We start from the raw sequence: 43,471 nt of genomic DNA on the forward strand, positions 1-43,471 counted from the left end.
GCTTCCAAAGCCCAAAACGTCTCAAATCATTCGACGACGGACATTGTCCCTCGTGGTGCTTTCACCATTTCCTTTGCTGGTATTTTTCAACGTAAAGAGAGCGGTGTCGGGTCACGGGTTTGAGCCGTTCGCTGACAACGTAGTGTCCTATCTTCTTCTGATTATCGTATTCGCGGCGAGCGCCATTTCAACAGCGATATACCATACTTGGGGACCCCATCATCGCAACGTCGTCACGTATGCACTCGCTGGGGCTGCTGGCTCAACAGCCCTCTTGACCGCAGCCGACCTGATCGACAGCTATTTTAGCGGGCCGGGGGTTGGTTGGGCTTGGCCGCTCATCGGCTTTATCCTCGGCTTTGCGTTTGGAGGAGTTTTCCGGGCAGCTCATACCGGCTTCGTACGTCGATAGAGCAGAATAGCCAGAGCGGTGATTCAGAGTAAATGGCAGCAAGGCACACGTGACTTGTTAGACCGTTCGTCCCGAGTGGTTCCAAGGCAGCAGCTCATCGATGCGATACTGCTTATGGCCGCTGACGATGGCAGTGAGCGTGGCGGTCAAGTAGGCTAGCGGATCGACGGCGTTGAGCTTACACGTCTCGATCAGCGAGGCGATGATCGCCCAGTTCTCTGCCCCAGCGTCGTGCCCTGCGAACAGTGCGTTCTTACGATTGAGCGCTATCGGTCGGATGGTCCGCTCGATACTGTTGTTGTCGATCTCGATGCGTCCATCGGTCAAGAAGAGCTTCAGACCATCCCAGTATTTGGCGATGTAGGCCAATGCCTCGCCGAGCGGCGACTTCGTTGCGACGCGGGCGCGGTGGTGGATAAGCCAGGTCTGCAGTTCTGCCACACGCGGCGCTGACCGCTCTTGCCGTCCAGCGAGACGAGCTTCAGGATCAAGACCGCGCAGTTCTGCTTCGATACGATACAGCTCGCCGATCCGCTTGACGCCGTCCTCGGCAATGGGTGCTGTGCCATTGCGGGTAATCTCCACCAGCTTTCGCCGGGCATGTGCCCAACAATACGCAAGCCGAATGTCCGGGCCAATCCGGTCTGGCCCGATCAGCCTGTTGTATCCGGCATATCCATCCACCTGCAGGATGCCGGAGAAGCCCTGCAATATCCGTTCGGCATGAATGCCTCCCCGGCCGGGAGCGTAGGTGAAGGCCACGCCCGGCGGAGCACCGCCATTCCAAGAACGATCATCCCGCGCCAGTGCCCAGAAGTATCCGGTCTTGGTTTTGCGGGAGCCGGGATCGAGAACCGGAGCGCGGGTCTCGTCCATGAACAGCTTGGTCGAGCGCTTCAGGTCGGCGATCAACGCATCGAAGACGGGCCGCAGTTCATAGGCTGCCCGACCGACCCAATCGGCCAGCGTTGATCGGTCGAGATCGATCCCTTGGCGGCTCATGATCTGCGCCTGCCGATAGAGCGGAAGGTGATCGGCATACTTGGAGACCAGAACATGCGCGACGGTCGCTTCCGTCGGCAGCCCTGCCGGGATCAACCGTGCTGGAGCTGCGGCCTGGACGATACCGTCTGTACAGGCGCGGCAAGCATATTTGGGGCGACGAGTGACGATCACGCGGAACTGTGCCGGGATCACGTCCCGCCGCTCGGAGACATCCTCGCCAATGCAATGGAGGCAACCGCCACAGCCGCAGATCAGGCTTTCTGGCTCAATCACCTCTTCGATACGCGGAAGATGCTTTGGAAGGGAGCCGCGATTGATCGCGCGTGGCTTGGCAATCCTGTTTCCTGCAGGAATGTCCGCCTCATCCTCGGCATGGATCACGGCCATGGCCGTCTCCAGGTCTTCGAGCGCCAGGTCGAATTGGTCAGGATCGGTCTTCTCGGATTTGCGTCCGAAGGCTGCCTGCTTGAATGCTGCGACCAGCTTCTCAAGCCGCTCGATCCGCTCATCTTTGCGGGCGATATGCTCGTCCTTGCTCGCTATCGCGACGTCCTTGGCTGCCTCGCTTAGCCGCGCCGCGATCAGCATCGCCTTCAGGGCGGCAACATCATCGGGAAGGTCGGCGGCATCAAGCATGACCGGAAGCTACCAAATCCCGAGCCGATTTGCCCTCGGAATCTGCGGAGCTGAGTCATCGTGCCGCAGCTATTCGATGGCCTCCGGGGTTCTTGTCTGGACGGCATGAACCCGCCGCCAGTCAAGGCCTGCGAACAGGGCTTCGAACTGGGCGTGGGTGAGCGTCATCAGACCATCCTTGATGCCTGGCCAAATGAACATCTGCTCTTCCAACCGTTTGTAGGCCAAGACGATCCCGGAGCCGTCCCAGTAGATCAGCTTCAATCGGTCGGCCTTGCGCGACCGGAACACGAAGACCGTTCCAGTGAACGGGTCCTTGTGAAGCTCGTTCTTCACCAGCGACGCCAGGCCGTCATGACCCTTGCGGAAGTCGACAGGTTTTGTCGCCACCATGATCCGCACGCGGTTCGACGGAAGGATCATGTCGTCGCCGCCAGGGCGCGAGCGATAGCCGCAATCCGGGACGCTGACGCACCTTCCTCCAGGCGGATCGTGACGGAACCGACGACAATCTCGGGGCGCGTGGCAGCCTTGACCATCGGCAGCTCAGGCGACGGCGGCTCGACAACCATTGCCGCGAACTCGACCGCGTCTTCGGGCTCAGGCAACACAAGTTTACCTTGCCGCGCCAGCGTCCGCCAGGAAGACAGATGGTTGGCCTTCAGCCCGTGGCGCTCGGCCACTTCATTCACCTTCGCGCCTGGTCGCAAGCTCTCTGAAACGATCCGTGCCTTGACCTCGTCAGGCCATTGGCGATGCGCCTCGCGCCTGCTCCGTCGCGTTGTGAAAACCTCCAACGTAGACTCCATGGAGAAACTCCTTGTCGCTCATCCATGGAATGTCGATCACAGATCAGGCAGCGGCTGCCAATGTGGGGACAGAACACCGGTTACACTGCAAGTATTACAGGATTACAATTAAGATTGACCTTGCCCCGTTAAGCTAATCCATTTTGAAGTAAGCTCTGGCCGATCGAGAGTACCAGAGAATGAAGCGCAACCGTTTCACGGACGAGCGACTAGCGGGCACTCGTTGGAAACGTCGGTGATCCCTTATCGGTGAACGACGTGGGCAACCCCGAGATCATTATAGCGTTACTACGGCGCAGCGAGCTTGGATGTCGCCAGGGACTTTGGTCGGCTCTGCTCACTACCCAACACGCAGATCAGGATTTCCACTCTTTGCTGTATCGTCAACTCCGCCCGGTAGGCGGCGTAATGACGCCGCGCATGACAGCAAATACGGCTCCGACCAGGCCTCCCGTGACCATGCCGGCAGACCCACCCGCAAAGGCCGCCACGAGACAATAGCCAACGAGCGCCAGACTGAAGCTGGGCGTTAGGTAGACGGCTGCGGCAATACCAACGAGTGCACCGACAACGCCGAACACGAACCCCATTCCGGTTACCGCATCGGACGGATCGATGACGATAACACGCTGATCGGGTGCGCCAGGCGTCATGGCAAGCCCATCTCCATTTGTCGTCTTCTCACTTTGCATGCTCGTCTCCCGCGGCCCCCGGCCGTCCAATCAGCCGCTCACCCGATTTCATCATTGTCATCAAGCAAAACGCGAACAGCTGCACCGTCCAGATCATCGTACTGCTTCGCGCTGACCGACCACAGAAAGGCGAGCAACCCCACAGTACCCATGGCGACGGAGACGATAACAAGCATCATCATTGCCATGATGGATCTCCGTGAACTGCGTTGGCAGCAGATATTCTTCTCAGACCGTACAAAACCATCAACGCATCTCCCGATAGGCGTGCCAGGTCGCATGGCCGAGCCAGGGGAAGATGACGATCAGCCCGAGAAGCCCGGTGGCGAGGCAGGCCAAGAACAGGGCAAGGACGATGGCGCCCCATGTTATAGTCACGCGAAGGTTGTTCCACACCATCGTCGTGCTGATGCCCATGGCGGTGAAGGCATCGATCTGACGATCCAGCAACATAGGGATCGAAAAGACGCTGATGGCAAAGGCGAAGCCGGCAAAGAGCGAGCCTACAAAACCGCCGACGAAAAGCATCGCCCATCCTGTGGGCGTGGTGAAAAGCATGGTGGCAATCTGGTCAAGGCCTGGAAATGGCTGAAGGCCAAAGAACAAAGCGTAGACCAGTACCGCGGCCCGCATCCAAAGCAGGATAAGCATGACAAGCAGCATTCCGGTAAAGAACACCTGGGCGCCAGCCTTTGGCCGAACCGACACCATCGTGCTAAACGAGAAAGGCTCGCCCAATTCGAGGTTGCGGCTCTTCAGATACAGACCGGATGCGATAATCGGTCCGACGATCAAGAAGCCCGATAGCGCCGGAAACAGGAAATAGTCGCGGCCGGTGCTGAACATGTAACCGATGAAAGCGATGGACGCGACGCAGACGAGCAGACCATAGAGAAGACTGGGGATGGGTTTGATCCACAAATCCTTCCAGCCGAGCGATAGCCATCGCAAAGGAGCACCGGCGGCCAGGTTGCGCTTCCATTGGATGTTGCGGGTTTCCTCGATATCCGAAACCTCGGAAATCAGGACGGACGCCTGGTCTTTGCCGCTCATCATTCTATCCTTTTCAACATGCCGGTTTGGCCGCACGAAACTGGCCCGGCTGTCCGCCCTTATCCTTCAGATGCGCAACGCAGTCCGGCTGGCTCGAAATGGCGACGTAAGCCAGATGGGCATTGGCTGCGATCAGCACCACGGCGATCACCGTGGCCAGAAGCCATTTCGTTGGAAACCGTGTCACCGCTTTGGTCGCCCGATTTTTTCACTCATGGCTCCCTCTGTCCGAGCGCATGCACGTAAAGCGCCAGAACCTTGATCTCGATTGGCGACAACCGTTCGTCCCAGTTCGGCATATGGCCCTGTCGACCACCGTGAATGGTGTCGATAAGCGTCTGCAGGGTGCCGCCATAGATCCACGTCTGATCCGTGAGGTTCGGCGCCCCGAGTTCCATATTGCCCTTGCCATCGTCTCCATGGCAGGCAGCACAATTCGTCTGAAACACCTCAAGCCCTGCATCCACCCGCTCTACGTTCTCGGGCATTGAGGCATCAGGCTCACTGAGCGTCCTGACATAAAGCGAGACATCCCTGATTTGCTGACGATCAAGGATCTCGTCGCGGCCAAAAGCCGGCATCTGCCCGACACGCGTATCGGGATGCCGCGAATTGACCCCGACAATCAAGGTCTGGGCTATCTGCTCGGCACTCCCGCCCCATATCCAGTCGCCATCGGTCAGATTGGGATAATTTGCGCCGCCTTTGCCGTCTCGGCCGTGACAGGCGGCACAATTGTCTCCAAACAACTGGTGACCATTGGAGCGTACCTTCGCCATCAGCGCTTCGTCTGCCCGAATTTCGTCAAAGGACATGGTCTCGATCCTGCTGACCCATGGAACTTTGGCGGCTTCGCCCTCCAGCAGACTTTTCTCGACCGTCGTTCTCTGATCCTTACCCAAAATGCCCTTGGTGTATGTCGCGCCCAACGGCCATGACGGCATGAGAAACCACCAGAGCACCGCGAACAAATGAGTAGCGATCAGGAACAGCAACACCCCTTTGGGGATTGGCGTGTCCAACTCGCGGATGCCGTTCCACACATGCCCGGTTGTCTTCCGACCGGTGACTGGATCAACGTCTTTCAACTCCACGGCCGATCCTCCTTGTCAAAGACTTGCTGCTCGGCATTCCTGAAGCGCTGCTTATTCGACGGCAGAAACGTGTAGATCATCACGCAGATCGAAAACCCGATCAGATAGAACAGGCCCCACGTTTTGGCGGTTGCGACCAGAGTATCGTGATTGATGTCCATTGCGTCCTCAATTCGTCGGTTCGGGCATCTGTTCGGAGGCGGCGGTGTTTTCGTAGGCTACCCTTGTCAGTTGGCCGAGGACCTGCAGGTAGGCGACCAAGGCGTCCATCTCGGTAAGGTTGGTCGCCACACCATCGAAGGCAGAGATCTGGGTGGCCTCGCCATAGCGCTCAGCAACGCCAGTGGCCTGATCCGTGTCTGGCATCGCCTGGCCATAGGCATCGGCTGTGGCGTTGATGATCATCTCATCCGTATAGGGAACGCCGACGGCTTGCTGGGCTCGAAGCTTGAGCGACAACTCATCGACCCTGAGCGGTGTCGTGCCAAGCCACCGATAGGAGGGCATGTTGGATTCCGGCACGACGTCGCGCGGATTGTTTAGATGCGTGACATGCCAGAGATCGGAATACTTGCCGCCGATCCGAGCAAGATCGGGTCCTGTCCGCTTTGACCCCCACAACATGGGATGGTCATATTGCGACTCCACCGCAAGTGAATAGGGACCATAGCGCTCCACTTCGTCACGGAGGGTACGGATCATCTGACTATGACACGCATAACAACCCTCGCGGACATAGATATCGCGACCTGAGAGTTCCAAGGGTGTGTAGAGGCGCATGTCAGCTACATCTTCGACTGTTTCGTCGATGGTAAACAGCGGGGCTATCTCAACGATGCCCCCCACACTGGCGGCCGCAATGATGGCCAGCATGAAACCGATTGCCGATCGTTCGAGCTTTCCGTGCATGTCTGACATGGTTTACTCCGCAGCCGATGGGGCGGTATGGTCGGACTGATCCGCCCCGAGCGGCAGGTCTTCACGGGACTCATCCAACATCACCCGAGGCATCCTCACCGTCATCCAGACATTGTAGGACGCAATAATGGCGCCGAGCAGGAAGAGCAGGCCACCGAAGGCGCGGGCGATATAATAGGGATACATTTCGACCAGACTGTCGACGAACGAGTAGACCAGCGTGTTGTCCGGGGAATAGGTCCGCCACATCAGGCCCTGGATAATTCCGGAATTCCACATGGCAAAGACGTAGATCAGCGTGCCGATCAGCGCGAGCCAGAAATGGACCTCGACAAGGGTGTCCGAATACATCCGCTCCCGCTTCCAGATGGCTGGAACCAGCGTGTAGAGCGAACCGAAGGTGATCATCGCCACCCAACCCAAAGCGCCCGAATGCACATGGCCGACAGTCCAGTCGGTGTAGTGGGACAGCGAGTTGACCGGGCGGATCGCGAGAAACGAGCCTTCAAAAGTTGATAGCCCATAGAAGAACGCCGCCATCATGATGAAACGCAGCGTCGCGTCATCGCGCACCTTGTGCCAGGCGCCGTTGAGCGTCAGCAGCGCATTGCCGGCCGAGGCCCAGGATGGCACCAGCAGCATGACCGAAAAGGTCATGCCAAGATTCTGTACCCAATGTGGCAGGGCCGTATAATGGAGGTGGTGGGATCCGGCCCACATGTAGAAGAAGGTGATACCCCAGAAACTCAGGATCGACAGGCGATAGGAGAAAATCGGCCGATCCGCACGCTTTGGCAGGTAGTAGTAGAGCATGCCTAGGAAGCCGGCCGTGAGAAAGAAGGCAACGGCATTGTGCCCGTACCACCATTGAACCATGGAATCCTGGACACCCGCCCAGATCGTATAGCTCTTGGAATGAGCAAGGGAGATCGGCACCGCGAGATTGTTCACGATGTGCAGGATGGCAACCACGAGGATGAAGGCCAGATAATACCAGTTGGCCACGTAGATATGCGGCTCTTTGCGTTGCGCCAGCGTGCGGACATAGAGGACAAGGTAGGTCACCCAGACGATCACGAGCCAGATGTCGGCATACCACTCTGCCTCAGCATACTCCTTAGATTGCGTCACCCCTAGAAAATAGCCAGACACGGCAATCAAACAGAAGAGGTTGAAACCGAACAGCACAAACCAGGGCGAGAGCTGCCCTGCAAGACGGGCGCGCGAGGTTCGCTGAACCACATGGTAGGACGTCGTGATCAGTGCATTGCCGCCGAACCCAAATATGACACCGGTAGTATGAGCGGGGCGGATTCGTCCAAAGCTTGCCCAGGATGTATCAAAATTCAAGCCTGGCCAGGCAAGCTGGGAGGCGGCCCAAACGCCGATGAACATTCCGAAGATCGCCCAGGCGAGAGTTAGGCCGACCCCGACCTTGATGGGATCATCGTAGTAGCGCTTAAATCTGGCCGGGTCAGGCTCTGGAGCAAAGCTTCCAGACATCAGCAGGACCAGAAGTCCCAAGCTGTAGAAAAGGACCATTGCTCCGTGCACACCGAGCGTATCAGCCCGACCGGCTGCGGCCATGGCAATGCCTACGATGGCCATGATGATAAGAATGGCCGCGCCCAAACTGCGTTCACTCGACGTCAACTGGCCCATTGATCTGCCTTCTTTAAGTTTAGGCGGACTGGAGTGCTGACCTGCGCCTGCCTAGAAAAAAGTCAGGTTGCCTATCAGTTAAGCGGCACCCTATGGGATGATAGGTCTTATACAACTTCTCGTGAAGCCCTTAAATGCTGAAAGCCAAGGAGTTTGCCAGGAATCTCCGGGGTGGAGTAGGAGACCAACGCATCCAAGCTCTTGAAAGGACTCGAACCGCCGACCCGTTATTTGGCCGATAAGTTCGCGCTGCATTTCCCTACGGGGCAACTACTTGCGCTCGGGAATGGCTGATACGGGGCCGGAAGCCGACTGTCCGTTCCTGTCCGATCTATGTTGGAAACTGACATACGATTTTGAACATCAACGGACGGCAGGAATTCCGGTATAAATGTGACGGGTCGGATGCCGGCGACTTTTTACCGGCTCCCTAACTGAACGGTGTTGTGGTGCAGTTTACATCTGATGACCGAGCATCAATCCTGATGATGCCAGGGCCATCCAGACAGCCATCGCGATCATCATCAAGTTCTCGGTGAGTGAGATGAACCCGAGCGGTACGTTGCTCGATCCACCGACACAGGCGCATTTCAGCTCACGCTTGTCAATATAAACGGCCTTGAAGACCGAAACTGCGCCAATGCCACCAATGAACAGAGCCACGGGAACGGACAGCCAGTTCGCAACGCCTGCCACCATCAGAACGCCTGCAAGTCCTTCGGCGTAGGGGTAGATGTAGCTGTATGGCACCCACCGCTTCGCGAGCAGATCATAATTCAGGAACATCGTCGCGAAGGTTTCGACATTTTGAAGCTTGAGCATGGCCAGGACCACCATCGAGAAAGCGATGAACCACTCCAAGGCCCGGACGGTGAAGGGCGTGCCGAAGACAGCGTAGCTGACACCCATTGCCATCAGTGCAGTCATCGCAAACAGCACGATAACGGGGCGATAGGTGGTTGCCTTCGGATCGGCCACAGGCTTTCCAAAGTAGCGCCGCAGATCGTCATAGCCGCCGACACGGGCACCGTCGATGAACACCTGCGGTGTCGTCTTCACACCGTGCTCTACCTTGAACGCATCCGTTTGCGCGCGGGTTGTCAGGTGGCGGTCATCCACCTCATATCCCGACCGCCTCAGCAGATCCTTGGCTTTGAGGCCATAAGGGCAGGTATGCTCTGCAGTGACCATCCGGTAGAGGACGGCTTTTTTCACTGCAGTCGAGGGGTTCACTCTATCCAACATTTCACGTCTCCTTTGCCTTGTGAAACAGTTGGCAAGACCATACGTTCCGTACCGTGGTACGGAGTCAAGCCCCATGGATATGACAATCGGAAAATTTGCGGCGTCTGGCGGAGTAGGTGTCGAAACAATCAGGTTCTACCAACGCAAGGGTCTGTTGAAGACCCCTAAGCGCCTTGAGGGTGGCAGGCGCTATGGAACTGAGGATCAGAGGCGGCTGAAGTTTATCCGCCAGGCTCAGACGGCTGGATTTACGCTGGAGGAGATACGGGAGCTGCTCGAACTCGATGCGGGAGACGACAGGGAGCGGGCACGCGAGGCCGCAAAGGCGCGACTGATCGCGCTGGAGACGCGGATCGCCGAACTCAATCGGACCCGCGATGCGCTAAAACGCCTGGTTTCGGAATGCTCTTCAGGCAAACGCGGCCCCTGCCCTATCCTCCATTCGTTTGGACTGTAGCCTGCAAAAGCAGCAGTTCCGGTCAGTCCGGCTTGAATGACTGATAGACATACATCTCACCGCCATCGCGCGGAATTGCGATGACGTCGTATGGTTCCGGCGAACCACCCATGCCGAGCGAACCCATAGGCATTCCTGCGACTGCGAGCCCTGCCAGTGGCGGCCGTTCATCGAGCAGCCTTCTCACGGCATCGATCGGCACGTGGCCCTCAAGGAAGTAACCTTCTACTTCCGCTGTGTGGCAGGCCCGAACGGACGGCGGCACATTGAGGCGTCGCTTGACCTGATCCATGTCCGGTTCCTCGACGGTGCGAACCGAGAAGCCCACCGTGCTGAAAGCATCGCCCCATGACGAGCAACAGCTACAAGTGGGATCCTTGTGCAGGATGACCGATGGCACTGCGGCAAAGCCCGTGGCGGGTGTCAGAGCCATCGTGGCGGCCACAGCCAGAAATTCTCTGCGTCTCATACTCTCTCCTGCGAACTTCGGTAAGCCACTCAAAACTGGAAGGAGATGCCCGGCATGGCTCCCGACAGTTGATGACCTGATCTTGGCACGGCGATGGCGTGACATCTTTGCCGCAAGTCAACGATCCTGCCACTCGCCTTTCGCGCTTCCAAGATTAGAACTTCCCCTGCGCGGTGGTCCCGTCCGGGGTGATCACCTGGATCGCACCCTTAACACCCGGATTGACCGGAACGGGCGAAGTTCCCGTGAGGCGATTGCCATCAGCAGCAGACAGCGCAAACCGACGAACAGCGCCGTCGATCAAAAGGATGGCATTGCCTGTGTGTCCGGCCGCAGAGACGGGCTGGTCGGCTGCGTCAAACAAATAGATCGTCACTTCAGTCGTTCCTGTCGTCACGAGTTCGACATGGTGGTTTGCGCCTGCGTCAACCTTCAGCCCGCCGTTCGGTCCAGGACGGGGCGCGTGTGCATAAGCGGGCAAAGCTGTCATGGCGAAGACGAGGGAAAGGGTGAGCAGACTGCGGCGCATGGAGTTCTCCTGGTAGGACTTAAAAGGCTTCGATGGTTTGATTGGGCGTTCCGGCTGACTGCTTCGTACCACTCACCTGAGTACGAGCCTGCTCCACGAGACGCTCCAGAGGCTTCCGACCGTAGCGCAGAAACAGGGTAGGAGTGAGAAGCGTATCGAGTACGGTCGACGTCACGAGACCACCGAAGATCGTGATCGCGACCGGGTGGAGGATTTCCTTGCCCGGTGCGGTCGCATCGATCATCAGCGGAACAAGCGCAACACCAGCCGACAGAGCCGTCATCAGGACTGGGGTCAGACGTTCCAGTGAGCCCCGCACGACAAGTTCCTTGCCGAACGGCAGATCTTCCTGGATCGCCAGGTTAATGTAATGGCTGATCTTCAGAATGCCGTTGCGCGTCGAAATGCCCGTCAGCGTGATAAAGCCGATCATCGAGGCGACGGAGAGCGGCTGGCCGGCAATCCAGAGCGCAGTCACCGAGCCGATCAGTGCGAGCGGCACGCTCGCCATGATGATCGAGACGAAGAGCACCGAGCGATAGCGGGAATAAAGGATCGCAAACACCATCGCCAGCGAGATGATGGAGAGAAGACCGATAGTCCTCATCGATTCTTCCTGCGCCTGAAAGGTGCCTTCCAGGCTGACGAAGAAGCCGGGCGGAAGAGAAGAGCTCGCGATCACTTCGCGGATCTGGGCAATGACCGTTGTCATGTCGGCTTCGCCATCCGTATTGGCGAGAACGACCACACGACGCTTGCCGTTTTCACGAAGGATCTGGTTTGGACCATCCGTCTCGCGGACTTCTGCTATCTGGCTGACCGGGATCCAGCCCGCAGGCGTTTCAATGAGGAGATCCGATAGCCCCTTGGTGCTGCGGGTCTCGTCCTCGAGACGCAGCACGACGTCGAACCGCTTGTTGCCGTCGACGATGCGGGACACGATCGTCCCGTTCGACAGTCGTTCGAGCTGTTCGGTGACGGCCGCCGGCTGGATGCCGTAAAGGGCCGCCCGGCGGTAATCGACGATGACCTCGAGATGCGGGATGCGCACCTGCTTTTCCACCTGAAGGTCAACGATCCCCGGGATCTCAGCCAACTTGCCGCGAAACTCCTCGGCGAAGCCGCGGATGCTGTCGAGATCCTCGCCGAAGATCTTCAGCGCGATCTGGGCGCGCACACCTGAGAGCATGTGGTCAAGACGGTGCGAGATCGGCTGGCCGACATTGGTGGCGACAGGCAGAACCGACAGTCGTGAACGAATATCCGCGATAATGTCGTCCTTGGACCGACCTTCAGCGGCAAGCGCCACTTCTATTTCTGAAGAGTGGACACCCTCTGCATGTTCGTCGAGCTCGGCGCGTCCGGTGCGGCGACCGATCTGCTCCACCTCGGGTACCTCCATAATCAACCGCTCAGCAATCAGTCCGACACGATGGCTCTCAGCAAGCGAGATGCCCGGGTTGAACAACATGTTGATCGTCAGTGTCCCTTCATTAAAGGGCGGCAGAAACGATCGCGGCAATTGGGTAGCAAACAAAACTGCTGCCACGACACCGGCGAGCACGGTGGTCATCAGGATCTTCGGATGGCCAAAGGACCAGTCGAGCAGCCGACGATTGGCGCGTTTAAGAACCCGCACGACCACGCCCTCATGCTCGTCGAGGCGTTTCAGGCCCGGCAGCATGTAATAGGCCATGACGGGCGTCAGCGTGATCGAGACCACAAGCGAAGCGAGGATTGAGATGATGTAGGCTTGGCCGAGCGGCGCGAAGAGCCGTCCCTCAATACCTGAGAGGGCAAACAGCGGCACGAAGACCAGAACAATGATCATCGTTGCGTAAACGATGCCGGAGCGAACTTCCTGACTGGCCGATACGACGACATCGAAGACCGAGCGCGGATTGCCCTTTTCCCGGTTTTCCCGCAGCCGCCGGAAAATATTCTCGACGTCAACGACGGCATCATCGACCAATTCGCCGATGGCGATCGCCAACCCGCCAAGCGTCATCGTATTGATCGACAACCCGAGCAGATGAAAGACGATAGCGGTCACCAGAATGGAGACAGGAATAGCCGTCAGCGAGATCGCCGTCGTTCGGGTATTCAGGAGGAAGACGAACAGGATGATCGCAACGACGACAATTGCCTCGGCTAACACCTTCTGCACGTTGCCGATCGAGGTTTCGATGAAATTGGCCTGCCGGAACAGGACCTGATCGGCTTTCACGCCCGCGGGCAATGTGGCGCTGATTTCGCCAAGGGCTGCCTCGACTTCGCGGGTCAATTTGACAGTGTCGATATCAGGTTGCTTTTCTACCGAGACGATGACGGCAGACTGACCCTGGTAACCGGCATCCCCGCGCTTCAGGCGTGGTGCAAATCCGACTTCCGCGACCTGCCGCAGGAGAACCGGTTGCCCATCGACACTGGCAACCACTACGCGCGCCAGATCCTCGATATTTTGAGTGCGGCCGACATTGCGGATCAGGAACTCGCGGCTGTATTGGTCGGTGAAGCCGCCACCGGTGTTCGAGCCGAACTGCGCGAGAGCCTGTTCAATCTGTTCGAAGGACACGCCGAGTGCCCGCATGGCGGCGGAGTTCGGAGATACGCGATACTGGCGCACCTCGCCCCCGATCGGAATGACCTGGGCGACACCGGGGATGCTCAGAATTCGCGGTCGGACGGTGAAGTCAGCGAGCTCGCGCAACTCCATGGCCGAGACATTGTCCGGTCCGGTCACGGCAATGAGCATGACCTGACCCATGATCGAGTTGATCGGGCCCATCTGCGGCACGACATTCGCCGGCAGTTGCGGCTGTACAAGCGACAGCCTCTCGGCGATCTGCTGGCGGTTGCGATAGATGTCCGTGTCCCAGTCGAACTCGACATAGATGATCGAAAGTCCCACGCCGGAGGTGGAGCGAACGCGGCTCACACCGGGAAGGCCGTTCATCTGGTATTCGAGCGGATAGGTGACGAGCTGCTCGACCTCTTCAGGTGCCAGTCCTTCGGCTTCCGTCATGATGGTGACGGTCGGCCGGTTGAGATCGGGGAAGACGTCAACGGGTAGCCTCGTGACCGTAAACGCCCCGTAGATCATGAGGACTGCGGCAATCGCCAGGACGAACAGGCGGTTCCGCAGCGACTGGGTGACGAGAAAATTGAACATCGGAGCCTCAGCGGATCTGGTTCAGGAGTTCGGCACCCTGTGTGACGATGCGCTTTCCGGCTTCGATCCCGGAGACAATCAGAAGACGGTCACCATCCAGCGGCTCGGTACGGACTTCCCTCGGCACGAAACGTTCCGCATTGGTGTGTTCATAGACGAGTGACTGCCCGTTGGAAGCACGCAGAACACTGGTGCGTGGCACGGCAATGCCCGTGCGCTCGTCAGTGGTCGATGACAGAACGGTCAGCAACTGCCCAGCACGGATACCGTCTGCCTGGCCCTCGACGCTGAAATGGATCGGGATCGCCTGATTGCGATCGGCAAGCCCGCTTCCCCGATAGGAGAGAGAGGCGGTTCTGCCATCCATGAACTTGCCGCGCGCGGCTCCAGTCACGGAATGGGCGTCAAAGCTCAGTGCTTCTACCCAGTAACGGCTTGGATCGATGATCTGGAAGATCACGGTATTGGGCTCGGCAATCTGTCCGGCAACGGCCTGGGCCGCAGCGATAACGCCTGATACAGGTGCGGTCAGTTTCTCAGCCGCCGTCGGCGCCTGCTCCAGATTGGCGCGCCGCGCCTTGAGGCCCTGGAGCTCAAGTGTTGCATCCTCGATTTCGGCGCGCGCCACCACCGATTGAAGCCGCTCGAAGCGCTGCAGCTTGCGTTCGACCAGCATGATTTCCTGATCGAGCTCACGGGCCTGCTGCTGCTGGCTTGTCAGATCAGCGGCACCGACAGAGGGCTGCACGAGGGCCAAGACATCCCCGGCGGACACCCGCGCACCAAGCTGCGGGAAGCCGCCGGGTGGCGGCAGAAGCCTTCCCGACACAGAGGCCTGGACATAGCCTGATGTCGTGGGGTCTGGGATGATGCGGGCCGGAAGTTCAACAGTCCCGGCGTGGGCTGCCTGCTCGGTGAAGATGGTCCTGATGGCGAGGATACGCTGGGTTGTCTTGGGGACGAAGATCGACCCATCGGCAAACCGCTGGGCGACATCCCGCTCGGCGGCCTGCGCTTTGGGTGCTGCAGGGCCGGCGGCCTCCGACTGCGGTGCCCCGGCAAGTAAGAGGACTGCGGCTAATGCAGCGGTCGAGCTTCCAGTCTTGCGGCTGCGGAAAAGCAGTGCAAGCAGCAAGCCGACCACGATGCCACCACCGCCAACCACCCAGAGTGTCATGTCCTGTCGCTGCAGTCGGGCGCCAACCTCCTGCGCAAAAGCCGAACTGATGAGGAAACCATTCGCGGCAGCCACCGGAACAGGGCTGGCCGTCATCTCGGGGATTACCATTGTAACTGTCAGGACGTCGAAGAGGTCACCGGCCATCACGGTGAGGGCAAGATCATATGAACCGGGCTTTGTCAGCCATGGTGCCGTCGCCACGTAAGTTCCCTCGCCCGAAGCTTCGGCCGTCAGCGTTCCCGCAGGGCTGTCGATTTCGAGTACCGCACCGTCGACCGGTTCATTGCCCTTGAAGCTGTCGAGAAAGATTTCCAGACGCTCTCCGCGCGCTACAGCAACCAGCTCGAGATCGACCGTCGAAGCGTCGGCGCGCGGTGCGATCGTGGTAGAGACAGGCGGGGGCGGCGCGCCGTGATCATGGCCCTCATGGGCCGCTGCAGAGGATGCAGCAAGTCCTATGACAGAAAGGCAGATTCCAGCGAGAACAGAGGCGAATCGGTCGACCATCGTAACCCTGAGCAAAAGTTGATTTGCTCCGGTGTAGCTGCGCCTCTTTGTCCGTCGATGTCCCGATTGTTACGGAATGTTTCAGCTTGGTTTTGCCACGTCCTTCGGGAGGATGACACTTACAACCAGACCTCCTGTTTGGCGGTTCTCCAGGCGTAGCGTACCGGAATGCCCGTCAATGATCGCCTGCGCAATTGGCAATCCGAGGCCGAAGCCGCCTGTCTCGAGATTTCTCGATGGCTCAAGCCGAACGAAGGGCGAAAGGGCCCGCTCGACGTCCTGAGCCGCTATACCGGGGCCATCGTCACTGATTGCAACGAGGACGTCGGACTGCCGATCGATGACCTCGACCCGCGCCCGCTCGCCATATTTGAGTGCGTTGTCGATAAGATTGGAGAAGGCGCGCTTCAGCGCCAGCCTACGACCCGTGACGATCGCATGGGCGGCCCCGGACAGGTCGATGGATGCGCCCCGATCGGCCGCATCGTCGACCAGCGTTCCGAGGATCGCGACGATGTCGATCGGCTTCAGTTCCTCGTCGCTGCGATCTCCGCGCAGGAAGGATAGCGTCTGATCGAGCATCCGCTCCATCTCCGTCAAATCCTCGGCCATTGCATCGCGCGCGACACCATCTGCCAGATCCTCGGCTCTGAACCGCAGTCGTGTGATCGGAGTCTTCAGATCATGCGAAACGGCTGCGAGCGCTTGGGTGCGGTCTTCGATCAATCGCTCGATGCGCCGTTGCATATCATTGAAGGCGGCAGCGAGTTCAACCACCTCTCGCGGCCCGGTTTCCGGAACGGGAACGACAGTCTTGCCCCGGTAGAAATCCTTGGCCGCAGTAGCCACCGCTGTCAGCGGACGAGTAAACCAACGCACCAGAAGCATTGAGACGATGATTGCCCCGAGAGCCATCAGCGTCGTCGAAACCAGCATTCCTCCCGGCGGCGGCACCTTGCGGTCCCAGGAAACAAGATGGACATTAATCCATGACGCATCGGGGAGCTTGATCGAAACGACTGCCAGATGCGGATCGTCATCCGCCTGGTTATCCGACCCGATGATAAGACCATCCTCGGCGATTTCAGGGGCAAGCTCTCTCAGATTGCGGCGGAGCGGCTCCCAATTTTCTGCTCCGGTCGCGCCCGCAACGGCATAGGGCGTTGCTCCCCAGTGAGCGTCGATCGAACCGCCGGAGAAGTCGTGAGCTACCTGCTCGCGCTCCTCAATGGGGGCACGCATGACGGATCGCTTGATGGTCAGAAGCTGGTCAGCGAGCCGCACTTCATTCGCAAGATCCAGTTCCTGCTCAAGACTCTGGTGGTAGGTGAACAGGCTGCCAAAATGCACAAGAGAGATGCCAAACAGCACAACGAGCGCCGTTCGCAGTCTCAGGCTGTCCATCGACCGCCACCAACGCTGCATTCGTGTTTCGTGACGACAATCAGGCACGGACGACATCCGTCGCAAACAGATAACCCGCGCCTCGAACTGTCTTGATGAGGTCTTCGCGCCCATCGAGCTTGCGACGGAGACGACTGACCTGAACATCGATCGAGCGATCATAGCCTTCGATCGCACGATTGCGGGCCGCGTCCAGCAGGAACTCGCGGGTCAGCACGCGCTGCGGCGCCTCAAGGAAAGCCAGCAACAGGTCGTATTCACCCGTCGACAGATCCACGACCACGCCGCTCGGTGCGGTCAGTTCTCGCTTCATCGCGTCGAGCGACCATCCAGCAAAGCTGAAGCTCCGACCGGTACGGTCCGTCGCCGGGTTACCAGAAGCTCGGGTACGGCGCAGCACCGCACCGATGCGTGCCAGCAATTCGCGAGGATTGAAGGGTTTCGGGAGATAGTCGTCAGCCCCAACCTCAAGACCGATGATGCGATCGGTCTCGTCGCCTTTGGCCGTCAGCATGATGATCGGGACGGAGGAAGTGCGTCGCAGTTCGCGACAGATCTCCAGCCCGTTCTTCCCCGGGAGCATGAGATCGAGCACGATGAGATCGACCGAAGTGCGTTTCAGGGTCTCAGCCATCTCGACCCCGTTGCGCGCCGTGTGAACGCGAAAGCCGTTCGCCCGCAGGAACTTGGCGACCAGAATCAGGATCTGGCCGTCGTCATCCACGATCAGGATTTCGGCTGAGGCATCCAAGGCTGTTCTCTCCGCAGCTTCACCTACTTTGCAGGCTCCGGAATTAGCAGAGCGACGCGCAGCAATTTGTGTCCCGAAGGTAACAGATTGTTTCAACAGCAGAAGCCCTAAGATCGGGAAGACGGCTTTAACTGACAGCGAGAGTCTGGCTTTTGCGGGGAAAGGCTGAAGGCCGCCTCTCGGGGCGCTGCGCGCAGCCAGATTCCAGCAGGAAATAACCTTTCGGCAATCGTCGACAAGTTCATCGTGCCGGATGCCGGTCGCTCGCTATTCAATGTCGGTGATCCCTATGGTCGTGACCGCCATGTCGATGAAACAGGTGCATGAGCGGGCAGGCCAACAAGATCAGATAGGGCAAATAACCAAGCACGTGCCCCCAGTGCTCACGAAGGATGTAGAACACCAGGATCAGGGCCAGAGATGCGCCCATCAGCAGGAGCGTGCGGTTGGCCGTCATATCTTCATGCTCCTCAACCTGAGAGAGTTGGCGATCACACTGACCGAAGACAGTGCCATCGCCGCCGCCGCGATGATCGGTGAGAGCAACAGACCAAAGACGGGATAAAGGACGCCCGCCGCGACCGGCACGCCTGCCGCATTGTAAATGAAGGCGAAGAAGAGGTTCTGCCGGATGTTGCGCATCGTCGCGCGGCTCATCTGCCTTGCCCGGACGATGCCCTGAAGGTCTCCCTTCAGAAGGGTGACACCGGCACTCTCGATGGCAACGTCGGTTCCGGTTCCCATGGCAACACCTACATCTGCTGCGGCCAGTGCAGGAGCATCATTCACACCGTCGCCCGCCATGGCAACGATCCTGCCTTCACTGCGCAGCCGCGAGACGATCTTGCTCTTGTCCTCAGGCAGGACTTCCGCTTCCACCTCCGAGATCCCGAGGCGGCGTGCTACGGCAAGAGCGGTTGTCTTGTTGTCGCCCGTCAGCATGACGACGCGAATACCGTCTTCGATGAGCGCCTTCACCGCATCCGGTGTCGTCGCCTTAATGGGATCGGCAATGGCAAAGAGACCTGCCAAGTGGCCGTCAATAGCGATGAAAATGACCGTTGCGCCCTCGTTACGAAGCTCTTCTGCCTTTGCAGTCATCGCGGTAACGTCGACACCTTCTTCCTCCATGATGCGGTGGCTGCCGAGGATCAGCCGCTTGCCTTCGACCACGCCTGTCGCGCCTTTGCCCACAGGACTGTCAAAGTCGGTAGCATCTCCCAGAGCGATGCCACGGTTGTTGGCCGCATTGACGATTGCCAGTGCCAGCGGATGTTCGCTTGAACGCTCGACTGTGGCCGCGAGCCGCAGCAATTCGGATTCTGATATGCCTGCGACCGCGGCGATCGCTGTCACCTCGGGTCGCCCCTCCGTCAAAGTGCCTGTCTTGTCGACGACCAGCGTATCGACCTTCTCGAAGCGCTCCAGGGCCTCGGCGTTTTTGATCAGCACGCCGAGGCTCGCCCCGCGACCGACGCCGACCATGATCGACATGGGCGTTGCAAGCCCGAGGGCACAGGGGCAGGCGATGATAAGAACGGCAACTGCCGCCACTAAGGCATGGGCGAAACGAGGCTCCGGCCCATAGGTCATCCAGGCAGCGAACGCGACGAGTGCCACCCCAATGACGACCGGAACGAACCAGCCCGAGACTTCATCGGCGAGACGTTGGATGGGTGCCCGAGAGCGTTGGGCCTCTGCGACCATGCGGACGATCTGTGAGAGCATGGTGTCGCTGCCGACCTTGCCAGCCTCCATGACGAAACCACCGGTCTGGTTCATGGTCCCGCCGATCAGCTTCGACCCGACATCCTTGGTGATGGGCATCGATTCGCCCGTAATCATGGATTCGTCAACGGAGCTTCGGCCCTCCAGAAGCAAGCCATCAACTGGCACCTTCTCTCCCGGTCGAACGCGCAGGCGGTCGCCAACAGCCACGGCGTCGAGACCGACATCCTCATCTATACCATCGGCGCGCACGCGCCGTGCGGTCTTCGGTGCCAGATCGAGAAGCGCGCGGATGGCACCGCCCGTCTGTTCGCGCGCCCTCAGCTCCAGAACCTGACCAAGCAGGACCAGGACCGTGATGACGGCAGCAGCCTCGAAATAGACGGCGACCGAACCTCCCTCTGCGCGGAACGTGACCGGAAACAGTCCAGGCGCAACGGTCGCGACAACGCTGTATATCCAGGCAGCACCCGTTCCCATCGATATCAGGGTGAACATGTTCAGGCGGCGCGTCACCAAGGATTTCCAGCCGCGTTCGAAGAAGGGCGATCCGGACCAAAGGACAACAGGTGTCGCGAGCACCAACTGCAGCCAGTTCGATGTCTGTTGCCCCAGTATCATATGAAGGTTCGTGAGATGCCCACCCATTTCCAAGGCAAGCACCGGGATGCTGAGGCCGAGGCCGATCCAGAACCGTCTGGTCATGTCCACAAGTTCCGGACTGGGGCCCGTTTCCAGGGTCGCCACTTCCGGTTCCAGCGCCATTCCGCAGATGGGGCAATTGCCGGGCTCCGTTTGGCGGATTTGGGGATGCATGGGGCAGGTGTAGATCGACGCTTTGACAATGCTCGGGCCACCGGGCTTGAATGAAGAAGCTGCCGGATCGTGCGAATGTCCGTGGTGGTGGTGATGCGCGTGACTTGCGTTGTTCATCTCGCCCTCCTTTAACCCTGCTGGACATAGTCGACGAATGTCATCATGCCCGTCGCCATGTGATAGAGATGATGGCAATGTAGCGGCCAACGGCCTGCATTATTTGCGTCGAACTCGATCGATACACGCGCCATGGGCGGCAGCATCACAGTGTCCCGCATAGCGCCGGAAATGTTCTTGCCGTTGATTTCTGTGACCTGGAAGTGATGGCCATGCAGATGCATCGGATGGGCCATCATCGAGATGTTGTGCATGGAAATCCGAATGCGCTGTCCGCTGCGGACTTCGATGGGGCTGTCGGTTTCGATGGACCAGCGATAGGTCGCCATGTCACCGCCCAGCATCAGCGCAAACTGCCGATCAACAGCGCGCCGTGCCAGCGGTGTCAGGCCTTGAAGGCTTTGCTCCAGCGAAAGGTCAAGAACCGGGCCCCTGGCTGCCGCAGTGGTTTCAAGCTTTTGCACTCGTGCGGAGGCGGTGGCGAGGATCACGCCAGTGCGCTCACTGGCCCCTTCCCGCAGAGCCAGTATAGGATATGCCCCGTCGGCAGGCGGCAAGGCCAGACGGATGTCGGCCCGTTGGCCCATCGACAAGGGGAACTGACGGCCGCGGACCGGGACGACGTCCATCCCGTCGACAGCGATCAGCTCGCCCTCGAGTTCGCCAGTATCGATCGTGAAGGCGGTTGCCGTGGCGCCATTTATGATGCGCAGCCTGATGCGGCCGCCCCGATCTACCCTAACGATCTCGGGGTCATCGAGCGTCCGGTCATTGGCGAGATAGGCGTCATACTCGATGTCGTTCAGGTCCATGCCCGTCATCATATGAGGCCCCGCCGAAGTTTCAGCCGAGCCCATCTGATGGCCACCATGCATGTTCATCATGGAGGACATATCTCCGTGTCCGGAGGGCATGGCATGACCGCCACCGCTCTGAAGGTCGGAAAGCAGTTCCTCGGGCGACTTGAAGGAGAAATCATGCAGGAGCACGATGACCTCTTGCTCGTCGCGGGCAAGATCCTCGGCGGTTCGTATGATCAGGGGTGCCGCGAGCAGGCTCTGCTCCTGCAGAGTGTGGGCATGCATCCAATGGGTACCGCCTCTCGGCAAGGGAAAATTGTAGGCCCGGCTTTCCTTAGGCGGAAGCAGCGCAGCTGGGTTTCCCGGCACCCCGTCCAAATCCCAAGGCGGCGTAAGCCCATGCCAGTGGATGAGCGTCTCCTCGTCGCTTTCGTTGCGAAGAAGAACGTCGAAGTCCGAGGGCGCGTTGAGGACCAGCCCGGCGTTTCCGGCCTTGTCGGTCAGTCCGAAGACGGAAGCAGCCTTGCCGTTGACGTCCAGGGTCCGTTTACCGATCACAAGCTCGCTCGTTTGTGTGGCGGAGTTTGCCCAGGCATGGCCGAGGGGGGACAGGGCCACGGAACCCAAGGCGAGCGATTTCAGAAAGTCTCTGCGATACATGATGTTTCTCTCGATCCGGCCGTCGTGACGACCGCTGCTGTTGAAATGAAATTGCGCATCAAGCGCTTTCTTCAGACAGCGGTTCGAGGGGGATGACGTGCGGGAGAAGGGATCTGCCCCTGAAGGGGTGAGCACGCAGTGATAGGGACAAGCACACGGGCGAATTTTTCAGCAAACAGCGACATCACTGAGAACGACGGAGCGCACAGCGTGCAGGCCTGCGCACAACAGTCATGCGTGGCCGAGTGGTCCATATCCGTCTGGCCGTCTATCTGGATATGGTTTTCACCGCCGGCATGGAGGATTTGAGACGAGCAGGGCGGTGGACCGGCATGTGACTGGGTGGACGCGAACAGAAGCGTCATCGCCACTAAGGCGACGGTCAGCATGACCCAATTCTGTAGCCTCAAAATACCACTCATCACCTTCTCTCTCTCGATATTACCAGAATAGGCGTTTTCGAGCCCTTGCGGATTGATGTCGGTCAACCGGAAATCAAGCTTGCAGCTTCCCATGATGGGAAGGTCAAGTGCCCCGAAGCGCAAGCTTGCGGCAATAGCAAATATAGGGTACCCCTCTATGGTATGAGCCATACCAATAAGCACAAAGACAAGCTGCTCGCCCGCGTTCGACGGCTTAAGGGACAGATCGAGGCAGTGGAACGATCGCTGGAGAGCGATGCCTCTTGCGGTGAGGTCTTGAACCTGGTCGCGTCTATTCGGGGTGCTGTCACTGGGCTGACCGGAGAACTGATCGAAGACCACATCCGCGAGCACGTTTCGAACCCGCAAACCGATCCCGATCAGGCTCGAGCACAGGGTGCGACTGAACTCATCGATGCCATCAGGACCTATCTGAAATGACCGCGGACACTCGCCTTCAGTCCCCTCACGAGCACATTTTCCTCGGTGACGACCACGCACGCAACGAGCGCCGTACCTGGCTCGTGATTGTGATTACTGCGACCATGATGGTGATCGAGATCGCCGCCGGCTCGCTGTACGGATCGATGGCACTTGTAGCCGATGGCTGGCACATGTCGACGCACGCGGCCGCTATGTTGATTGCAGCCCTCGCCTATATGTTCGCCCGCAAGAATGCCCATAACCCACGGTTTACCTTCGGCACAGGCAAACTCGGTGACCTTGCGGCCTTCGGCAGTGCAGTCGTCCTGGCGCTGATTGCGCTATTGATCGGCTGGGAGAGCCTGATGCGCCTCTACAGTCCGGTAGCGATCGATTTCCCGCAGGCAATCTCGGTGGCGGTGGTAGGTCTCGGTGTGAATCTGCTGTGCGCATGGCTACTGCGTGACGATCACTCGCATCACCACCATGGACACGACCACCATCATTCTCATGACAGTGACAGCCACGGGCATCATCATGCGGCAGCTACCGACAACAATCTCCGTGCTGCCTATCTTCACGTGCTAGCAGATGCCCTGACTTCGGTTCTCGCGATCGCGGCGCTGATTTTTGGAAGCCTCTACGGCTGGAACTGGATGGACCCTGCTATGGGTATCGTCGGCGGTCTGGTGATTGCACGTTGGTCGTGGGGTTTGATGCGGGATACGGGCGCTGTCCTGCTTGACTATCTTCCGCCGCATGAGGATCTACCGCAAGAAATTCGGGACATCATCGAGACCGAAGGAGACGAGATAGTCGATCTGCATGTCTGGCAGCTCGGTCCAGGACATCATGGAGCCATCGTCGCGCTCCGTTCACCAGCACCGCTACCCGTCGCAGCCTACAAAGCCAAGTTGGCCGCTATTCACGATCTCTCTCACGTCACGGTCGAAGTGCAGTCCGCCTAAGCTCCTGGATCAGGAGACGAATATCCGATGAAGGCGATCGCATTATTCGGCTCGCATTGATGGTGTTTCGGCAAGGCCGTCCTAGTCAATCACGGCCAACCCCACGCCACCGACTGCGGCTACAACTACGACGATCCACGGCGGAAGCTTCCACGCCATCAACAGGACGAAACAAAGAAGCGCCAGCGTGAAGTCACGCATGTTGCCGATCGCGCTGGTGAACACAGGGGAATAGAGTGCAGCAGCGAGGATGCCGACGACAGCAGCGTTTGCTCCCTGCATCACGGACTGCGCCGTCGCCATCGAGCGGAAGCGATCCCAGTACGGTAGCACGCCGACGAGAAGCAGAAAGCCAGGCAGGAAAACCGACAGAAGCGCGATCATCGCACCTGCGATACCATTCGGCTCGGGACCGAGCACAGCACCCAGATAGGCGGCGAAGGTGAACAGCGGTCCGGGGACGGCTTGAGTGGCTCCATAACCTGCGAGGAACGCGTCAGGTGTAACCCAGCCCGGCTGGACGACTTCGGCCTCGAGAAGGGGCAAGACCACGTGGCCGCCGCCAAACACCAGTGATCCTGCGCGGTAGAAGCTGTCGGCGACGGCGAATGTTTGGCCGTACTTGGCAAGCAAGGGCAGCGCCACCAGCAGGCCGAAAAAGGCGATGAGTGCCGCAGCCGCGCCCCGGCGTGATACCGGCATCGTCACATGGCCGCTCAAGGGCGTGCCGGTGCCACGGCCGAGGAGAAGACCTGCAATGGCGCCAGCGAGGATCGCTCCAACCATACCGAAGGCACCCGGGAGGAAAGCAAGGATCGCGACGGCCAGGACCGCGATCGCTGCCCTTTCCTTGTCCGGGCAGAGGTTTTTTGCCATGCCCCAGACCGCCTGCGCCACGATGGCGACGGCGACGATTTTGAGACCATGCAGCGCGCCCGTTCCAATTGGCCCGGATATGCTTGCAGCCGAGAGGGCAAACACCAGGAGGATCAGCGCGGACGGTAGGGTAAAGGCTGTGAACGCTGCAAGCGCCCCAAGCCAGCCCGCGCGCATCATGCCGAGAGCAAAACCAACCTGGCTGGAGGCAGGACCGGGCAGGAATTGGCATAGTGCTACCAGATCGGCATAAGCGTGGTCGGAAAGCCATGCGCGCCTGTTGACGAGTTCTTCCCGGAAATAACCAAGGTGAGCGATCGGACCGCCGAAGGATGTCAGGCCGAGTTTGAGGAAGGTGGTGAAGACTTCCGATGGCGTGCCTTCCGGCATCTTCGTCTCGGTCGTGATCGCGCTATCCGTCATGAGGTTCCAGCCTCTCCCTTGAGTTCTTTCAACTGGATCTTGGCGACCGCCAGGCCTTCGCGCCCGAGATCCGTGATGGCGTAGAATTTTCGTGATGTGCGCCCGTCGCGCTCAGTCGTACTGGAAAGGTAGCCGTCCCGCTCCATCTTCGATAGCATCGGATACAGCGTACCGGGAGACAGGCGGTAGCCGTGTCGGCCCAGTTCGTCGATCATCCATTGCCCATAGACCGGATGCTGCGCTGCGTGATGCAGGATATGCAGCCGAACCAGGCCCGAGAGCAAATCATGGTGGTCCATACGGCTCGACATGGAGGCACTGTCCGATTTCGTTATCGACATCCGATAAACCATCCTCTAGTTTCGAGGTCAATCCTTGTTCAATAGCGATGGGCAGAATGAAGCCCGGGGACAAGGGGCCAACGTCGCAACCATTTTGGCCCGCAGACTGGAGAAGACCATGGACCACGCCCCTCTCATCAGCGCCAACGAGCTTCAGATGCTTTCGCCGCTACGATTGCTTTACGTGCCGGGCGGCGGCGAACGAGCGGACGGACTTGCCAGCGTTCCAATTGATGACTGGATCGAGACCGCCAAGCGCAGCCAGAGCGGCTTTGACGACCTCACCTTTTGGCATCGTGAGCTTCAGGCACTCGGGGTCGGACCGGACGCTATGACTGTCGTGCTCGACGATGGCCGCATGACCGAGGCTGCCCGTGTCTGGTTTATTCTGCAATATTTCGGGCTGCCCGTGGCCGTTCTCAATGGCGGGTTATCCGCACTGAACCAAGTACCGGAGCAGTTGGCTCCTCATTCGACCCCTCTGAATCTCCGGCCCGGCTCAGGTCGCGTGGGACTGAGGGACAGGTTCACCCTCAGAGGTGAGCTGGAAAACGTGCAGATATTCGACGCACGCACCGGTGCAGAGTATCGCGGCGAGGATCTGAAGGGAAACTCACGCGGCGGACATCTGCCGGGTGCCATCAATCTTTCGCATGACGTGCTATTGGATGGGCAGCGTCTGCGCGACGCCCGCGAGATTGAAAACCTCCTGGATGCGGCCGGCCTGAGCGGTGATCTGCCGATCGTCAGCCACTGCAACGGTGGCGGTCGCGCTGCACTTGCGGCACTCGCCGCCGTGGTTGCAGGGCGGAGCGATGTGAATGTCTACTATCTGAGTTTTGCCGATTGGGCAGCAGATGAGAGTTGTGCAATCAGCACGCCGCGCTGAAAACTGGCAGGCACGACTGCAGCTTGGATCCTATGCTGTTGTGAGCGGAGGCCGTGCTGCTGGTCCCGTTCCAGCCGTTCATTGGGACTCATATGCTGTCTCCTGTGAGCGCTAAGCGGTCATAGCATTCGCCTTGAAAGGATATGAACCGTCGGCCACCTTTGAGACCCTACCCTCAGCCATCAGTTTCCCAGCGGGGATGATTGCAACAGGCTCTAGGATTTCAAGGCCAAAGCCCAGGCCGCAGCGATCATCGCGCCACCTGCAACCCGTTGCGCCGCGCGGCGGTAGGGCCATCCCTGAGAAGCTTTTGCGATCGTGGCAGCGGTCACCGCATAGCCAATCTTCACGCCCGCAACTGCAATCACCGTGATGGCCGCAATCAAGGCGATATCGGTTATCGTCACGGCGGTCAGGTCGACGAAGACGGGGAACAGCGCCGCATAAAACAGGATCGCCTTTACATCACCGAGTGTCAGCCCGATCCCGGCGGCGAAGCTGATCCAAAGACCGCCCGGCCCGCCCGCCGCGGCGGAGCCACTCAACGCGGCAGGCTCGCTCCGGATCAAGCTGATCCCGAACCAGACAAGATAGGCTGCGGCGGCATAGCGCAGCACTGTAAAGAATGTCCCCATTGCCTCGGCCATCGCGGCCAGCCCGACGACGGCCAGAGCGACAAAGACCAGGTCCCCCATGGCGATCCCCAGCGAGGCTGCAATGCCATGGCGCACGCCATGGGTTGCCGAGCGAACGACAACGAGCGCCACACTTGAACTGGGCAAAGCGGCCAGAGCGATCATGGCCAGGAAAAGCGACAGCGATCCCGTGAAAGTTATAAGCATATCCTCCAGCCGACAGACAAGGCGACAGGTTAGGATCAGAGTACCGTGGCTGCAAGTTGCAGGGTTGAAGATGCAGGGTGGATCGCGGCAAGATCGTCTTTCTCTCCCGCTGCAGGCATAACCATGCGGATTTCAGGATGCGGTTTGATTACCCGGAGGACAGATCGACATGACCGAAACAACGGCAGCCCGCATCATCGCAGCGGCAGAGACACTGTTTTACGAACACGGGCTGCGCAGCGTGGGTGTCGATGCGATTGCCGAGCGTGCCGGCGTGACGAAACGCACGCTCTATAACCATTTTCAAAGCAAGGATGCCCTGATCGCCGCCTATCTGGAGGCGCGCGACAGCGCGACCGTGGAACGCTACCGCACATGGCTGGGCGATCGGGGCCGACCGTTGCCCGAGCGCGTGGAGGGCATGTTCGCGGCCCTTGCCGATCACGCCCGGAACCCCAGATGGCGTGGCTGCGGCTTCACCCGCGCGGCCGTCGAATTGGCCGGTCAGCCGGGACATCCGGCGGTCCTGATGGCCTCGCGGCACAAGAAACGCTTTGCCGCTTGGCTGGAACAAGAACTGCGTGACGGTGGGGCGCGAGACCCGCGGCCGCTGGCGTTGCATATCGCCATGATGATCGAAGGCGCGATCGCCTATATGCTCATTCACGGAGATACATCTTACGCCATGTCGGCCGGGGAGGCCGCAGCCAGCCTTGTCGCCAGCGATATGAACGAGGGGGCATCATCGCGGGGCGAGGCCCGCCTCTCCATCCGAAGCTGACCTGAAGACTGGCGAGCGCCAGTATACCGACTAGTGAATGTCTTCTGACATGCGGATGCCTAAGGTCGGCATTTTCGGCAAGGGGAACATCACATGTCAAAACGGACCAGCGCGGACTGGACGCCGGCCCTCCTGATCTCGCTCGTCGCTGCAGGATCGATCCTGTCGCTGTCCATGGGACTTCGCCAGAGCCTCGGGCTCTTCATGGAGCCCATGGTGCGCGGGGGTGCGGTCACTGTCGCGACCTTCGGCTTCGCAATGGCGATGCAGAACCTGGCCTGGGGAATCGGCCAGCCCTTCATGGGCGCTATCTGCGACCGGTATGGCGGGCGCCTCGTCGTGGCTGGGGCCGCCGTCCTCTATTGCGCCGGTCTGGCGATGATGGTCTCGGGCGGCGCACTCGGCCTCTATATCGGCGGCGGGCTTCTGATCGGACTTGCGGTGGCGGCGACATCACACGGCGTGCTGGTCGGCATCATCTCGCGGCTCGCCTCTCCTGCGATCCGCGCCACAGCCGTATCGATACTCGCAGCGGTCGGATCGCTCGGAACCTTTGTCGTAGCGCCGGCGACCCAGGCGATAATCGGGCGATGGAACTGGCAAACCGCGTTGGCGGGGCTTGCGCTGCTGGCGGCCTCCCTGACGGCAATGGCTTTTCTGTTCCGCCGCAACGCGCCACGCGCCACAGGCGCGCCGGCGAGCCCCAATGCCCGCCGCGCGATTGGCCAAGCCCTGTCGAACCGCAGCTTTGTCATCACGACCCTGGCCTTCTTCGCTTGCGGGTTCCAGCTGATCTTCATCGCTACCCATCTGCCAAACTTCATCGCTATCTGCGGCCTGCCCCCGTCCGTCGGCGCCAATGCGCTAGCCTTGATCGGCATATGCAATGCCTTCGGCACGCTGCTTGCGGGATACCTTTGCCAACGCTGGGGAAACGGGCCTGTGCTGGCAATGATCTATCTCTTGCGCACCCTGTCGATAGCGCTGTTTTTCGCCTTGCCCGTCACTGTAGAGACCACGCTCATCTTCGCTGCCGCGATGGGCTTTCTGTGGCTCAGCGTCGTGCCTCCGATCAGCGGGATCATCAATAGCCTGTTCGGGCCCGCCAACTTCGGCACCCTCTTCGGCGTGATGTTCCTCAGCCATCAGATCGGCGCCTTCCTCGGCGCCTGGCTTGGCGGGCTGAGCTATCAGATCAGCGGCACTTATTCGATGGGCTGGCTCGCACTGGTCGCCGTCGGAGCGATGGCGGTGGTACTGCAGCTTGGCGCTAGCATGGAACGGACGCTACGTCTTCCTTCATCATGACCAAGGGTTCGGTCCTTGGCCGGCAGCCAGTCATACCGCCAACAAAACCCAACCGTCGCCCATATGGCTGAAAAACGGAAAGGCCTTGAATGGAGTTCAGCTGTTGGCCCCGCTATTCCGCAACGTCTTGCGGTTGATTGGAATTGAACCGGGGACAAATCGGTGTGGTAACCTATGCATTGGGAGATGGGTTCTGCTGGCGCAGTAGAATTATGGAACTAAACGATGCGCTTGTTTAAGAGAAATGAAAAATGAGATTATTTCTATATTTGGTTGGAGTGGGCCTTATCATGGCTTTCGGCCTGCCATTTGCTGCTTCTATGGTGGGGCAACGGGCGTTCACTGCTTGTGTAAGTAGGCTTGGGGCGGACCCACCCAATCTGCCCACCGCTGTCGAGGCTTTTGACGCATGCGCGATGGATCAGGGAGCGAAGCTTCGTGCGGTCGAAGTTCCGCCAATGCCGCGCAAGCCAAATTCCTACACCGCCAATTGGGCATTCTGGGACTAAATACCTGCCCGGTTGGGCGCGTGGTGGAGTGACGCGGAGAAGGCTGGCCGGCCCCACGCGCAGAATTAGACCTTACAGCAAATATCGAGGGTCGAAATGGTGTTCATCGCGGCCTGCCTGCTGCTTTCTTTTTGTGCCTACTGATGGCGAGGCCATCTGCGGCGATCACCTCGAGCTTAGTTACGCCAATGAATCCGAATATAGAACGAAGGTAGGCCTCGGCGTGTTCGCCCGGAGCCAAGGCGTTGCCCGTTCGATAGTCCCGCCGCGCGCCACGGCGAGAATGACCCGGTTGTTTCTTGACAAGCCTTCGGGGCCATGGGGTGTGCAGCGGAATGTTCGGCCTGGAACCACGATCCGGTCAATCCATGCCTTGAGCTGGCTTGAGACACCCAAGTTGTAAAGCGCGACGCCATTGACGATGACATCGGCCGCCAAGAACTCGCTGAGAACGCCTTCACCGATGACTGCCGGGGCGGCGGGAAGCAGGTCGTCGGCAGTCAGATGTGGCAGAGGGCGGGTGACCAGATCTCGATGAACGATGGCCGCGGCTAGTACACGGCTTACGGACTGATCGCCGAGGATGCTGGAATCGATATGAAGCAGTTTCAACATTGATCTTTCCTAGATTTTACGGTGCGCAGTTCGTGCTTTCACGAACTGGCATGCGGCTTCAAGCCCAGCGCTTGCAGCTGCATTACGAGCAGTCCGAGGATAATCAGGCCGAGACCTGCAAGACGCGACCACGAGACAGGCTTTTGCGGCAGGCCGACGAGGCCCCACTGGTCAATGACAATTGACGCCAGCATCTGCCCGGCGATGGCCGCCATGATGAAGCCGGCAGCACCGAGCTTCGGCGCAAGCATGAGTGCGCCAGTTATATAGACGACGCCGACAACTCCACCGATCCATATCCAGCGCGGCGCTTGGGCGAGATACGAAGGGGTAGGCGCCTGTACTTTCGCCAACACCATGACGGGCACGATGCAGGCAAAGCTGACGCATAAGGATACGAGCGTGCCCCACAGTGGATGGCCAAGCGTCCGTCCGAGGGCCGCATTGGCCCCGGCCTGAAACGGAACGACCGCACCGCTGATAACGGCGGCAAAAATGAGAAAAAGTGCATTGGTCTGCATGGGGGAAACCTCCGATGCATAGAAGGTGCACTATTTACTTTGTCGATGGAAATTCCGATGTAATATCGCGTTTATGCATAGCACGAATATTCTTCGCGGCATCGACCTCAATCTCTTGGTGGTCCTTGATGTTCTCCTGGCCGAACGGCATGTCTCGCGTACGGCCGCCAGGCTCAATATGAGCCAACCCGCCGTCAGCCACGCGCTCGCGCGACTACGACTGCTGTTCGATGATCCCTTGCTGATCCGCCGTGGTGGGCAGCTTGTCCCTAGTTCCAAGGCGCTGGAGATTGCGTCGGTTCTCAGCGAAGCGCTGCGGCAGATGCGGGAAGTACTTGGCCCGGGCGGCTTTGACCCTCAGCGGGAGAAACGGACCTTTCGTCTTGCGATGTCCGATTACGGCTCTGCCATGGTCCTTCCCGGGCTTTTGCAACGACTGCGGCTTGAAGCGCCGAACATTGATGTGGTGGTCAAACAAGCAAGCCGGGAAGCCATGCTTCGGCTGCTGCTGGACGGCGAATGCGATCTCGCGCTCGGCGTCTTCCCCGATCTTCCCGAACGCCTCGAAACCGCTGAGCTTGCTATCGAGCATTTCGCCTGCCTTGCGGACCGGCAGAAAATGGCGGGCAAGGACCGGCTCGATCTAGAAACCTATCTTTCTCGTCCCCATGTCCTTGTCGCAATGACAGACGGTGCAAACACCGAGATCGACACGGCCCTGCACGTCATGGGCCATCGGCGCCGCATTGCGGTGACGCTGCCGCATTGGGGAAACGCGCCGCGGCTGATCCAAGGGACGGATTTGGTCCTGACCGTTGCGCGCAATGCTCTTGCGCCATTCAAAGACGACACGTCGCTGATCCTCTTCGATCCACCATTTCAGATACCGCCCTTTGCCTTCGTCCAAGTTTGGCATGAACGACGCAGCGGCGACCCGGCCCACATGTGGTTGCGGGATGCCGTGGCGATCGCATGTTGACGGCTCTTGGCGCATCGTTCCGTGAGAAAGCGCGTCTACCCCCTTCAGTTGCAACCCGGCGCAGCCGGTCGCGTTGGGGGGCTAATCCACGATGCCCGTGCCGCATTTCTAACTGGCCCGCGAAATGCACCTCTAAAATGTCGGGAGATCGTGTCCCATGGAGTGGTGTAGCTGGATTTCATAGCCATCGGTGATTTCCGGTAGGGTCGGGTTGCTTATGACCAACCTGAGGGACACCACCGATGACCGACGACATGATGAACCTGCGCTCACTCGTTGAGAAGAGCGCCGACGCCGATTTGCTGCGCGAGATGATCGGCTTTGCTGCCGAGAAGCTGATGGCGCTGGAGGTCGGGACGAAGACCGGCGCGGGCTATGGCGAGAAGAACGGCTTCCGACTTGCCCAGCGCAACGGCTACCGCGATCGAGACTGGGAGACACGGGCTGGCACCGTCGAGCTGCGTATTCCGAAGCTTCGCACCGGCAGCTATTTCCCGAGTTTCCTGGAGCCGCGCCGCATGGCCGAGAAGGCCCTGACGGCAGTCATTCAGGAAGCCTATATCCAAGGCGTTTCAACCCGCTCAGTCGATGATCTCGTCAAGGCGATGGGCATGTCGGGCATCTCCAAGAGCCAGGTATCCCGGCTCTGCGAAGAGATCGATGACAAGGTCAAAGCCTTCCTCGACCGCCCCATCGAGGGCGAGTGGCCATACCTCTGGATCGATGCCACCTACCTGAAGGTTCGTCGCGGCGGTCGCATCGTCTCTGTCGCGGTCATCATCGCCGTGGGTGTGAACACCGATGGCCGACGCGAGGTGCTCGGCATGGAAATCGGCACATCTGAGGCAGAAGCGATATGGACCGAGTTCCTACGCAAGCTGACCAGACGAGGCCTGCGCGGCGTCAAGCTCGTCGTCTCCGATGCGCATGAAGGCATCAAGGCAGCAGTGTCGAAGGTGCTCTCAGCCACCTGGCAGAGGTGCAGGGTTCACTTCATGCGCAATGCCTTGGCCCATGCCGGCAAGAGCGGACGGCGGGTCGTCTCCGCCTTCATCGCCACTGCCTTTGCCCAGGACACCCCGGAGGCGGCAAGCACCCAATGGCGTAACGTCGCCGACCAGATCAGGCCCAAGGTGCCGAAACTCGCCACGCTGATGGATAGTGCCGAACAGGACGTGCTCGCCTACATGACCTTTCCCAGGCAGCACTGGACCAAGCTCCACAGCACCAATCCGATCGAACGCCTCAACGGCGAGATTAAGCGCCGCACAGAGGTCGTCGGCATCTTTCCCAACGATGACGCAATCGTCAGGCTCGTGGGAGCGCTGCTCCTCGAACAAAACGACGAGTGGGCTGTCCAGCGATCCCGCTACATGACACTTGAGACCATCGCCACGATGAGCGATGATCCGCTCATCAGCCTGCCAGCCGCAAGCTGACAATCATCCGGCCCTCTGGGATGAGCCGTGGTCGTCTAAGCTACACCACTCCGTGGGACACGATCATGTCGGATTTTTGCGAAAGGTTCAACGCGCCAGGCCAAACTGGATTTCGATGTGGTGATATGGAGCCCCGGGGCCGTTCCAGCCATGATATATCTCCCGGCTTTCGCCTGAGTAGATATAGCGGGACATATCCATTTCGGCGATAAGCGGCGCATACCCCTTTGTGAAGAGCGTTCGCAGTGACCCTTGGTGCACTTTAGTCGCCACCATAATCGGCTCCAGATGAACAAGCTCCAGCTTGCCCTCGTAGCGCTCTGTCTTCTTTACCGGGCGGCATATTTCCCAATCGAAGAAAGTTTTGCTGTCCTTTGGCAGGTTGCGGGATATGAACAGCCACGGGCCATCAATCTCCAGCCCGGCGTCCGTGATCTCCGCATCTATTTTCGCAGCATACTCTGCTGCATACTGTTTGACGTCGGGAATCCGCAAACGCTTCTTTTTGCGTAGGACCCATAAATCCGGCGTTTCCTTGATCTCCATCGCTTTCTACCCCGCACCGCCTAAGAATTCACATCGTCCTCAGTATTCCGATAAAAGAATGCGATCGAGTCGAAACGTAGAACGATCTTTCACATTTCTTTATAATCCGGGGATTTCATGGAAAACTCTTCCTGAAGCGGACTGAACGCAGAACAACCCATATTTAAGAGGCCCAGCGTGACTCGCCTGAAAAGTATTGGCAAGATCGCAGGTTTTCGCCTCGAAAGAGGCCCCTCGGCCAAAATGGAGGATCCCGCTTGGAAGACGAAGCAGAGCTGGATCACTCTCGCGACCGAAGACAGAACCATCAATCCTGATCTGGAGCGTGAAATGGCCAGCCACGCCGTCTTCGCCTCTCCCCCCAAAGGTAGCGGACGTCGCCGAGAAGGCTGTAGCTCTGGCATCAGGTGGCGATCCGGCAACCCAGATCGCCACTGAACGCTTCATGGACTTGATCGGACACCAGTCTTTCAATCCAATATTAGCCAATGCATACCAGAGACGGCAATGTTAGGTCGCTTTGATTGAGGACGAGAACCGGTAATGCAGCCGGACGCATCCCTGGTCGAGCGTCTTTGCACTGATCAGCTCCGGGCTCGACCTGAAGCCGGTCGGCGGAAAAAGAGGGCGACCACCGCCGAGCAGCTCGGGGATGATGTAGATCTCGATCTCATCAAGTGCGCCACGTTCCATAAACGCCATCTGCAGCATACCCCCGCCCAGCATCCAGACGTCACCATCATCGAGAGCACGAAGCTCGGCTATGAGGTCGTCGACGCTGTCTCTAATCTCAATTATGCCCTTGGCATTTTCGATCGGCCGTGAGGTTACGACGATCACCTGCTGCTCGCCATAGGCCCAAGGTGCGGGATCTTTCGCAATGAAGTCGTAGGTGCCACGACCCATGACGACTGTGCGAATTCCCTTCACGAAGATGCGATAATCATGCTCGCCCAAGTCCATACCGTCGTACTTGAACAGCCAGTCGAGCCTGTCGTTCTCATCTGCAATGTAGCCATCGAGACTCGTTGCAATGTACCCGACGATTTTTGCCATCGGCGCCTCCTTGATTTATAACCGAACGTACGTTTATATGTCGACATGACGAGACGCAAGACAATCCCTGATAAACAGGTGCTCGACACCTTATTCGAGCTGATGATGAAGACAGGACCTGACGGTTTGACCTTTGCACTTGCGGCGAAGGCCTCAGGCTTGTCTGCAGCGACACTGGTGCAGCGCTATGGCAACCGTGAGCGCATGGTGGAGGCAATCCTCTCACAGGCCTGGGACCGCCTGGATGCGGAGACGAAGGCCGCAGACGACGACGAGGATCTGTCGCCTGAGGGAGCCATCAAGCTTCTACTGCGCCTTATGTCTCCTGACACGGCTGAACGTGATGCAACTGATGGTCTTCTTCTCCTGCGAGAAGACATCCGAAACCCAAGACTTCGGGAAAGGGGCGCGGCGTGGGGACGCGCATTGGTCTCGGCACTGGGACGACGGCTGTCTTCGGACCCGCAGGAGGCGGATATTCTAGGCTGGCAGATGGCCGCTCTCTGGCAGGGTGCGCACACCTGGTGGGCGTTCGATCAGACGGTGCCCGCAGATCTTGCAATCCGGCAGGCGCTGAATGATTGGCTGCAACGGCGCTGACGATCAAACGCGCCTTACCCGCTCGCCTAGTTGTGCATGGGAGCATGGTTCATCAGGTGCACTGTTGGTTCACGTCTTGCACGATCCAAAGGTCTGCATGACTGTCTGGACCATGCCAGTCGTCTCCGCCTTGATGGGATCAGAACCGTAGATCCGCGAGTTAGTCTGACAAGCGATTGAAATCCAATGGCTTCATGCAATCGGTGCGCGTGCTGTAGAGTAACGTTAAATTATGGAACTTACAAATTCGGCGACCAAACGACGCATTTAGGGTTCCGAGTGAATGCGGCCAGCATTGTCGCCGTGAACGGAATTCAACACAAGCCACGCTGGGAACCGCGCGCAAAGCTCAGTCCTCCGTCATCGCCCGCGCCAGTTGGTCCGATAGTGGCTTCAGCAGATAGGACATCGCCGTTCTTTCACCTGTCTTGACGAACACCTCTACCGGCATGCCCGAGAGCAGCGTGAGATTTCCGAGCTTGGCCATCTCTTCGGCCGGGATCCGCGTCCGTATCGAATACCAGGCCTCTCCGGTCTGGGGATTGGTCACGAGATCGGCAGCGACCGTTTCCACCTTGGCAAAAACCTCCGGCGTCGTGCGCTGGTTGAAGGCAGAAAAGCGCAGGACGGCATCCTGCCCCGGGTGAAGCTGGTCGATATCGGCCGGCAGGATACGCGCCTCAACGACGAGACTGTCATTGCTGGGCACGATCTGCATCACAGTTTCGCCCGGCGCGACCACGCCACCGATCGTGTGCACGGCAAGCTCATGCACGATCCCATCCTGGGGTGAACGGATCTCGATGCGCTTCAGCTCGTCCTCGGCAGTGATCTGTTGCTCCTCAAGTTCCGCAAGCTTGTTGTCGACATCGCGAAGCTCCGTGACGATCTCAGTCCTGCGATCCTGGTCCAGCTGGAGGATCTGCAGTTCGGTCTCGGTGACCCGTGTGCCTGCCCGGGCAATCTCGGCGATCAGCTGCCCCCTCTCTCCATCGAGTTGCGCCTTCAAACGCTCCAGTTCGGCCAGCCGGTTGAACTGGATGAGTTGCTGACCGCTGAGGCTGCGCACCCGCACGAGCTCCTGTTCGACCCAGGACAGTTCCTGCTCCTTCGCCTTCAGCCGCACAGTGAGCCCATCGGTCTCCTGCCCAATCTGGTCGATCCTCCGTTGCAACTGACTCTGCTGGCTCTGAAGCGTCTCCCGACGTGCTGCGAACAGTGCCTCCTCGGCACGGACATAACTCCCACCATCTTCCGTTTCGCGGATGTCAGACATGGCCATGGCAGCAAGCCCATCACGCTCTGCGACAAGCCGCAGTCTTCGGGCGGACAGTTGATCGATCTGCTTGGTGACTATGGCAAGGTTAGCGCGCGTGATCGTGTCATCCATCCGGATCAGGAGATCACCCACCGCGACGCGAGCACCGTTGCGAACGAGGATTTCGCCGACAATGCCGCCTGCCCGGTGCTGGATCTGTTTGACATTGCCATCCACCACCACGACACCGTGACCTATCACGGCCCCGGAAAGCTTCGCCGTTGCGGCCCAGCCGCCGAAGCCGATCACCAGGATCAGAATGGTCACGAAGGCCAAGAGCGAATAGTTGCGGATCGAACGCGCGATCGGCGTCATGCTTTGTCTGTCTGTCATTTCTCGCCCACCGCCCGCATGGTCGTCTTTCGCAACACCTCGTCGCGCGGCCCGAAGGTGACCATTGCGCCTTGCGCCACCACCAGAACCTGATCGACCGCCGCAAGCGCACTCGGTCGATGCGCTATTACAATGACGATTGATCCCGCTTCCCGCAGTGCCAGCATGGCATTTGTCAGCGCTGTCTCGCCCTCCGCATCAAGGCTTGCATTAGGCTCGTCGAGTACGATAAGGAACGGCTTACCAAATAGCGCTCTCGCAAGCCCGACCCTCTGCCGCTGGCCGGCCGATAGGATCGCGCCACTTGCGCCAATCCGCGTGTCGTAGCCGTCCGGCATCGTGAGGATGAGATCATGCACGCCGGCAAGCTTTGCCGCCTCGATGATCTTGTCCGGCGTCGCTTCGGTGGAGAAGCGGCAGATGTTTTCGGCAATGGTACCGTCGAACAGTTCGACGCCCTGGGGCAGATAACCGATGGAAGGCCCCAGCGCCTCCGGATCCCACTGGTTGAGCTCTGCACCATCAAGTCGTACGCTGCCCCTCGCCGGCGGCCAGATAGCAACCAGCGCCCGCGCGAGTGAAGACTTGCCGGAGCCACTGGGTCCGATGATGCCGACACCCTGCCCCGCGCTTACACTGAAACTTATATCGCGGATTATAGGCGTATTGGCACCAGGCGCCACCACGGCCAGGCCCGCAACAGCAAACGATGTCTCCGGTTTGGGTAGCGCCATGCGCGGGACATCTTCGCGGAACTGCTCTAGAAGCTTGTACAGTCGATCCCGCGCCTGCCTTGCACTAACGAAGCCCCGCCACTGGCCAATTGCTTGTTCGATCGGAGCCAGAGCTCGTGCCGTCAGGATCGAGGCTGCTATCATGGCTCCCGGCGAAGCCATCCCGTTGATTGCAAGCCACGCGCCGAGGGCCAGCACTGCAGACTGGAGCGCCAGTCGGAAGATCTTAGACGTTGTCGAGAAGCTGCTGGTGGCATCGCCCGTGCGCTGCTGTTCGGTCAGGTATTCTGCATTCGCCTCGCGCCAGCGGCCGGTATAGGCACCCCGCATGCCCATCGCTTGCAAGGCCTCGGCATTGCGCCGTCCAGCCTCGAGGAATTCTGCTCGCGCCGCTGAAAACTGCGCGATACGGCGCATCGGATCGCGCAAGAGGATTTCGCTGGTGATCGTGAGCGCGATCAGGATCACCGCGCCGGCAATCGCAAGCCAACCCAGAAGAGGATGGAAGAGGAAGAGGATGCCGACGTAAAGCGGCAGCCAAGGCATGTCGCAGATGGCCACGGGCCCCGGCCCGCCCATGAACTGCCGCATCTGTTCAAGGTCCCGGATTGGCTGTGACACCGCTTCCTTGCGAGACATCCTGAGTGGCAAAACCATCACCGCGCGGAAGGTGGCATCGCCAAGATCCTCCTCGATCCGTTGTCCGACGCGCGTCAGGATCCGGGATCGCAGAAGTTCTAGAATGCCAAGGAACAGATAAAGCCCCACCGCTAGAAGGGAAAGCGCCACCAGCGTTGGCACGCTTCGGCTCGCCAGCACGCGATCATAGACTTGCATCATGAACAACGGACCGGTCAGCATCAGCACGTTGGTTACCGCGCTCACGACAGCTACAGTAAGAAACGTCAACCGCACCTGGTTCAACGCAGCGGCGACCAATGGCCGCCGCTGCTCAGTGTTCCGAGATTTCATCGACATTCAGGTTATGCCACAAACCGGAAGTCGTCCTGATGCAGCGACGTCAGCGCTACGTTACTCAAGGTAACGACGTTGTCGACATCGTATGTGATGAGGGTATCGGATCCCACTTGGGTCGAAGCGGCCAGCACCTCAGTGAAATTGCTGAAAAGTGTGTTTTGGAACTCAATCGCATCTACAGAGGATTCGCCAGCTTGGAAATCAACGACTGTGTCCTGGCCAAAATTAGATCTGAAGACGAAAGTGTCATCTCCGATTCCACCACTGAGTTCATCGGCTCCAGTGCCGCCTAGTAATGTATCGTCTCCCTCGTAGCCAAATAGGGTGTCCGCGCCTGCTTCCCCATCGATCACGTTGGCCGCAGACGTTCCCCAAATCGTGTTATCGCCTGCTCCAGCTTTCACATTTTCGAATTCCCCCTGGGCGAGGGCATAATCGAATGCATCGCTGCTCGTGTAGATCAGGGTATCAACCCCATCGTCTCCAGCGAACCAGCTGTCGTCAGCATCGGCGTGGATCTCATCATTGCCGTCGCCACCCATCAAGGAGTCGGCACCAGCGCCACCGAAAAGAATGTCATCCCCCCCAAAACCGAAGAGCGTGTCATCGCCTTCTTCGCCCTCGATGATATTTGCTTCATCACCACCCCAAACGGTGTTGTTACCTTGTCCTGCGCGAATATTTTCAAAGCTGCCTTGCACCAGCGAGATTTCGCGATCATCCGCACCCGTGTAGACCAAGGTATCGTTGCCGCTATCGCCGCTGAACCAGACATCATCGGCATCGGCGTAAATTCGATCATCGCCGTCGCCACCCATTAGGGAATCGGCTCCACTGTCACCGACTAGAACGTCGTTTCCTTCTGCCCCAAAAAGCGTATCGTCACCCGCTCCGCCGAAAACCGCATCGTTTCCACTGTAGCCATAGATCGTGTTCGCCCCTGCCGCGCCAGATATTGTGTCATCTGTCTCAAGGAATCCGTGTATGGTGTCATCACCGACCGTTGCAGCTTGAGTTAGATAGCCAGCGCGGAGCTGTTGTAGAGACCATTGCGTGCCATTGTTAAAGTGTACCGCTTCAACTACGGTTGCTCCGGGATAGAAGCCGCCTATGATGGTAATGCTATCACTTAGCCCTATTCGTAATACGATATCCCATATATCGCTGAGCCCGCGGATAACGGAAATCTGCTCAGGATCCACGCCTTCTTCAAATCTGATAACGTCAATTGACGTAGGATCACCCCAGTCGTCGATCACATCATTTCCATCGCCAGCCTGGAACGAATAGGTGTCTGATCCCGCCCCTCCCTGAAGTTGATCATCGCCAGTCCCGCCATACAGCACGTCTCCCGATGTCCCTCCGTAAAGTACATCACTCGCGGTGGAGCCAATTACAGTAGCGTCGCCCGGTATAATCGATACCAGATTTCCGATCAAAAATTCCGAGTTATCGCCTCTGAAGTAAACTGAATGAATATTGGAGAGTACATCGTACCCCTCCGTATCACGCCCCACGGACACCGTGCCGTCAGAATTCTGAGAAAATTCGTAGTCAGACCGGACCCCATCGTATTCGACGCGGTTTGTCCCCTCACCCCCGTCGATCAAGTCACTGCCCGCGCCTCCGTAGATCACGTCGTCACCAGCCCCCGCTTTGATGAGGTCACTTATAGCGGTCCCAGAAATCGTTTCGCTAGCTGATGTGCCAGAGATGTTATTTACGATCGCGTTCTCGAGTGAGATCGCTACCCCCCCTATTGTTACATTTTCCACTCCTTCCAATCGAAGCCAGCGACTGTCAGCATTGCCATCGCGGTCAACATCGGCGCGCTCTATGTTGTAGCCGCCTGCTCCGATATAAATGCGATAACTGGTGACATTTCCCGAAAGTACGGCAGTGTCTGTCCCTTCTCCACCGCTAAAGAAACGCATCTGTGAGCTGTCCAAAAACGTATCATCGCCGTTGGAGCCGTAGAACACGGAAATATTGGAGAAGTTATCAGTCGCCTGCCCAGCGGCAGAAATCGTACCTGCGGCAGTGTCGAAGACTAGGTCCGCGTCGCCTTCGTATATTATGCTGTTAGTTCCGGCCCCACCATCAAAGCTATCAGCGCCATCATCATCTCGGGCATAGAAGTCGTCATCGCCATTTTCACCGAAGAGGATATCATCACCCTCTTCTCCGCTGATAGAATCTGCTCCATCTCCGCCGTAAACTGCGTCATCGCCTGTGGTGCCAATGAGATCATCGTCGCCTAGCGTACCATTAACCAACTCGGAAAGCGAAAATCTACCCACCGTAGGAGCAGGCGTCTCGATCGCAAACAACGGAGTATTTAGTTCCCAAGAAGCACCATCCGACGCTACCCTAGCGAGGACCTGATACCAGAACACCATAACGTCAACGGAACGACCCAAATTCTCATCGTAATAGCTGTCGTAAATTGCTGACAGCTGAAAGTCGCCTGAAACTGCGAAGTAAACATCTTTCCCGCCAAGCGTGTATTCGGCGGAGGTTACAGTGAAATTGGAGAAAGGTGTATCAGTTCCACCGAACCATGTTACCGCTAGATTATCGTAGCGACTGTAGTCGAGGATCAGATCGTACGTTCCTCTTGCTTGCTCATTAAATGTGGTCTCCCCGGTGATCGAGTTGTAGATGAAGAGACCTTGCTCGAGGTCGGTGTTGCCCACGTGAAACGTGTCTCGTCCGCCTCCGCCCTCAAGATAGTCCGCTACCGCGTCCTCTGGTGTGCCTTCGACATTTGCGTAAATGTGATCCGATCCTTTACCACCTTTTAAGAAATCCACCCCGTCGCCACCAAAGAGCGTATCATCCCCGCGACCACCGTGAATCACGTCGCCGTTCCCACCTCCAACGAGTGTATACTCCAAGCCCCAAAAGCCTGAAGCAACATCTCTGTCGGAGCCTGGGTAGAGAGTTACAGTTGTCGGATAGGTCATAAATTCCGCAGCGGTATGACCGATTGCGGTCAAAAGGGTATTGATATAAGAGTTACTGTTGAAGTTTACATCATAAGGAAGATTGAGGGGGATAAGTTGCTCACGCACTTGCTCGAAGATACTCCACGCTCCCTCTTCATCGATCCCGTCGTCCAAAGTGACCTCTCCTGATGAATATGTCGCGGGATCGCCGATGGTCGACACATCATTAACTGCGTGAGGTTTCTCAAATGCGGCGCCAAAATCCCAAGTTCCAAACAACGGCATAGCCTGAGGGAATGGGGCTTGCACTTCGGTTTCCACTGAGCCACGGACCAACTGGAGGTGGCCGAGATAGCCAAAGACGCGATTTCCAACCAACGATATCGTCATACAGTTATCTCCCTATCATTTTCCTATAACGCTCAAAGATAGGCCCACGAAAAAGATCGTAAGACCCGCGAATGTCCCAGCAGCTGGAAGGAGGCTTGGCGTAGTTGAATAGCGCCTCCTCATGCAGAAAAAGACGACAATGGGACCAACGACATTGGCCACCAGGTGTAAAGCTAGAAAATAGCTGAATTTAGTTTGAATCTGCGATAGCAGTTGTATAGAAACCCAAAGCCAACAGCCCAAAATTACTGCACCACTTAACCAACATACTAACGCTAAGGGACAACCGTATTTTCTTTTAACACGCCAGCTTTCGGGCAGGAGAACTATCAGGCCCGTTATCGCGCTCAACGTGAATGCCATAAGGTGCTCCGCGTCTTGGCCGACAGATGCTCAACAACTCCATTAAGGCGCAGGAGGCGGACTATTGCAACCCAAAATTTACGAACCAGCAAGTTGCCTGAAAGGCACAAGGTGCATTTTGCGGAAGATTGGAGCGACAGATCGAACGAGGGCAGTAATTCTCGCAGCGGTAGTATCGCTTGCGCCGCTATCTGCGATCGCCTTCGCCCAAGAGCCGGCACATTCCCAAGGAAAGGGTGCGGTCCTATGTGTATGGATGATGTATTCCAGCGCACTCCATACAGGGGAAAAATGCTTTCGGATGGAAGATGCTGATTTCTTGAGTGTCCTCAGATCGGGGTTAAAAGGTATCGAAGCGTTTATATTTCGAAATTCAAATGTAACGGCTAAAGATCTTGCAGAGTACAACAGCCGGCGGCCTGCATTCGTCGCTCTTCAGTGCTCTCCAGACAATGAGATTGTCAGGCTTTATCATAGCTTCAAACAGCAGGGTATCCGACAGCTTCAGCAAAACATCGACGCTCTTTTGGCAGAGGAACGCCCCGCCCTTTCGAACCCTTGTCTCTGATCGCGCGTCATCTGTAGGCGACACTGAAAGTGTAGACCGTTGAGCACAATACCGGTCTTTCGTGGGGATATGGCATGTCTTTCGCTTTGAAGGGCTTAGAACTGTCGACCCGCGAGTTAGTCCGCTAAGCGATTGAAAATCCAATCGCTTCATGCAAGCGGAGCGGGGGCTGTAGCATAACGCCG

The 43,471-nt window shown here is 58.5% G+C and carries 42 protein-coding genes and 2 pseudogenes; 12 read left to right on the forward strand and 32 right to left on the reverse strand.

Annotated elements, in window-relative coordinates; translation table 11 throughout:
- A partial coding sequence (locus FAA97_RS21195; RefSeq protein ID WP_206110078.1) for a hypothetical protein occupies positions 1–412 on the forward strand: 412 nt, incomplete at its 5' end.
- Between the two features lie 57 nt (positions 413–469).
- On the opposite strand, the gene tnpC is transcribed toward FAA97_RS21195, so the two are convergent.
- The 12 genes from tnpC to FAA97_RS20270 all read right to left on the reverse strand — a co-directional run bounded on the left by tnpC (position 470) and on the right by FAA97_RS20270 (position 9,526).
- Positions 470–2,053: an IS66 family transposase gene (tnpC, locus tag FAA97_RS20220; protein WP_136600389.1), complete on the reverse strand. Its 1,584-nt coding sequence runs from the start codon at positions 2,051–2,053 to the stop codon at positions 470–472.
- A 69-nt stretch (positions 2,054–2,122) separates the two neighbouring features.
- On the reverse strand, positions 2,123–2,476 hold the full coding sequence (gene tnpB, locus FAA97_RS20225) for an IS66 family insertion sequence element accessory protein TnpB (RefSeq protein ID WP_136600390.1): 354 nt from the start codon (positions 2,474–2,476) through the stop codon (positions 2,123–2,125).
- Complete coding sequence (tnpA, locus tag FAA97_RS20230) at positions 2,473–2,862, reverse strand: IS66-like element accessory protein TnpA (RefSeq protein ID WP_136600391.1); 390 nt, start codon at positions 2,860–2,862, stop codon at positions 2,473–2,475. Before tnpA ends, tnpB begins: the two co-directional genes overlap by 4 nt.
- A 383-nt stretch (positions 2,863–3,245) precedes the next feature.
- Positions 3,246–3,554, reverse strand: a complete 309-nt coding sequence (locus tag FAA97_RS20235) for a hypothetical protein (protein WP_246041601.1) — start codon at positions 3,552–3,554, stop codon at positions 3,246–3,248.
- 38 nt (positions 3,555–3,592) lie between these two features.
- Complete coding sequence (gene ccoS, locus FAA97_RS20240; protein ID WP_246041602.1) at positions 3,593–3,742, reverse strand: cbb3-type cytochrome oxidase assembly protein CcoS; 150 nt, start codon at positions 3,740–3,742, stop codon at positions 3,593–3,595.
- A gap of 58 nt (positions 3,743–3,800) precedes the next feature.
- Positions 3,801–4,607 (reverse strand): DUF2189 domain-containing protein, encoded by an 807-nt coding sequence (locus FAA97_RS20245; RefSeq protein ID WP_136600392.1) that lies wholly within the window; start codon positions 4,605–4,607, stop codon positions 3,801–3,803.
- Positions 4,608–4,620: 13 nt separating this feature from the next.
- Positions 4,621–4,794, reverse strand: coding sequence for a hypothetical protein (locus tag FAA97_RS21145; protein WP_168801065.1), 174 nt, complete (start codon positions 4,792–4,794; stop codon positions 4,621–4,623).
- 25 nt (positions 4,795–4,819) lie between these two features.
- Positions 4,820–5,701 carry a cytochrome-c oxidase, cbb3-type subunit III gene (ccoP, locus tag FAA97_RS20250; RefSeq protein WP_136600393.1) on the reverse strand — a complete coding sequence of 294 codons (882 nt, stop codon included), beginning with the start codon at positions 5,699–5,701 and terminating at the stop codon, positions 4,820–4,822.
- Positions 5,692–5,862 carry a cbb3-type cytochrome c oxidase subunit 3 gene (locus tag FAA97_RS20255; protein ID WP_136600394.1) on the reverse strand — a complete coding sequence of 57 codons (171 nt, stop codon included), beginning with the start codon at positions 5,860–5,862 and terminating at the stop codon, positions 5,692–5,694. Before FAA97_RS20255 ends, ccoP begins: the two co-directional genes overlap by 10 nt.
- A gap of 7 nt (positions 5,863–5,869) precedes the next feature.
- Complete coding sequence (gene ccoO, locus FAA97_RS20260; RefSeq protein ID WP_136600395.1) at positions 5,870–6,619, reverse strand: cytochrome-c oxidase, cbb3-type subunit II; 750 nt, start codon at positions 6,617–6,619, stop codon at positions 5,870–5,872.
- 3 nt (positions 6,620–6,622) lie between these two features.
- Positions 6,623–8,281 carry a cytochrome-c oxidase, cbb3-type subunit I gene (ccoN, locus tag FAA97_RS20265; protein WP_136600396.1) on the reverse strand — a complete coding sequence of 553 codons (1,659 nt, stop codon included), beginning with the start codon at positions 8,279–8,281 and terminating at the stop codon, positions 6,623–6,625.
- 456 nt (positions 8,282–8,737) lie between these two features.
- Positions 8,738–9,526: a MauE/DoxX family redox-associated membrane protein gene (locus FAA97_RS20270; RefSeq protein WP_136600397.1), complete on the reverse strand. Its 789-nt coding sequence runs from the start codon at positions 9,524–9,526 to the stop codon at positions 8,738–8,740.
- Positions 9,527–9,599: 73 nt separating this feature from the next.
- Between FAA97_RS20270 and FAA97_RS20275 the strand changes: the two genes are divergently transcribed.
- Complete coding sequence (locus FAA97_RS20275; protein WP_136600398.1) at positions 9,600–9,983, forward strand: MerR family transcriptional regulator; 384 nt, start codon at positions 9,600–9,602, stop codon at positions 9,981–9,983.
- A gap of 22 nt (positions 9,984–10,005) precedes the next feature.
- Here the strand turns inward: FAA97_RS20275 and FAA97_RS20280 are convergent, their stop codons facing one another.
- The 10 genes from FAA97_RS20280 to FAA97_RS20325 all read right to left on the reverse strand — a co-directional run bounded on the left by FAA97_RS20280 (position 10,006) and on the right by FAA97_RS20325 (position 22,604).
- On the reverse strand, positions 10,006–10,452 hold the full coding sequence (locus tag FAA97_RS20280) for a DUF411 domain-containing protein (RefSeq protein WP_136600399.1): 447 nt from the start codon (positions 10,450–10,452) through the stop codon (positions 10,006–10,008).
- A gap of 154 nt (positions 10,453–10,606) precedes the next feature.
- Complete coding sequence (locus tag FAA97_RS20285) at positions 10,607–10,981, reverse strand: hypothetical protein (protein ID WP_136600400.1); 375 nt, start codon at positions 10,979–10,981, stop codon at positions 10,607–10,609.
- Between the two features lie 19 nt (positions 10,982–11,000).
- Complete coding sequence (locus FAA97_RS20290) at positions 11,001–14,153, reverse strand: efflux RND transporter permease subunit (RefSeq protein ID WP_136600401.1); 3,153 nt, start codon at positions 14,151–14,153, stop codon at positions 11,001–11,003.
- Between the two features lie 7 nt (positions 14,154–14,160).
- Positions 14,161–15,840, reverse strand: coding sequence for an efflux RND transporter periplasmic adaptor subunit (locus FAA97_RS20295; protein WP_136600402.1), 1,680 nt, complete (start codon positions 15,838–15,840; stop codon positions 14,161–14,163).
- 81 nt (positions 15,841–15,921) lie between these two features.
- Positions 15,922–17,244, reverse strand: coding sequence for an ATP-binding protein (locus FAA97_RS20300; protein WP_168801066.1), 1,323 nt, complete (start codon positions 17,242–17,244; stop codon positions 15,922–15,924).
- Between the two features lie 40 nt (positions 17,245–17,284).
- Entirely contained in the window at positions 17,285–17,995 is a 711-nt protein-coding gene (locus FAA97_RS20305) for a response regulator (protein WP_136600404.1), read from the reverse strand.
- A 271-nt stretch (positions 17,996–18,266) separates the two neighbouring features.
- Positions 18,267–18,452 carry a DUF2933 domain-containing protein gene (locus tag FAA97_RS20310; protein ID WP_136600405.1) on the reverse strand — a complete coding sequence of 62 codons (186 nt, stop codon included), beginning with the start codon at positions 18,450–18,452 and terminating at the stop codon, positions 18,267–18,269.
- Entirely contained in the window at positions 18,449–20,656 is a 2,208-nt protein-coding gene (locus FAA97_RS20315) for a copper-transporting P-type ATPase (RefSeq protein WP_136600406.1), read from the reverse strand. Before FAA97_RS20315 ends, FAA97_RS20310 begins: the two co-directional genes overlap by 4 nt.
- An 11-nt stretch (positions 20,657–20,667) precedes the next feature.
- Positions 20,668–22,116 (reverse strand): multicopper oxidase family protein, encoded by a 1,449-nt coding sequence (locus tag FAA97_RS20320; RefSeq protein ID WP_136600407.1) that lies wholly within the window; start codon positions 22,114–22,116, stop codon positions 20,668–20,670.
- Between the two features lie 71 nt (positions 22,117–22,187).
- Positions 22,188–22,604, reverse strand: a complete 417-nt coding sequence (locus FAA97_RS20325) for a hypothetical protein (RefSeq protein ID WP_136600408.1) — start codon at positions 22,602–22,604, stop codon at positions 22,188–22,190.
- 96 nt (positions 22,605–22,700) lie between these two features.
- Here FAA97_RS20325 and FAA97_RS20330 point away from each other — a divergent pair, with 96 nt between their 5' ends.
- Both FAA97_RS20330 and dmeF read left to right on the forward strand, forming a co-directional pair.
- Positions 22,701–22,979, forward strand: a complete 279-nt coding sequence (locus tag FAA97_RS20330; protein WP_136600409.1) for a metal/formaldehyde-sensitive transcriptional repressor — start codon at positions 22,701–22,703, stop codon at positions 22,977–22,979.
- Positions 22,976–23,929, forward strand: coding sequence for a CDF family Co(II)/Ni(II) efflux transporter DmeF (dmeF, locus tag FAA97_RS20335; protein WP_136600410.1), 954 nt, complete (start codon positions 22,976–22,978; stop codon positions 23,927–23,929). Before FAA97_RS20330 ends, dmeF begins: the two co-directional genes overlap by 4 nt.
- A gap of 81 nt (positions 23,930–24,010) precedes the next feature.
- On the opposite strand, the gene chrA is transcribed toward dmeF, so the two are convergent.
- Both chrA and FAA97_RS20345 read right to left on the reverse strand, forming a co-directional pair.
- Complete coding sequence (gene chrA, locus FAA97_RS20340) at positions 24,011–25,228, reverse strand: chromate efflux transporter (RefSeq protein ID WP_136600411.1); 1,218 nt, start codon at positions 25,226–25,228, stop codon at positions 24,011–24,013.
- On the reverse strand, positions 25,225–25,569 hold the full coding sequence (locus FAA97_RS20345; RefSeq protein WP_425467440.1) for a PadR family transcriptional regulator: 345 nt from the start codon (positions 25,567–25,569) through the stop codon (positions 25,225–25,227). The genes chrA and FAA97_RS20345 overlap by 4 nt, the downstream gene beginning before the upstream one ends.
- Before the next feature lie 118 nt (positions 25,570–25,687).
- Between FAA97_RS20345 and FAA97_RS20350 the strand changes: the two genes are divergently transcribed.
- Positions 25,688–26,458: a sulfurtransferase gene (locus tag FAA97_RS20350; protein WP_136600412.1), complete on the forward strand. Its 771-nt coding sequence runs from the start codon at positions 25,688–25,690 to the stop codon at positions 26,456–26,458.
- 215 nt (positions 26,459–26,673) lie between these two features.
- On the opposite strand, the gene FAA97_RS20355 is transcribed toward FAA97_RS20350, so the two are convergent.
- Positions 26,674–27,300 carry a LysE family translocator gene (locus FAA97_RS20355; RefSeq protein ID WP_136600413.1) on the reverse strand — a complete coding sequence of 209 codons (627 nt, stop codon included), beginning with the start codon at positions 27,298–27,300 and terminating at the stop codon, positions 26,674–26,676.
- A 169-nt stretch (positions 27,301–27,469) separates the two neighbouring features.
- On the opposite strand from FAA97_RS20355, the gene FAA97_RS20360 reads away from it, so the two are divergent.
- The gene (locus FAA97_RS20360) at positions 27,470–28,081 is read left to right on the forward strand and encodes a TetR/AcrR family transcriptional regulator (RefSeq protein ID WP_136600414.1); all 612 of its coding nucleotides are present in this window, start codon (positions 27,470–27,472) and stop codon (positions 28,079–28,081) included.
- A 93-nt stretch (positions 28,082–28,174) separates the two neighbouring features.
- A complete protein-coding gene (locus FAA97_RS20365; RefSeq protein WP_136600415.1) occupies positions 28,175–29,389 on the forward strand; it encodes an MFS transporter in 1,215 nt (404 codons plus the stop codon).
- Between the two features lie 612 nt (positions 29,390–30,001).
- Here the strand turns inward: FAA97_RS20365 and FAA97_RS20370 are convergent.
- Together FAA97_RS20370 and FAA97_RS20375 are read right to left on the reverse strand one after the other, a co-directional pair.
- A pseudogene (locus tag FAA97_RS20370) lies at positions 30,002–30,510 on the reverse strand (FMN-dependent NADH-azoreductase).
- Positions 30,511–30,551: 41 nt separating this feature from the next.
- Entirely contained in the window at positions 30,552–31,034 is a 483-nt protein-coding gene (locus tag FAA97_RS20375) for a DMT family transporter (protein WP_136600416.1), read from the reverse strand.
- A gap of 25 nt (positions 31,035–31,059) precedes the next feature.
- On the opposite strand from FAA97_RS20375, the gene FAA97_RS20380 reads away from it, so the two are divergent.
- Both FAA97_RS20380 and FAA97_RS20390 read left to right on the forward strand, forming a co-directional pair.
- Positions 31,060–32,013 (forward strand): LysR substrate-binding domain-containing protein, encoded by a 954-nt coding sequence (locus FAA97_RS20380; protein ID WP_246041604.1) that lies wholly within the window; start codon positions 31,060–31,062, stop codon positions 32,011–32,013.
- A 242-nt stretch (positions 32,014–32,255) separates the two neighbouring features.
- On the forward strand, positions 32,256–33,452 hold the full coding sequence (locus FAA97_RS20390) for an IS256 family transposase (protein ID WP_136543890.1): 1,197 nt from the start codon (positions 32,256–32,258) through the stop codon (positions 33,450–33,452).
- 87 nt (positions 33,453–33,539) lie between these two features.
- Here FAA97_RS20390 and FAA97_RS20395 read toward each other — a convergent pair whose 3' ends face one another.
- On the reverse strand, positions 33,540–33,998 hold the full coding sequence (locus tag FAA97_RS20395) for a GyrI-like domain-containing protein (protein ID WP_136600418.1): 459 nt from the start codon (positions 33,996–33,998) through the stop codon (positions 33,540–33,542).
- Positions 33,999–34,194: 196 nt separating this feature from the next.
- Between FAA97_RS20395 and FAA97_RS21345 the strand changes: the two are divergent.
- A pseudogene (locus FAA97_RS21345) lies at positions 34,195–34,401 on the forward strand (alpha/beta hydrolase); the annotation flags it as partial.
- A gap of 107 nt (positions 34,402–34,508) precedes the next feature.
- Here FAA97_RS21345 and FAA97_RS20405 read toward each other — a convergent pair.
- Positions 34,509–35,054 carry a dihydrofolate reductase family protein gene (locus tag FAA97_RS20405; RefSeq protein ID WP_136600419.1) on the reverse strand — a complete coding sequence of 182 codons (546 nt, stop codon included), beginning with the start codon at positions 35,052–35,054 and terminating at the stop codon, positions 34,509–34,511.
- A gap of 45 nt (positions 35,055–35,099) precedes the next feature.
- Here FAA97_RS20405 and FAA97_RS20410 point away from each other — a divergent pair, with 45 nt between their 5' ends.
- Positions 35,100–35,654: a TetR/AcrR family transcriptional regulator gene (locus FAA97_RS20410; protein WP_136600420.1), complete on the forward strand. Its 555-nt coding sequence runs from the start codon at positions 35,100–35,102 to the stop codon at positions 35,652–35,654.
- 349 nt (positions 35,655–36,003) lie between these two features.
- Here the strand turns inward: FAA97_RS20410 and FAA97_RS20415 are convergent, their stop codons facing one another.
- The 3 genes from FAA97_RS20415 to FAA97_RS20425 are packed head-to-tail and all read right to left on the reverse strand — an operon-like array spanning position 36,004 to position 42,355.
- Complete coding sequence (locus FAA97_RS20415) at positions 36,004–37,305, reverse strand: HlyD family type I secretion periplasmic adaptor subunit (protein WP_246041605.1); 1,302 nt, start codon at positions 37,303–37,305, stop codon at positions 36,004–36,006.
- Entirely contained in the window at positions 37,302–39,017 is a 1,716-nt protein-coding gene (locus FAA97_RS20420) for a type I secretion system permease/ATPase (protein WP_246041606.1), read from the reverse strand. Before FAA97_RS20420 ends, FAA97_RS20415 begins: the two co-directional genes overlap by 4 nt.
- A gap of 5 nt (positions 39,018–39,022) precedes the next feature.
- A complete protein-coding gene (locus FAA97_RS20425) occupies positions 39,023–42,355 on the reverse strand; it encodes a calcium-binding protein (protein ID WP_136600421.1) in 3,333 nt (1,110 codons plus the stop codon).
- A 664-nt stretch (positions 42,356–43,019) separates the two neighbouring features.
- Between FAA97_RS20425 and FAA97_RS20430 the strand changes: the two genes are divergently transcribed.
- Positions 43,020–43,286 carry a hypothetical protein gene (locus FAA97_RS20430; protein ID WP_136600422.1) on the forward strand — a complete coding sequence of 89 codons (267 nt, stop codon included), beginning with the start codon at positions 43,020–43,022 and terminating at the stop codon, positions 43,284–43,286.
- Positions 43,287–43,471 lie beyond the last annotated feature (185 nt).

Source organism: Peteryoungia ipomoeae (assembly GCF_004912165.1).
In the GTDB taxonomy this organism is placed as follows: Bacteria; Pseudomonadota; Alphaproteobacteria; order Rhizobiales; family Rhizobiaceae; genus Allorhizobium; species Allorhizobium ipomoeae.

Excerpts from the sequence above, each read along its gene's own strand:
- tnpC (WP_136600389.1), bottom strand. The coding sequence starts at position 2,053 with ATGCTTGATGCCGCCGACCTTCCCGATGATGTTGCCGCCCTGAAGGCG.
- tnpB (WP_136600390.1), bottom strand. The coding sequence starts at position 2,476 with ATGATCCTTCCGTCGAACCGCGTGCGGATCATGGTGGCGACAAAACCT.
- tnpA (WP_136600391.1), bottom strand. The coding sequence starts at position 2,862 with ATGGAGTCTACGTTGGAGGTTTTCACAACGCGACGGAGCAGGCGCGAG.
- FAA97_RS20235 (WP_246041601.1), bottom strand. The coding sequence starts at position 3,554 with ATGCAAAGTGAGAAGACGACAAATGGAGATGGGCTTGCCATGACGCCT.
- ccoS (WP_246041602.1), bottom strand. The coding sequence starts at position 3,742 with ATGGCAATGATGATGCTTGTTATCGTCTCCGTCGCCATGGGTACTGTG.
- FAA97_RS20245 (WP_136600392.1), bottom strand. The coding sequence starts at position 4,607 with ATGAGCGGCAAAGACCAGGCGTCCGTCCTGATTTCCGAGGTTTCGGAT.
- FAA97_RS20255 (WP_136600394.1), bottom strand. The coding sequence starts at position 5,862 with ATGGACATCAATCACGATACTCTGGTCGCAACCGCCAAAACGTGGGGC.
- ccoO (WP_136600395.1), bottom strand. The coding sequence starts at position 6,619 with ATGTCAGACATGCACGGAAAGCTCGAACGATCGGCAATCGGTTTCATG.
- ccoN (WP_136600396.1), bottom strand. The coding sequence starts at position 8,281 with ATGGGCCAGTTGACGTCGAGTGAACGCAGTTTGGGCGCGGCCATTCTT.
- FAA97_RS20270 (WP_136600397.1), bottom strand. The coding sequence starts at position 9,526 with ATGTTGGATAGAGTGAACCCCTCGACTGCAGTGAAAAAAGCCGTCCTC.
- FAA97_RS20275 (WP_136600398.1), top strand. The coding sequence starts at position 9,600 with ATGGATATGACAATCGGAAAATTTGCGGCGTCTGGCGGAGTAGGTGTC.
- FAA97_RS20280 (WP_136600399.1), bottom strand. The coding sequence starts at position 10,452 with ATGAGACGCAGAGAATTTCTGGCTGTGGCCGCCACGATGGCTCTGACA.
- FAA97_RS20285 (WP_136600400.1), bottom strand. The coding sequence starts at position 10,981 with ATGCGCCGCAGTCTGCTCACCCTTTCCCTCGTCTTCGCCATGACAGCT.
- FAA97_RS20290 (WP_136600401.1), bottom strand. The coding sequence starts at position 14,153 with ATGTTCAATTTTCTCGTCACCCAGTCGCTGCGGAACCGCCTGTTCGTC.
- FAA97_RS20295 (WP_136600402.1), bottom strand. The coding sequence starts at position 15,840 with ATGGTCGACCGATTCGCCTCTGTTCTCGCTGGAATCTGCCTTTCTGTC.
- FAA97_RS20300 (WP_168801066.1), bottom strand. The coding sequence starts at position 17,244 with ATGGACAGCCTGAGACTGCGAACGGCGCTCGTTGTGCTGTTTGGCATC.
- FAA97_RS20310 (WP_136600405.1), bottom strand. The coding sequence starts at position 18,452 with ATGACGGCCAACCGCACGCTCCTGCTGATGGGCGCATCTCTGGCCCTG.
- FAA97_RS20315 (WP_136600406.1), bottom strand. The coding sequence starts at position 20,656 with ATGAACAACGCAAGTCACGCGCATCACCACCACCACGGACATTCGCAC.
- FAA97_RS20320 (WP_136600407.1), bottom strand. The coding sequence starts at position 22,116 with ATGTATCGCAGAGACTTTCTGAAATCGCTCGCCTTGGGTTCCGTGGCC.
- FAA97_RS20330 (WP_136600409.1), top strand. The coding sequence starts at position 22,701 with ATGAGCCATACCAATAAGCACAAAGACAAGCTGCTCGCCCGCGTTCGA.
- dmeF (WP_136600410.1), top strand. The coding sequence starts at position 22,976 with ATGACCGCGGACACTCGCCTTCAGTCCCCTCACGAGCACATTTTCCTC.
- chrA (WP_136600411.1), bottom strand. The coding sequence starts at position 25,228 with ATGACGGATAGCGCGATCACGACCGAGACGAAGATGCCGGAAGGCACG.
- FAA97_RS20345 (WP_425467440.1), bottom strand. The coding sequence starts at position 25,569 with ATGTCGATAACGAAATCGGACAGTGCCTCCATGTCGAGCCGTATGGAC.
- FAA97_RS20350 (WP_136600412.1), top strand. The coding sequence starts at position 25,688 with ATGGACCACGCCCCTCTCATCAGCGCCAACGAGCTTCAGATGCTTTCG.
- FAA97_RS20355 (WP_136600413.1), bottom strand. The coding sequence starts at position 27,300 with ATGCTTATAACTTTCACGGGATCGCTGTCGCTTTTCCTGGCCATGATC.
- FAA97_RS20360 (WP_136600414.1), top strand. The coding sequence starts at position 27,470 with ATGACCGAAACAACGGCAGCCCGCATCATCGCAGCGGCAGAGACACTG.
- FAA97_RS20365 (WP_136600415.1), top strand. The coding sequence starts at position 28,175 with ATGTCAAAACGGACCAGCGCGGACTGGACGCCGGCCCTCCTGATCTCG.
- FAA97_RS20375 (WP_136600416.1), bottom strand. The coding sequence starts at position 31,034 with ATGCAGACCAATGCACTTTTTCTCATTTTTGCCGCCGTTATCAGCGGT.
- FAA97_RS20390 (WP_136543890.1), top strand. The coding sequence starts at position 32,256 with ATGACCGACGACATGATGAACCTGCGCTCACTCGTTGAGAAGAGCGCC.
- FAA97_RS20395 (WP_136600418.1), bottom strand. The coding sequence starts at position 33,998 with ATGGAGATCAAGGAAACGCCGGATTTATGGGTCCTACGCAAAAAGAAG.
- FAA97_RS20405 (WP_136600419.1), bottom strand. The coding sequence starts at position 35,054 with ATGGCAAAAATCGTCGGGTACATTGCAACGAGTCTCGATGGCTACATT.
- FAA97_RS20410 (WP_136600420.1), top strand. The coding sequence starts at position 35,100 with ATGACGAGACGCAAGACAATCCCTGATAAACAGGTGCTCGACACCTTA.
- FAA97_RS20415 (WP_246041605.1), bottom strand. The coding sequence starts at position 37,305 with ATGACAGACAGACAAAGCATGACGCCGATCGCGCGTTCGATCCGCAAC.
- FAA97_RS20420 (WP_246041606.1), bottom strand. The coding sequence starts at position 39,017 with ATGTCGATGAAATCTCGGAACACTGAGCAGCGGCGGCCATTGGTCGCC.
- FAA97_RS20425 (WP_136600421.1), bottom strand. The coding sequence starts at position 42,355 with ATGACGATATCGTTGGTTGGAAATCGCGTCTTTGGCTATCTCGGCCAC.
- FAA97_RS20430 (WP_136600422.1), top strand. The coding sequence starts at position 43,020 with ATGGAAGATGCTGATTTCTTGAGTGTCCTCAGATCGGGGTTAAAAGGT.